Annotated in this window: 36 protein-coding genes, 1 tRNA gene and 2 pseudogenes; 16 read left to right on the top strand and 23 right to left on the bottom strand. The window is 63.9% G+C overall.

All coding sequences use genetic code 11. From position 1 onward, the window contains the following. Together A985_RS26055 and A985_RS0117765 are read left to right on the top strand one after the other, a co-directional pair. Positions 1 to 314, top strand: a pseudogene (locus A985_RS26055) (argininosuccinate lyase); the annotation flags it as partial. Further along, the gene (locus tag A985_RS0117765; protein ID WP_017234721.1) at positions 311 to 1,048 is read left to right on the top strand and encodes an amino acid ABC transporter ATP-binding protein; all 738 of its coding nucleotides are present in this window, start codon (positions 311 to 313) and stop codon (positions 1,046 to 1,048) included. The pseudogene A985_RS26055 and the gene A985_RS0117765, both read left to right, overlap by 4 nt. A 114-nt stretch (positions 1,049 to 1,162) precedes the next feature. On the opposite strand, the gene A985_RS0117770 is transcribed toward A985_RS0117765, so the two are convergent. The 5 genes from A985_RS0117770 to A985_RS0117795 form a co-directional block, all read right to left on the bottom strand. Continuing rightward, positions 1,163 to 4,117, bottom strand: coding sequence for a ribonucleoside-diphosphate reductase subunit alpha (locus tag A985_RS0117770; RefSeq protein WP_017234722.1), 2,955 nt, complete (start codon positions 4,115 to 4,117; stop codon positions 1,163 to 1,165). A 374-nt stretch (positions 4,118 to 4,491) separates the two neighbouring features. Continuing rightward, positions 4,492 to 5,091, bottom strand: coding sequence for a 1,6-anhydro-N-acetylmuramyl-L-alanine amidase AmpD (ampD, locus tag A985_RS0117775; RefSeq protein WP_017234723.1), 600 nt, complete (start codon positions 5,089 to 5,091; stop codon positions 4,492 to 4,494). Between the two features lie 460 nt (positions 5,092 to 5,551). After that, complete coding sequence (locus A985_RS0117785) at positions 5,552 to 6,064, bottom strand: DUF1269 domain-containing protein (RefSeq protein ID WP_026132105.1); 513 nt, start codon at positions 6,062 to 6,064, stop codon at positions 5,552 to 5,554. Between the two features lie 178 nt (positions 6,065 to 6,242). Next, a complete protein-coding gene (locus A985_RS0117790) occupies positions 6,243 to 6,521 on the bottom strand; it encodes a PP0621 family protein (RefSeq protein ID WP_017234726.1) in 279 nt (92 codons plus the stop codon). 6 nt (positions 6,522 to 6,527) lie between these two features. Continuing rightward, positions 6,528 to 7,412 carry an inner membrane protein YpjD gene (locus A985_RS0117795; RefSeq protein WP_017234727.1) on the bottom strand — a complete coding sequence of 295 codons (885 nt, stop codon included), beginning with the start codon at positions 7,410 to 7,412 and terminating at the stop codon, positions 6,528 to 6,530. Positions 7,413 to 7,525: 113 nt separating this feature from the next. Here A985_RS0117795 and ffh point away from each other — a divergent pair, with 113 nt between their 5' ends. After that, the gene (gene ffh, locus A985_RS0117800; RefSeq protein ID WP_017234728.1) at positions 7,526 to 8,890 is read left to right on the top strand and encodes a signal recognition particle protein; all 1,365 of its coding nucleotides are present in this window, start codon (positions 7,526 to 7,528) and stop codon (positions 8,888 to 8,890) included. A 109-nt stretch (positions 8,891 to 8,999) separates the two neighbouring features. After that, positions 9,000 to 9,548, top strand: coding sequence for a hypoxanthine-guanine phosphoribosyltransferase (locus tag A985_RS0117805; RefSeq protein ID WP_017234729.1), 549 nt, complete (start codon positions 9,000 to 9,002; stop codon positions 9,546 to 9,548). A 119-nt stretch (positions 9,549 to 9,667) separates the two neighbouring features. Here A985_RS0117805 and A985_RS0117810 read toward each other — a convergent pair whose 3' ends face one another. Beyond that, entirely contained in the window at positions 9,668 to 11,407 is a 1,740-nt protein-coding gene (locus tag A985_RS0117810; RefSeq protein ID WP_017234730.1) for a proline--tRNA ligase, read from the bottom strand. Between the two features lie 213 nt (positions 11,408 to 11,620). On the opposite strand from A985_RS0117810, the gene A985_RS0117815 reads away from it, so the two are divergent. Continuing rightward, positions 11,621 to 12,271: an RNA pyrophosphohydrolase gene (locus A985_RS0117815; protein WP_017234731.1), complete on the top strand. Its 651-nt coding sequence runs from the start codon at positions 11,621 to 11,623 to the stop codon at positions 12,269 to 12,271. A 142-nt stretch (positions 12,272 to 12,413) separates the two neighbouring features. Further along, positions 12,414 to 12,992: a CNP1-like family protein gene (locus A985_RS26060; RefSeq protein WP_017234732.1), complete on the top strand. Its 579-nt coding sequence runs from the start codon at positions 12,414 to 12,416 to the stop codon at positions 12,990 to 12,992. Between the two features lie 118 nt (positions 12,993 to 13,110). Here A985_RS26060 and proB read toward each other — a convergent pair whose 3' ends face one another. The 4 genes from proB to rplU form a co-directional block, all read right to left on the bottom strand. Further along, positions 13,111 to 14,244 (bottom strand): glutamate 5-kinase, encoded by a 1,134-nt coding sequence (gene proB / locus A985_RS0117825; RefSeq protein ID WP_017234733.1) that lies wholly within the window; start codon positions 14,242 to 14,244, stop codon positions 13,111 to 13,113. Between the two features lie 112 nt (positions 14,245 to 14,356). Beyond that, complete coding sequence (gene cgtA, locus A985_RS0117830) at positions 14,357 to 15,487, bottom strand: Obg family GTPase CgtA (protein ID WP_017234734.1); 1,131 nt, start codon at positions 15,485 to 15,487, stop codon at positions 14,357 to 14,359. Positions 15,488 to 15,638: 151 nt separating this feature from the next. Continuing rightward, entirely contained in the window at positions 15,639 to 15,899 is a 261-nt protein-coding gene (rpmA, locus tag A985_RS0117835) for a 50S ribosomal protein L27 (RefSeq protein WP_017234735.1), read from the bottom strand. A gap of 28 nt (positions 15,900 to 15,927) precedes the next feature. Next, positions 15,928 to 16,239 carry a 50S ribosomal protein L21 gene (gene rplU, locus A985_RS0117840; RefSeq protein ID WP_010803930.1) on the bottom strand — a complete coding sequence of 104 codons (312 nt, stop codon included), beginning with the start codon at positions 16,237 to 16,239 and terminating at the stop codon, positions 15,928 to 15,930. Positions 16,240 to 16,567: 328 nt separating this feature from the next. On the opposite strand from rplU, the gene A985_RS0117845 reads away from it, so the two are divergent. From A985_RS0117845 to yacG, 9 genes are all read left to right on the top strand, one after another. Further along, a complete protein-coding gene (locus tag A985_RS0117845) occupies positions 16,568 to 17,497 on the top strand; it encodes a polyprenyl synthetase family protein (protein ID WP_083902357.1) in 930 nt (309 codons plus the stop codon). 23 nt (positions 17,498 to 17,520) lie between these two features. Further along, positions 17,521 to 17,597, top strand: a tRNA-Pro gene (locus A985_RS0117850). A gap of 241 nt (positions 17,598 to 17,838) precedes the next feature. After that, entirely contained in the window at positions 17,839 to 19,131 is a 1,293-nt protein-coding gene (locus tag A985_RS0117855; protein WP_026132106.1) for an HlyC/CorC family transporter, read from the top strand. A gap of 113 nt (positions 19,132 to 19,244) precedes the next feature. Then, the gene (locus A985_RS0117860; RefSeq protein WP_017234738.1) at positions 19,245 to 20,441 is read left to right on the top strand and encodes a GspE/PulE family protein; all 1,197 of its coding nucleotides are present in this window, start codon (positions 19,245 to 19,247) and stop codon (positions 20,439 to 20,441) included. Positions 20,442 to 20,558: 117 nt separating this feature from the next. Further along, positions 20,559 to 21,779: a type II secretion system F family protein gene (locus A985_RS0117865; RefSeq protein ID WP_017234739.1), complete on the top strand. Its 1,221-nt coding sequence runs from the start codon at positions 20,559 to 20,561 to the stop codon at positions 21,777 to 21,779. Then, the gene (locus A985_RS0117870) at positions 21,776 to 22,618 is read left to right on the top strand and encodes an A24 family peptidase (protein ID WP_017234740.1); all 843 of its coding nucleotides are present in this window, start codon (positions 21,776 to 21,778) and stop codon (positions 22,616 to 22,618) included. Before A985_RS0117865 ends, A985_RS0117870 begins: the two co-directional genes overlap by 4 nt. Next, positions 22,615 to 23,229, top strand: coding sequence for a dephospho-CoA kinase (gene coaE / locus A985_RS0117875; protein ID WP_017234741.1), 615 nt, complete (start codon positions 22,615 to 22,617; stop codon positions 23,227 to 23,229). The genes A985_RS0117870 and coaE overlap by 4 nt, the downstream gene beginning before the upstream one ends. A gap of 140 nt (positions 23,230 to 23,369) precedes the next feature. Next, positions 23,370 to 24,125 (top strand): cell division protein ZapD, encoded by a 756-nt coding sequence (gene zapD / locus A985_RS0117880; RefSeq protein WP_017234742.1) that lies wholly within the window; start codon positions 23,370 to 23,372, stop codon positions 24,123 to 24,125. 4 nt (positions 24,126 to 24,129) lie between these two features. Then, a complete protein-coding gene (gene yacG / locus A985_RS0117885) occupies positions 24,130 to 24,324 on the top strand; it encodes a DNA gyrase inhibitor YacG (protein ID WP_017234743.1) in 195 nt (64 codons plus the stop codon). Between the two features lie 131 nt (positions 24,325 to 24,455). Here the strand turns inward: yacG and A985_RS0117890 are convergent, their stop codons facing one another. The 4 genes from A985_RS0117890 to secA all read right to left on the bottom strand — a co-directional run bounded on the left by A985_RS0117890 (position 24,456) and on the right by secA (position 30,316). Next, entirely contained in the window at positions 24,456 to 24,929 is a 474-nt protein-coding gene (locus A985_RS0117890) for an NUDIX domain-containing protein (protein WP_017234744.1), read from the bottom strand. A gap of 110 nt (positions 24,930 to 25,039) precedes the next feature. Then, positions 25,040 to 25,921 (bottom strand): ATP-binding protein, encoded by an 882-nt coding sequence (locus A985_RS0117895; RefSeq protein ID WP_017234745.1) that lies wholly within the window; start codon positions 25,919 to 25,921, stop codon positions 25,040 to 25,042. Positions 25,922 to 26,127: 206 nt separating this feature from the next. Further along, positions 26,128 to 27,357 (bottom strand): bifunctional glutamate N-acetyltransferase/amino-acid acetyltransferase ArgJ, encoded by a 1,230-nt coding sequence (gene argJ, locus A985_RS0117900; protein WP_017234746.1) that lies wholly within the window; start codon positions 27,355 to 27,357, stop codon positions 26,128 to 26,130. A gap of 163 nt (positions 27,358 to 27,520) precedes the next feature. Next, positions 27,521 to 30,316, bottom strand: coding sequence for a preprotein translocase subunit SecA (secA, locus tag A985_RS0117905; protein WP_017234747.1), 2,796 nt, complete (start codon positions 30,314 to 30,316; stop codon positions 27,521 to 27,523). Between the two features lie 305 nt (positions 30,317 to 30,621). Between secA and A985_RS0117910 the strand changes: the two genes are divergently transcribed. After that, the gene (locus tag A985_RS0117910; protein WP_017234748.1) at positions 30,622 to 31,089 is read left to right on the top strand and encodes a DciA family protein; all 468 of its coding nucleotides are present in this window, start codon (positions 30,622 to 30,624) and stop codon (positions 31,087 to 31,089) included. 143 nt (positions 31,090 to 31,232) lie between these two features. Here A985_RS0117910 and lpxC read toward each other — a convergent pair whose 3' ends face one another. The 9 genes and pseudogenes from lpxC to A985_RS26065 all read right to left on the bottom strand — a co-directional run. Continuing rightward, positions 31,233 to 32,147 (bottom strand): UDP-3-O-acyl-N-acetylglucosamine deacetylase, encoded by a 915-nt coding sequence (lpxC, locus tag A985_RS0117915; RefSeq protein WP_017234749.1) that lies wholly within the window; start codon positions 32,145 to 32,147, stop codon positions 31,233 to 31,235. 538 nt (positions 32,148 to 32,685) lie between these two features. Next, positions 32,686 to 33,876: a cell division protein FtsZ gene (gene ftsZ / locus A985_RS0117920; protein ID WP_017234750.1), complete on the bottom strand. Its 1,191-nt coding sequence runs from the start codon at positions 33,874 to 33,876 to the stop codon at positions 32,686 to 32,688. Between the two features lie 106 nt (positions 33,877 to 33,982). Then, a complete protein-coding gene (gene ftsA / locus A985_RS0117925) occupies positions 33,983 to 35,215 on the bottom strand; it encodes a cell division protein FtsA (RefSeq protein ID WP_017234751.1) in 1,233 nt (410 codons plus the stop codon). A 22-nt stretch (positions 35,216 to 35,237) separates the two neighbouring features. After that, entirely contained in the window at positions 35,238 to 36,074 is an 837-nt protein-coding gene (locus A985_RS0117930; protein ID WP_017234752.1) for a cell division protein FtsQ/DivIB, read from the bottom strand. 47 nt (positions 36,075 to 36,121) lie between these two features. Beyond that, the gene (locus A985_RS0117935; protein WP_017234753.1) at positions 36,122 to 37,105 is read right to left on the bottom strand and encodes a D-alanine--D-alanine ligase; all 984 of its coding nucleotides are present in this window, start codon (positions 37,103 to 37,105) and stop codon (positions 36,122 to 36,124) included. Between the two features lies 1 nt (position 37,106). Next, the gene (gene murC / locus A985_RS0117940) at positions 37,107 to 38,516 is read right to left on the bottom strand and encodes a UDP-N-acetylmuramate--L-alanine ligase (protein WP_017234754.1); all 1,410 of its coding nucleotides are present in this window, start codon (positions 38,514 to 38,516) and stop codon (positions 37,107 to 37,109) included. 1 nt (position 38,517) lies between these two features. After that, entirely contained in the window at positions 38,518 to 39,621 is a 1,104-nt protein-coding gene (gene murG / locus A985_RS0117945; RefSeq protein ID WP_017234755.1) for an undecaprenyldiphospho-muramoylpentapeptide beta-N-acetylglucosaminyltransferase, read from the bottom strand. Next, positions 39,618 to 40,886 (bottom strand): putative lipid II flippase FtsW, encoded by a 1,269-nt coding sequence (ftsW, locus tag A985_RS0117950; RefSeq protein WP_017234756.1) that lies wholly within the window; start codon positions 40,884 to 40,886, stop codon positions 39,618 to 39,620. The genes murG and ftsW overlap by 4 nt, the downstream gene beginning before the upstream one ends. Next, positions 40,883 to 41,144 (bottom strand): annotated as a pseudogene (locus A985_RS26065) (UDP-N-acetylmuramoyl-L-alanine--D-glutamate ligase); the annotation flags it as partial. The gene ftsW and the pseudogene A985_RS26065, both read right to left, overlap by 4 nt.

Consider the following 41,144-nt stretch of genomic DNA (forward strand, 5'->3'; position numbering starts at 1 on the left):
GCGACGCGATGGACCGCGGCGTCACCGCCGACCGGATTGACGCGGACATGGTCGAGGCGGCGGCACGCGAACAGCTCGGCGCGCCGCTCGGCATCGATGCGCAGGCAGTGCGCGCATGTCTCGACCCGACCCGCAATGTGGCCGCGCGTGCTTCGGCCGGCAGTCCGAGCCCGGACACGCTGCGTGCCCACGTGCGCGAAGCGCAGGGGCGGCTCGACGACGAACATGCCTTCGTCGACGACTGGCGGACACGTCTGGCCGATGCCCGGCGCGAGCTGCAAGACACCACCCGCGCACTGGCAGGCCACCCATGAACGCGCTGCTCTCGATTCGCGGTCTGCACAAGCATTTCGGTGCGCATCAGGTGGTCAACGGCGTGGATCTCGACGTCCATCCCGGCGAGGTCGTGGTCGTGATCGGCCCGAGCGGGTCCGGCAAGTCCACGCTGATCCGCTGCCTGAATAGCCTCGAGACGCCCACCGATGGCACCGTCACGCTCGGCGAGGCAGCCACCGACGTACGGGATCACCGGGCCATGGCGAAGTTGCGCGAAGACGTCGGCATGGTGTTCCAGGACTACACGTTGTTCCCGCACCTGAGCATTCTGCGCAACATCACGCTGGCCCCGGTCAAGCTCGGCCGCATGACGCAGGCCGAGGCCGAGCGGACCGCGCATGCGTTGCTCGAACGCGTGGGACTGGCCCACAAGGCGGACGCATATCCCGTGTCGCTCTCGGGCGGGCAGCAGCAGCGCGTGGCCATCGTGCGCGCGCTGGCGATGAAGCCGAAACTGATGTTGTTCGACGAGCCTACTTCGGCGCTCGATCCGGAAACCGTCGGCGAGGTGCTGGCCGTCATGAAGGATTTGGCGCGCGACGGCATGACGATGATCGTCGTCACGCATGAGATGGGCTTCGCTCGCGAGGTCGCCGATCGGGTGGTGTTCTTCGATCACGGCCGCATCGTCGAGAGCGGTCCGCCGGGCGAATTGTTCGGCGCGCCGCGCGAACCCCGCACGCAACAGTTCTTGAGCAGCGTGCTGCGCTGACGCGACACGTCGATCGTCATTTCGGCGCCAACAATCGCGGCGCCGAAAAAATTGGGGGCCAGTGCCGAGGCGCAAACCTCGGGACTGGCCCCCAATCTCACCGCAAGCGCAAGCTTACTGGCAAGCCTCGCACTCGTCGAAGCCCGGATCGCCCGGACGCATCGTGCACACCGCGCCTTCAGCGTCCGGCATCGGCTGCGCCAGCGGCGAGGACGGCTCGGCCGAGAAGCTTCCGCCCGGCGTCACGCCCCCCGAGCTCACCGCATTCAGCGCGCCGTGGCTCACCGTCGACTTCTCGACGTGCGTCGCGGCCATCGTACGCAGGTAGTACGTGGTCTTCAAGCCACGCGTCCAGGCCAGCTTGTACGTCTCGTCGAGCTTCTTGCCCGAAGCGCCCGCCATGTAGATGTTGAGCGACTGCGCCTGATCGATCCACTTCTGACGACGCGACGCCGCTTCGACCAGCCACTTCGGCTCGACTTCGAACGCCGTGGCATAGATCTCGCGCAGGTCGGCCGGCACGCGGTCGATACGGGCGAGCGAGCCGTCGAAGTACTTCAGGTCGGCGACCATCACTTCGTCCCACAGGCCACGCGCCTTCAGGTCACGCACCAGATACTCGTTGGCCACCGTGAATTCGCCCGAGAGGTTCGACTTCACATACAGGTTCTGGAACGTCGGCTCGATACAGGCCGAGACGCCGATGATGTTCGAGATCGTGGCGGTCGGGGCGATCGCCACGCAGTTCGAATTGCGCATGCCGTGCGCAGCGATGTGCTTGCGCAGGCTGTCCCAGTCGAGCGTGGCCGACATATCGACCTCGATATAACCACCGCGGGCTTCGGCCAGCAACGCCAGCGAGTCCTGCGGCAGGATGCCGCGATCCCACAGCGAGCCCTTGTACGACGAGTACTGACCGCGTTCCTTGGCCAGCTCCGACGACGCCCAGTAGGCGTAGTAGCACACGGCTTCCATCGAACGGTCGGCAAATTCGACGGCGGCATTCGAGGCATACGGCGTGCGCAGCAGGTGCAGACAGTCCTGGAAGCCCATGATGCCCATGCCCACCGGACGGTGATGCAGGTTCGAATTGCGCGCCTTCGCCACCGCGTAGTAGTTGATGTCGATGACGTTGTCGAGCATGCGCATCGCCACGCGCACGGTACGTTGCAGCTTGTCGTGATCGAGTTCGTAACCGTTCGCGGTCTGCTTCATGTGAGCCACGAGGTTGACCGAGCCGAGGTTGCACACCGCGATTTCGGTCTCGCTCGTGTTGAGCGTGATTTCCGTGCACAGGTTCGACGAGTGCACCACGCCCACATGTTGCTGCGGCGAGCGGATGTTGCACGGATCCTTGAACGTGATCCACGGATGGCCGGTTTCGAACAACATGCCCAGCATCTTGCGCCAGAGCGCTTGCGCCGGCACCTTCTTGAACAGCTTGATTTCGCCTCGCGCGGCCTTGTCTTCGTAGGCGGTGTAAGCCTGCTCGAACGCCTTGCCGTACTTGTCGTGCAGGTCCGGGCAGGTGGCCGGCGAGAACAGCGTCCACTCGGCGCCTTCCATCACGCGCTTCATGAACAGATCGGGAATCCAGTTCGCCGTGTTCATGTCGTGCGTGCGGCGGCGGTCGTCGCCCGTGTTCTTGCGCAGCTCGAGGAATTCCTCGATGTCCAGGTGCCACGTTTCCAGGTAGGCGCACACCGCGCCCTTGCGCTTGCCGCCCTGGTTCACGGCCACGGCCGTGTCGTTGACCACCTTCAGGAACGGCACCACCCCCTGGCTCTTGCCGTTCGTGCCCTTGATGTGCGAGCCGAGCGCGCGAACCTGCGTCCAGTCGTTGCCCAGGCCACCGGCAAACTTCGAGAGCAGTGCATTTTCCTTGAGGGCTTCGTAGATGCCTTCCAGATCGTCCGAGACCGTCGTCAGGTAGCACGACGAGAGTTGCGAGCGACGCGTGCCCGAGTTGAACAGCGTCGGCGTCGAACTCATGAAGTCGAAGCTCGACAGAATCTGGTAGAACTCGATCGCACGCGCTTCGCGCTCGACTTCATTGAGCGCCAGCCCCATCGCCACGCGCATATAGAACGCCTGCGGCATTTCGATGCGGTGACCGTCGATATGCAGGAAGTAGCGATCGTAGAGCGTCTGCAGGCCCAGATAGTTGAACTGCAGATCGCGCGATGCGTCGAGCGCGGCGCTCAGCTTGGCCAGGTCGAACGAGAGCAGTTGCTCGTCGAGCAGTTCGGCGTCGACACCCTGCTTGATGAAGCGCGGGAAGTACTCGATGTAGCGCGCGGCCATTTCGCCCTGCGGCACTTCTTCGCCGAGGATCTCGCGGCGGATCGTGTGCATCAGAATTCGCGCCGTGACCTGGCTGTACGCCGGTTCCTTCTCGATGAGGGTGCGCGAGGCGAGGATCGCCGAGTCGTAGACCTGCGACAGCGGCACGCCGTCGTACAGGTTCTTGAGGGTCTCGGTCACGATCGGCTCGGCCACGACTTCGTCGCCGAGATTTTCGCAGGCAGCCTGCACCACGCCGCGCAACACCGACATATCGAGCGTACGCACCACGCCGTTGTCGGTGACATTGAGCACCGGGCCATCGGGCGTAGCCGCTTCTTGCGTGGTCTCGACCGCGTGCGCGCGCTCTTGCGAACGCTTCTCGCGGTACAGCACATAGGCTCGCGCCACGTTGTGCTCGCCTTCACGCATCAGCGCGAGTTCGACCTGATCCTGGATGTCTTCGATGTGGAACGTGCCGCCATTCGGGCGGCTGCGCATCAGGGCGCGCACAACGTGCCCCGTCAACTGCTCCACGAGTTCGCGTACGCGGGCCGACGCCGCGCCCTGGCCGCCGTTCACGGCAAGGAACGCCTTGGTCACGGCGATCGCGATCTTCGACGGCTCGAAACCCACCACCGCGCCGTTGCGTCGAATCACTTTGAAGTCGGCGTTGGTCGCCGGCTCGAAGGCGCCCGTCGTCTGGGGCGCCGACGCACCCGCACCATTGCCGGAAGTCGCGGCAGGCGTCGGGGTCGGGCGGGTGAGGTTTTCGTTAGTCTGCATGTAAAAACTCCCGTTCCAATGAGATGGTGCTGTTAGCGCGTTCTTACCAGGTTACGGCCGGCAAAAATGCGCCCTAGGGACGCCGATGGAGCGAAGTGCTGGATACCGCACGACCGACGGACGGCCAAGGGTTCAGGTGTCCGCTGCACGGCTTTGCTGCTGTGCCGCCCCGCAAAAACGCCGCAGGAAAAGCACGGTATTGATGGCGATTGCATCCTGTGCCGAACCTGACATCAACCACTAGATGTAGTGGTCGGCACCGGAATTTTCACTAAGTATAGTGGAGATGACGCACTCCGCAAACCCAAAAATTTCTCTCGCCGGGAAGGCCCGTGGCATCGCCGTGTCAAGCAAAACCTGTCCCCGGATGGGGATTAGTCGGCCGGCTGAAACGGCAATGTCTGGGGGCTCAGCGCCGCCATCCGACGCAATCGCGGCCACTCGAAGTACGGTCCCGGATCCGTCTTGCGTCCCGGTGCGATATCGGCATGTCCGACCACCGCTTGAATCGGATAATGCTCACGCAACGTTCGCGTGAGCGCCGCCAGCGTGACGTACTGCGCTGCCGCATAGGGCACGTCGTCGGTGCCCTCGAGCTCCACGCCGATCGAAAAATCGTTGCACCGCGTTCGCCCTTCGAACGACGACGCCCCCGCGTGCCAGGCCCGCGCGTTGCACGACACGAACTGCTGCAACGCACCATCACGTCGTACGAGGAAGTGCGACGAGACCCGCACACCGCGGATCTCATCGAAGAAGGGATGCGCATCGTGATCGAGCCGGTTCTGGAAGAACGCCGCGATCTCGCCGCCCCCGAATTGTCCTGGCGGCAGCGAAATGTTGTGCACCACGAGCAGGTCGGTCGGCGTGCCCGCCGGACGCCCATCGAAGTTGGGTGACGGCAGTCGCTCGGCTTCGCGTATCCAGCCGTCGGTATCGAGCGTGAGCATCGGGACATGGGTCGGCGCGCTCATGCGCCACCTCGCCGCAGCAAGGCACGCATCGTGACGCGATGACACGACCGGAGCGCAGTGTTGGCGCACGCGAATGACTGGGACATGTCGGGCACAGCGGGCTCCCGTAGAGCGAGGGGCGCCATTGTAGCCCACTTGGCGTGACGCCGTCGGCGGCATGCCCGGCGCGGGCAACGCTCAGCCCGTTCACGGGTGGGCGGCGCTTCGTCAACCGTCGTCATGCGGTGAAAGGGGATGCCCAATGAAGAAGCCTCCCGCCTTGCCTGGCCGAGAGGCTTCTGTAGGCGTGACCACGCCCAGGGATGATGTCGCTCGCGTGTCGATCGACACGCTCACCATCCCGCGCCGCTCACAGGTGCGACGCTTTGGACCGTTTCCGGCCGGTGACACTGATCGTCTTCGCCAACGCTGTCATCGCTTTCGATACGGTGCCCTCGCTTATTGCCATGATCGCCATCGATCAAGGAAAGGCAGGAATGGCGGATTCCACCCCTTCCATGTGCGCTTCGGGGTGATGGGCCTTGAGCATCTCGCGAATCTCATCGACGCGACCGTCGCGCACATCCACCATCAGCAGAATCATGCCGCGCTCGAGCGGCTCACGAAACGTCTTGAGTCGCGAGTTCGGCACCGAAACGCCGATCATGCTCGACACCCAGGCGCCAAAGAGCGCACCGAGCGGTGCCGTCACAATCATCAACTCCCACTGGGGACGTGTGCCCACGATGGGGAAAAACGCGGCGACTGCACCGACTGCCAGACCACAGAACCCGCCGATGACGAGCCCGGCTTCGGCGCCGTGCACGATATCGGAAGTCTGTAGCAGGTTAGCCTCGTGCAGTCCCTCCAGGTCCATTTCGTCACGTGCCATAAAGTGGATGTGACGCTCCTCCACCCGGGCGAGCAGTAAATCGCTCATCGTGCGCTGGGCACTCGCCAGATCGGGAAGCAGAAAATACATCCGTCTGCGCATTAGCATATTGCGCCCTCCTGTCGTCGCGCCCCTCGATGATTATTCTGTTTGTGAGCGGGGCCGGTTACTGTGTTTTAGTGCATGCAGCAGGCATGCGCAAGCCGGCACGTGCAAGTGCCACGGCGCGAAGGACGGGAGAACGGGATCATCGCTGCGCAGCGTGGCCGCGCAGCGCGACTCAGATGCGGTGTTCGCGCATCCGATAGGCGTCGCGGTGTTCACCGCTGCAAAAATGCTGGCCGCCCGCGCCAGCGACGGATTCACTCTCGGGAAGGTAGGTATCGCACTCGCTGCATCGCACCATGCGCTCGGCGGGCGGCAGCGCCTGACGCGCCGACGTGCGCGCATCGTTTGCGCCTGGCGGGCGCGTGCGCTCGGTATTGCGCTTGCGCTCGTTGCTTCGCATCCACCACGTGCCAACGATCAGGAGCACCAGTAACAACAGGATATTGCGCATCGCGCTTCAAGTCTCCGTCATGCGATGCAGCACCACCTCAAGCACGAAGCGAGAACCGACATACGCCAACAACAGCGCCACGAACGACGCCAGAACCCAACGCAGCGCGACCTTGCCGCGCCACCCATAAAAATGCCGTCCCAGCAGCACCGCGCCGAACATCAGCCACGACACCCCCGCGAACACGGTCTTGTGATCGATGCGCACCGCGCGCCCGAACAGCGCCTCGGAGAACATCACGCCGGAGATCAACGTCAGGGTCAGCAGCACGAACCCGGCGCCGATCAGCCGGAACAACAACTTTTCCATCGTGAGCAGCGGCGGCAGCGTCTCAAGCCAGTGCGCCAGCCAGCCGGTCGTCTCGCCGCGTCGCGACGGATGCAGCTGCCGCTCGGCGTAGAGCATCAGCAGCGCGTGCAGCGCCGCCAGCGCGAACAGCCCGTAGGCCATGTTGGCGATGATGAAGTGCGCCTTGAAAATCGGTTCCGCCGCGAAGCCGAGAATGCGTACATCCGGAAAAATCATCGGCAGCACACAGGTCACCGCGGCCACGGGGGTGACCATCAGCCGCAGGCTGTCCAGCGGAAAGAAGAAACTCTCGATCCAGTAGATGCCGACCGAGAGCCACAGCATGGCCGAGAGCATGTACGCGAAACCGAAGTGCATACTGTCCGAGCGGAAGATCGTTTGATGCAGCAACACCCCGTGCAGCACGAGCGTGACGAACAGCGAAAGCTGCATCGGCCAGCGCGACGGCGTGCCCGCGACCGGCGCAGGCGCGACCTGCCCGCCCGCCAGTGCGAGCGCAGCGTTGCGTCGATATCCTTGCCACGAACAAACCGCCAATCCGGCATAGAGGATGGCGGTCAGCGCATACAGTAAAATAGTCATGTTTGAAGTTTACACCAGCCCATGACGGGCGCGCTGCCGTCCCCGCCACCGCCCCCTCCGGGGCCGAACGGCAGGGCGAACGGGGCCGCTGCAGGTCTTACAGGATACGTTTCATGCTCGACAATCTCACTACGCGCCTCGCCAAGGTCGTCAAGACGCTGCGCGGCGAAGCCCGCCTGACCGAGGCCAACACGCAGGAAATGCTGCGTGAAGTGCGTCTCGCGCTGCTCGAGGCCGACGTCGCCCTGCCCGTGGTGCGCGATTTCGTCGCCAAGGTCAAGGAAAAGGCGCTCGGCGAGGAAGTCATTTCCAGCCTCTCGCCGGGCCAGGCGCTTGTCGGCGTGGTGCAACGCGAACTGACCGCGCTCATGGGCGGCGACTATGAAGGCCGCGCCGCCGAACTCAATCTCGCGACCACGCCGCCCGCCATCATCCTGATGGCCGGTCTACAGGGCGCCGGCAAGACCACCACCGTCGGCAAGCTCGCCAAGCTGCTGCGCGCGCAGAAAAAGAAGGTCCTCACGGTTTCTACCGACGTCTATCGTCCCGCCGCGATTGCCCAGTTAGAGACGGTGACGAAGCAGGTCGACGCCGACTTCTTCCCGTCGCAACCCGATCAGAAGCCGGTGGACATTGCCCGTGCGGCCGTCGACTGGGCGCGACGCCATCACCATGACGTGCTGCTCGTCGACACGGCCGGCCGTCTGGGCATCGACGAAGCGATGATGCAGGAAATCAGCGCCCTGCATGCCGAGCTCAAACCGATCGAAACGCTGTTCGTCGTCGACGCCATGCTCGGCCAGGATGCCGTCAACACGGCCCGCGCCTTCAACGACGCGCTGCCGCTCACCGGCGTGGTGCTCACCAAGCTCGACGGCGACTCGCGCGGCGGTGCGGCGCTGTCGGTGCGTCACATCACCGGCAAGCCGATCAAATTCGTCGGTGTGGGCGAAAAACTCGACGGCCTTGAGGTCTTCTACCCGGATCGCATGGCGAACCGGATTCTCGGCATGGGCGACATTCTCGCGCTCGTCGAGGAAGCGCAACGCGGCGTCGACGTGCAGGCCGCGCAAAAGCTCGCCGAGAAGGTCAAGAAGGGCGGTGACTTCGACCTGAACGACTTCAAGGCGCAAATCGGCCAGATGAAGAACATGGGCGGCCTGTCGTCGCTCATGGACAAGCTCCCCGCGCAATTCCAGGCCGCCGCCAGCCAGACCAATATGGATCAGGCCGAGAAGCAGGTGCGCCGCATGGAGGGCATTATCAACGCGATGACGCCGTCCGAGCGCGCCAAGCCGGAATTGATCAAGGCGAGCCGCAAGCGCCGCATCGCCGCCGGTGCGGGCGTTCAGGTGCAGGAGGTCAATCGCATGCTCAATCAGTACGACCAGATGCGCACCATGATGAAGAAGCTCAAGGGCGGCGGCATGATGAAGATGATGCGCAGCATGAAAGGCATGATGCCCGGTATGCGCTGAACGGATCCGATGCCCGGTTGCCCCCCGTCACGCGGGCGGGCATTCCGTATATACTCCGGGCCGCACATAGCGACATCTCCCCGCAACACGTTCCCCAGGGTCGCCCCATATGAACCGCGAAGAAGCCCTCGAAGTTTTCCGTAATTCCGAAGAGATCGTCTCGGCCGACGAGGTGAGCCAATCCGTCGACACGATGGCCAAGGCCATCAAGGCGGCCGTTGGCGACGAATTCCCGATGGTGCTCTCGGTCATGGGCGGTGCGGCCGTCTTCACCGGCATGCTGCTGCCGCGCCTGGACTTCCCGCTGGAGTTCGACTACATCCACCTCTCGCGCTACAACAACACCACGACAGGCGGCGCGATGCAATGGCGCGTGGCGCCGCGCGACTCGGTGCGCGATCGCGTGGTGCTCGTGCTCGACGACATTCTCGACGAAGGCGCCACCATGGCAGCGATTCGCGATCGAATCCTGGAGATGGGCGCCTCGAAGTTCTACAGCGCCGTGCTGTGCGAGAAGATCCTGACGAAGGACAAGCCCTCGCATCCGGATTTCTGTGGCTTTACGGTGCCAGACCGCTACGTCTTTGGCTGCGGCATGGATGCCAAGGGCTACTGGCGCAACCTGCCGGCGATCCGCGCCTTGACCACGCCGCGCTGAGCGCCGCCAGCGGGACAACGTTCCGTATCCACCATGCGACAAAGCGACAAAGGGGCCTGCGAGGCCCCTTTGTCGTTTGGGTGCGCCGGCGAGCCCTCGCCCACCGGCATGACACCCGATCAGATCGCCTTGGCGGCGCGCACCTTATCGACGACGACATCCGCCACGGCGGCGACGTCGAGCAACTGCGCTTGTGCGTCGCGGCGGCCCTGATACTCGAGCTTGCCTTCCTTCAGCCCCCGGTCACCGATCACCACGCGATGCGGCACGCCGATCAGCTCCCAATCCGCGAACATCACGCCGGGACGCTCGCCACGGTCGTCGAGAATCACGTCGACGCCCGCAGCCACCAGGTCGTCATAGAGCTTATCGGCCGTCGCACGCACGGCGTCGCTGCGGTCATAGCCCATCGGGCAAAGCACGACTTCGAACGGCGCAATCGATTCCGGCCAGATGATGCCGCGATCGTCGAAGTTCTGTTCGATGGCCGCGCCAAGAATTCGCGTGATGCCAATGCCATAGCAGCCCATTTCCATCGGCGCAGGCTTGCCGGTCTCGTCGAGGAAGGTGGCATTCATGGCATCCGAATACTTGGTCCCCAACTGGAACACGTGCCCCACTTCGATGCCACGGCACAGGGCAATCTCGCCCTTGCCATCCGGCGACATGTCGCCAGGCACGACGTTGCGCAGATCGGCCACGACTTCCGGCTCGGGCAGATCGCGCCCCCAGTTCACACCGGTGATATGGAAGTCGACCTCGTTCGCGCCAACCACGAAATCGCTCATCTTAGCGACCGTGCGATCGACCACGAGCTTGACCGGCTGCTTCGTACCGATGGGGCCCAGGTAGCCCGGCGGTGTGCCGAACCGATCGACGATCTCGGCCTCGCTCGCGAAGCGGAAGTCCGCCAGTCCCGGCACCTTGCTCGCCTTGATCTCGTTCAGTTCGTGATCGCCGCGCAGCAACAGCAGCCAGACGGTCGTGCCGGCCTCTTCGCTGTCGGTGGCAAGCACAATCGACTTGACCGTGCGCGCCAGCGGGATCGAGAGCAGTTCCGCGACGGCTTCGCACTTGGCCTTGCCCGGTGTGGCCGTCTTGGTCAGCGCCTCGGCGGGCGCGGCGCGCTCGCCCTGCGGGGCAAGCGCCTCGGCCATTTCGACGTTGGCCGCATAGTCGGACGCAGGGCAGTAGGCAATGGCGTCTTCACCGGTATCGGCGATCACGTGGAATTCGTGCGAGCCGGACCCGCCAATCGAGCCGTTGTCGGCCACCACGGCGCGAAACGCCAGCCCTAGGCGCGTGAAGATGCGCACGTAGGCGTCGAACATCTTCTGATAGGAAACCTGCAGGCCGGCACGGTCCTTATCGAAGGAGTAGGCGTCCTTCATGATGAACTCGCGCCCGCGCATCACGCCGAAACGCGGACGAATCTCGTCGCGGAACTTCGCCTGTACCTGATAGAAGTTCACCGGCAGTTGGCGATAGCTCTTGATCTCGCGGCGCGCGATGTCCGTCACCACTTCCTCGTGGGTCGGGCCGACGACGAAATCGCGGTCGTGGCGATCCTTCAGTCGCAGCAATTCCGGACCGTACTGCTTCCAGCGCCCCGACTCCTGCCACAGTTCGGCGGGCTGGACGGCGGGCATAAGCAGTTCGAGCGCGCCGGCACGGTTCATTTCTTCGCGGACGATGGCTTCAACCTTGCGGATCGAACGCAGGCCGATCGGCAGGTAATCATAGATACCGCCGGCCACGCGGCGAATCATGCCGGCGCGCATCATCAGCTTGTGGCTGACGATCTCGGCGTCGGCGGGCGCTTCCTTGAGGGTGCCGATGAAGAAACGAGAGGCTTTCATGCAGATTTCCGGGAAAAATGAGGGTCAACGGCGCGCACAGCGGTTCGGGGTGTTGCCGGGAACGGGGCCGGGGCACGCCCCGACGTCGCGACGGCGCCCAAGACACCCGCCGGCCGTACGCGCCGCCCCGGTCACCCGAGCCGCCGCCGGCCGCCGCGCCGGTGATTATCTGTTTATAATCGAAGCAATTTTAAAGGATTCAAGGGTGGTTGTATGCTTGACCGTGAAGGCTTTCGCCCGAACGTCGGCATCATCCTCTTAAACGCACGCAATGAAGTGTTCTGGGGCAAGCGGCTGGGCGAGCACTCCTGGCAGTTCCCGCAAGGCGGCATCAAGTACGGCGAAACGCCCGAACAAGCCATGTTCCGAGAATTGCACGAAGAAACCGGGCTAAAGCCAGAACACGTCAAAATCATCGGTCGCACGCGCGACTGGCTGCGTTATGAGGTGCCGGACAAATTCATCAAGCGCGAAGTGCGCGGACATTACCGGGGCCAGAAGCAAATCTGGTTCCTGCTGCGCATGGTCGGTCGCGACTGCGATATCTGCCTGCGCGCGACCGAGCATCCGGAGTTCGATGCCTGGCGCTGGAACGAATATTGGGTGCCGCTCGACGCCGTGATCGAGTTCAAGCGCGAGGTCTACCAACTCGCGCTGAACGAGCTCTCGCGCTATCTGCGACGCTCGGCGGCGCGCGCGCAACAGGATCGGCGACGCTTTCCGCGCGCCGGGGCCCGGGTCGGCGAATTGCCGCCGGGCGCGAGCATTGCGGATGACGACACCTGCGACGGCGGCAGTTGTGTCGACGAGGCCAGCGAAATGGCAGGTGCCGCCAGTGTCGGCACACCGCCTCGGGAGCACTGAACCGGGCCGCCGCCGGCGTGTCCCATCATCGGTCGCGGGCACCATGCCCGCGCCTTCCTTTTGACCTAGCATCCTCCGGGATGCCGCGCGGATCGTCCGCTATCGTTGATCCGCCGCCCAACCGACTTCTCGATCCCATTCCATGCGTCTTTCCCTCGCTCGCCACGCCCCGCGCCTGACCGCCCTGGCCCCTTTGGCCGCACTGGCGCTGATGACCGCCTGTAGCGGCATGATGCAGCCCGTCCAGGACTACGACGAATACATCGCCCAGCAGGAAGCCTCCAAGGGCAAGTGGAAGGAAGCTGAATTCACCCTGCCGGCGAAAGCCCCGCAAGACGCCGATCTCGTGAGCTTCCCCACCCTGCCGAGCGCCACCCTCGACTACGCCATCGACACGAAGTCGGTGCAGGTGACGGACGACGGTGTAGTCCGCTACGTTGCCGTGATCCGCAGCAAGCAAGGGGCGCGCAACGTCTCGTTCGAAGGCATTCATTGCTCGTCGTTCGAGTCGCGTCTGTACGCAACGGGCCGACCGGATGGCACATGGGTTGCGGCGCGCAACAGCGAATGGCGTCCGATTCGTCCGTATGGTGCAACCGCCTATCAGGGCATCCTGTTCCGCGACTATCTCTGTCGGGACAAGGCCCCATTGGGTGACGCCAAGGAAATCGTGCAGAACCTGCGCTACCCGAAATTCGATCAGAACCAGAACTATCGTTAAGCCGTTGACGCACGGTCGATAACGATTGACCGTCGAGATGAAAAACGCCGGTCACGCAGTTCAAATGCGTGCCGGCGTTTTGTCTGTCAGGCGCGAGGCCATCGCCCCGCCGTGCGGCTCAGCGCAAGATCAGATTGTCGCGATGAATCAGCTCGGGCTCGTTCGCAAAGCCCAGCACCTGCTCGATGTCGCTGCTCGGGTGACGCCGAATCAGACGCGCCTCCGAGGCGCTGTAATTCGACAGCCCGCGCGCGACTTCAAGGCCGGCCTCGTCCACGCAGGCAATCACTTCGCCGCGGGCAAACGTGCCTTCGACATCGATCACACCGATCGGCAGCAGGCTCTTGCCCTCTTGCGTCAGCTTCTTGCACGCGCCTGCATCGATCACCACGCGACCGCGCACCTGCAAATGATCGGCCATCCATTGCTTGCGGGCGGTGAGCACGGCCGTGCGCGCGACCAACTGCGTGCCGATGGCCTCGCCGCTCGCCAGACGCACAAGCACGTCTTCCTCGCGCCCCGACGCGATCACGGTATGCGCGCCGCTGGTCGCTGCGCGCTTGGCCGCCAGGATTTTCGTCAGCATGCCGCCGCGTCCGATATTGGTGCCCGCGCCACCGGCCATCGCTTCGAGACGCTCGTCACCCGCATCGGCCTCGTGGACGAACTCGGCCTTGGGGTCCTTGCGCGGATCGGCCGTGTACAGGCCCGACTGATCGGTCAGGATGACCAGTGCGTCGCCGTCGATCAGATTCGTCACGAGTGCGCCCAACGTGTCGTTATCGCCGAACTTGATTTCGTCGGTCACGACCGTGTCGTTCTCGTTGATGATCGGCACCACGCCCAGACGGAGCAATGTGAGCAAGGTCGTTCGCGCGTTCAGATAGCGTTCGCGGTCGGCCAGATCGGCGTGCGTGAGCAGAATCTGCGCGGTGCGCACGCCGTGTTCGGCGAAGCGCGTCTCATAGACCTGCGCGAGGCCCATTTGTCCCACGGCCGCCGCCGCCTGTAATTCGTCGATGGCGGTCGGACGGCGCGCCCAGCCGAGGCGCTGCATGCCCTCGGCAATGGCACCCGAGCTGACGAGCACCACCTGCTTTGGCGGACGACCATCGCCACCATGCCGCAGCGCGGCGATCTGTTGTGCCCATCGCGCAATCGCGACATCGTCCAGCCCGCGACCGTCGTTGGTCACGAGACTGGATCCCACTTTCACCACGAGCCGCTTGGCATCGGCGATGACCGAACGCATGGAACTGGATTCTCCTGCGAATGTATTGGGAAGTCGGCGCTATCGCAGCCGGATCGCTGGCATTGGCGCGATGACAGGCAGCGCCATCGCCAGCGTTTGAGTGAGACGGAGTTTACGCCTTTGGCGCGTCGTCCGGGGGCGTCTGCGGGGCGACGTCGGCCGCCGGGGCGGCACTGCCCGCGCGAAAACGCGGATCCTGCGCAGCGTCTTCCATCGCTTCTTCCACGGCACCGCGTTGTTGATACAAATACTCTTGCACGGCCAGACACAGCTTCTCGCAACCTTCGCCGGTCAAGGCGGAAATCTCGAACGTCGGACCGTCCCAGGCGAAGCGCTTCTGGAAGTCGGCAACGCGCTCGGCGCGTTCCGCTTCCGGCACCATGTCGACCTTGTTGAGCACCAGCCAACGCGGCTTCTGGAACAGTTCCTCGTCGTACTTCTGGAGCTCAAGGATGATGGCCTTGGCATCCGCCACCGGATCGACACCCTCGTCGAACGGCGCAATGTCCACGATGTGTAGCAACAGACCCGTGCGTTGCAAGTGACGCAGGAACTGGTGACCGAGGCCGGCCCCATCGGCCGCGCCTTCGATCAGGCCGGGAATATCCGCAATCACGAAGCTCTTGCCCGGTGCGGTGCGCACAACCCCCAGATTGGGGTGCAGCGTCGTGAACGGATAATCGGCGATCTTCGGGCGCGCGTTCGACACCGAAGCGATGAACGTCGACTTGCCCGCGTTGGGCATGCCGAGCAGACCGACGTCTGCGAGCACCTTCAGCTCGAGCTGGAGCATGCGACGCTCGCCCGGCTTGCCGTCCGTCTTCTGACGGGGCGCGCGGTTCGTGCTCGACTTGAAATGGAGGTTGCCCAGACCGCCCGCGCCCCCTTGGGCGAGCACGACTTCCTGACCGTGTTCGGTCAGGTCGGCAATGGTCTCGCCGGTGTCCATGTCGCTGATGATGGTGCCGACCGGCATGCGCAGGTAGACATCCTCGCCCCCCTTGCCATAGCAATCTGCGCCTCGACCGGATTCCCCGTGCTTTGCGAGGTGTTTCCGCGCGTAGCGGTAATCGATCAGGGTGTTGATATTGCGATCCGCCACGGCAAACACGCTGCCGCCGCGACCGCCGTCGCCGCCGTCGGGTCCGCCGAACGGCACGAATTTCTCGCGGCGCATCGATGCCGAGCCGTTGCCGCCGTTCCCGGCGATCACCTCGATACGCGCTGCGTCAATGAATTTCATGGGGGTCCGTTCCGCTCAATCGACCGTCCGCAGACGATCCTAACGCTGTGTAATGGCCCGACCGACGCGCAAAATGCTCGCCGCGCTCCGGCGGGAAAAACAAAAAAGGCTCCGCATGGGAGCGGAGCCTTTTGGTGGCAAAAGGCTTAGCTTACGCTGCCGGCACCACGCTAACCACTTGCTTCTTCGCTGCGCCCTTGATGGCGAATTGCACGTGGCCGTCGGCCAGTGCAAACAGCGTGTGGTCCTTACCAATACCGACATTTTCGCCGGCATGCATACGAGTACCACGTTGGCGAACGATGATGCCGCCAGCCAGGATCGCCTGACCGCCGTACACCTTCACGCCGAGGCGCTTCGACTCTGAATCGCGGCCGTTACGGGACGATCCGCCTGCTTTTTTGTGTGCCATGACTTAACTCCTTACCTAGCTCGATCGATTAGCCGTTGATGCTGTCGATTCGCAGCTCGGTGTAGTTTTGGCGATGGCCTTGACGCTTTTGGTAGTGCTTGCGACGGCGCATCTTGAAAATCTTCACCTTGGGGTGACGACCCTGGGCGATAACGGTAGCCTTGACGGAAGCCCCACTGACCAACGGCGCACCGAACTTAATCGATTCGCCCTCGCCTACGGCGAGAACCTGGTCGATGGTGATTTCAGCGCCAATGTCAGCCGGTATCTGTTCTACTTTAAGTTTTTCGCCAGCAGCAACCTTATATTGCTTGCCGCCGGTTTTTATGACCGCGTACATTGTTGAACCTCACTCATAAACAAGAGAATTTTCCGCGCAGGCCGAGGGTCCCGAAAGGACTCGACTTACCAGCCCATCGCACCGCCGCAGACCGTCATACCTAGGTATTCCCGGACTTGTCGCAACGAATGCGCGCACGAAAACCGGAGATTATACAGACTTTCTCCTTTTGCGTCAAAGACTTCCGTGAAACCTGTCAAACCGCGGGGCTGGTCCCCGAAAGTCGCCGCGCCCACTATATAATTTGGGGCGAAATTTTCCTCACCCGAGCCTTGTCTTGACTGCTTCGACTTCTTCCCAGAACGTACTGGCCGCCATCGCCGACGACATGCGTGCCGTCGACCAGCTTATCCGCCACCGGCTGGCCTCCGAGGTGGTCCTGATCAATCAGATCTCGGAATACATCATCAATTCGGGCGGCAAACGGCTGCGCCCGGCGTTGCTGCTGCTCGTGTCCGGTGCGCTTGGCGTGAGCTCACCGCATCGCTTCGAGTTGGCGGCGGTCATCGAGTTCATTCATACCTCGACACTGCTTCACGACGACGTCGTCGACGAATCCGACCTGCGTCGCGGCAAGCAAACGGCGAATGCGCTGTTCGGCAACGCGGCTTCGGTATTGGTGGGCGACTTCCTGTATTCACGCTCCTTCGAAATGATGGTGAGCGTGGACAACATGCGCGTGATGCAAATTCTCGCGCGCGCCACCAACGTGATTGCCGAAGGCGAAGTGTTGCAGTTGCTGAACATGCACGACCCGGACGTCGACGAAGCGCGCTATCTGCAGGTCATCCAGTACAAGACGGCCACGCTATTCGAAGCGGCAACGCAACTCGCTGCCGTGCTCGCCAACGCCGACGCGCAAACCGAAGCAGCCGTGCGCGAATACGGCGGACGTCTCGGCACCGCATTCCAGTTGATGGACGATTGGCTCGACTACGCAGGCGACACCGACGCGATGGGCAAGAACGCCGGCGACGATCTGCGCGAGGGTAAGCCGACGCTGCCGCTCATTCACGTGCTGCAACATGGCACCGACGACGAGCGCGCACTCGTGCGTGAAGCCATCGAGAATGGCGGCACCGACAAGTTCGAACCGATCCTCGCCGCGATCACGCGCACGGGCGCGCTCGATTACACGCTGGCACGTGCCAAAGAAGAAGCCGACGCTGCGGCACAAACAATTTCAGCGCTACCCTCTTCCCAATACAAAAATAGCCTGCTAGAATTGTGTTCTTACTCGATAGCGCGACGCACTTAACGGCGAAGTAGCAGTATCGAAAGCGGGGTGTAGCTTAGCCTGGTAGAGCGCTACGTTCGGGACGTAGAGGCCGGAGGTTCGAATCCTCTCACCCCGACCAGAATTACCTTTGCTTGCGAGCAAAGCAAAAAAACCGCCGGACGTGTCCGGCGGTTTTTTTATGCCTGTTGCACGCATCATCGGCGCATCATCGCGATGCGTCCAGGCCTCGAATCGCTTGGCGTCCAACGCATCAGGCTTGTACAGCGCACCCGGTGCCCGACGCGGCCGACCGCCGCATCCCCCTCTGCTATAGTGGCAACTCATTGCCACCCGCCCGTGCCATTTACGCACCCAAACGCTTGGAAGCCCTGCCCTTGTGGGCGCAGATTTGCGCCGTCGCCCTCCTGATCATCTGCTCGGGATTCTTTTCCATTTCCGAAACGAGCATGATGGCGCTCAACCGCCATCGCCTGAAACACCTCGTCCGGATGAACGCGCACGGTGCCAGGACAACGCAAGGCCTGCTCGCTCGCACCGAAGACCTGCTCTCGACGATTCTCGTCGGCAATAACGTCATCAATACCGTCGTCCCCGTGCTCACCACGTCGATCGCGGTGCGCTACTTTGGCAACGACGCAATCACGCTCTCGGTCGCAACGGCACTCATTGCGCTGCTCATCATCATCTTTGCCGAGATCGGACCGAAGATCGTCGGTGCGACGTATCCCGAACGCATTGCACTGCCGACGAGCCGATTGCTCAAGCCGATCGTGACGCTGGCCGCGCCGCTCGTGTGGGTGCTCAACGGCTTCGTGCGCGGCATGCTGCGCGTGCTGCGCATCGACACACGTCGCGCAGCCGGCGAAGTTCGTCTCACGACGGAAGAACTGCGCACCATCGTGCTCGAGGCCAGCAACTACATGCCGACCAAGCCGCGCAGTGTGCTGCTCAATCTGCTCGATCTTGAAAACATCGCGGTCGACGACGTGATGGTGCCGCGCGCGCGCATCGAGGCACTCGACATCTCGGCACCGCTCGACACGCTGCTCTCGCAGCTAGCGACCTGCTATCACAACAAGCTGCCGGTCTACGACGGCGACATCGATCGCGTCATCGGCATTCTGCCGGTGCGCCGCACGCTGGCCGCCCTGCAACACCCGGACGATCTCTCGGCCGACACGTTGCGCGCGTTGCTCGTCGAGCCGTATTTCATCCCGAGCGACACGCCCGCGTTGCGGCAACTGCAGTATTTCCAGGAGAACCATCGGCGCATCGGGCTGGTCGTCAACGAATACGGCGAAGTCGAGGGACTGCTCACCACCGAGGACATCATCGAGGAACTCATCGGCGAATTCACGACGAGCATGCCGGGTACGGGGGGAAGCCGGTCAGGCTGGACCTCGGATGACGATTGCCTGGTCAGCGGCGGCGTAGGGCTGCGCGACCTGAATCGCCGACTGAACCTGCATTTGCCGACCGACGGTCCGAAGACGCTCAATGGTCTGATCCTCGAAGTGCTGCGCGAGATTCCCGAGGCCACCGTCAGCCTCGAGATCAGCGGCGTTCGCATGGAAATCGTGCAAATCGACAATCAGGCGATCAAAATGGTGCGCCTGTTCAAGCCGGGCACACGAACGCCGTCGCAGGATTGAGTCGCCGTCGTTCACTGCACGTGACACCCGCCCATTTTTCGGGCAATTCCGATTGAGCCGCCCCAAGGTTTTGACGAGACTGACGTTTCACGCAGCACTCGTCAGACCCTGTCATGTCATTTCATTCTTCTGAATTCTCCGCCACGGCGACAGCCACCGAGCCGCTCGCGGCCACGTCGCGCGCACCGCTCGACGCCACCACCCCCTTGCAGTTTCTCGAACAGATGCTGGGCGAGGCGGTTCGGGCTGGCGCGTCCGATGTGCACTTCGAGCCGATGGCACAACGCTTTCGCATTCGACTGCGGATCGACGGCCATCTTTACGAGCACTGCGATGTGCCGCTGCCGTGGCGCGACATGCTCGTCTCACGCCTGAAGGTGCTCGCCAATCTGGATATCGCCCAGAAGCGTCTGCCGCAGGACGGGCGCATGGTGTGGCGCGAAGCGGGCGAACCCGTGGAGTGCCGCGTCAGCGCATTGCCCACGCTGCACGGCGAGAAGCTTGTCGTGCGCCTGCTCGATGGCGCGAAGGTTCCGCTCTCGCTGGAAGGACTCGGCTACACGCCAAAGCAGTACCTCGCGCTCACGCGCGCCATTGCCCGACCACACGGCATGATTCTGCTGACCGGCCCAACCGGCAGCGGCAAGACCGTCTCACTTTACAGTTGCCTCAAGCGGCTCAACGACACCTCGCGCAATATCGTCACCATCGAAGACCCGGTCGAAATCCGCTTGCCAGGGGTCACGCAGGTCAATCTCAACGAGCGCGCCGGGCTCGACTTCGCGACCGCCTTGCGCGCATTTCTTCGACAGGATCCGGACGTGCTCGTCGTCGGCGAGATTCGCGATACCCAAACCGCCGAGATCGCCGTGCAGGCGGCACAGACCGGACACCTCGTATTCGCAACCGTCCACGCGAACGACGCGACGAGCACACTCGCCCGACTGTTCGATCTCGGGGTCGCACCGTTCAATCTGTCATCGACGCTGCTGCTCATCAGCGCACAGCGCTTGCTCAGGCGTCGGTGCCCGGCGGGTTGCGAACCCGGTCGTGCGCCAGAGGACATTGCCCGGGCCGGCCCGCCCTGCATGCGCTGTCACGGCACCGGATTCGCCGGGCGCATCGGTGCGTTCCAGGTCATGCCGATCAGCGCGACGCAGGCGACCAACATTGCACAGGCCCGAAGCCCGCACGCACTCGCGGCGCAAGCGCAGCGCGAAGGTGTCATGACCCTGCGCGAAGCCGGTCTCTGGCATTGCGCGACAGGCACCGTAAGCGAGGAGGATGTCGATGCGACGACGCCCGCCTGATGCTCATCTACCGCGCGCGCGGACTAACACGTCGATGCCATCGGCACATGCCGCGTGCCAGGCCGCAGTAGGGTCGAGCCGCCTATCGCCGCGCGTCACAACGCGCAGGGGTGAACCATGTCGCGTATAACGCAGCCCCGCCGCTGGCACTGGCAAGGTCGCGATGCCCAGGGGCAACGCCGGCGCGGCGAGGTGCTCGCCCACGGTGAAGCCGCCGCGCGTTTGCTGCTGCGCGGCCAGCCCATGACGATCACGCATTTGCGGCCGGGTCGCCGGCATACGCCCTCCGGACGCGTCGGAACGGCAGATGCCACCGATCTGGTTCGACGCCTCGCCACGTTGCTCGGTGCAGGGGTGCCGCTCACGTCAGCCCTCGACGTACTCGCGCGTGGCGCCCATACGCGAGGGCTCAAGCGGCTCCCGTCCGATATCGGACTGGACGTCGGGCGCGGGCATCCGTTGGCACACGCGATGGCGCAGGCCAGCCACCGATTCAGCGGCGTCGACTGTCAGTTGATTGCCGCCGCCGAACTGAGCGGTCAGCTCGGCCCAACGCTGGCGCGTCTGAGTGCGCACTACGATCACACACGAACGGTGCGAGAGAAGCTCCAGCGCGCGCTTGCCTATCCGCTGACGGTGCTGGTCGTCGCATTGGCCGTCGTGATGGCGCTGCTGCAGTGGGTGATCCCGGAGTTCGAGCGCCTGTTCGCCAGCGCCGCCGGTGGCGGCATGCCCCTGCCGCCGCTCACGCGATGGCTCATCGACCTCTCGCGAGCGTCGCTGACAAACGGGCCGTGGCTGCTGGTCGGCCTGGGCACCGCCGGGCTGGTCGTCGCGGCGGCATTGCGCCGCAGCCCCCGAACGCGGCGTCTCCGGGATCGCCTGCTCTTGCAACTGCCGGGTGCAGGACGCATCCTGTGCATGCTGAGCGCTGCCCGGTGGGCCAGAACCCTTGGCACGTTGCTCGACGCGGGCGTCGCGCTTCCCGACGCGATGGACGCCGCTGCGAGCGCATGCGGCAACCTCGTCATGCAGCGCGCGGCGCACGACGTGCACCGGGAAGTCGCCCGAGGTGCCCGTCTGGCGACCTCGCTCGAGGCCAATGCACACTGGCCCCTGATCATCGCGCAACTGACCGTGATCGGGGAGGAATCGGGTACACTCGGGCGCATGCTCAACCAGGCCGCCGGCCTGCTCGACGAAGACGCTTCGCACGCGCTGGTCAGTGCCTGTGCGGCGCTCGAACCGATAATGATTACGCTTCTTGGCCTGCTGATCGGCGGCATGGTCCTCGCCATGTACCTGCCGATGTTCCAACTCGGATACGGTGTCGCATGAACGGTTACGCAGAGCTGCTACGGGTCGATTGGCTGGCGGAACTGGCACCTCACTGGCGCCTTGCGCTGTTCGCCGCCTTGGGCGTCGTCGCCGGGCTCGGTCTCGATGCCGTCGTGCGGCGCGTGCCCGCGGCGATCGAACGGGCGTGGCTGGAAGAGATGCAGGCAGTCGATGCCACGAACGCATCGGCCCTGCGCGCTCCCTTTCATCAAGCTGCCCCGCCGTCCGCCTCGATAGCGCTCACCGCCCCACTCGCAGCACCTCCCGCCCCGTTGGCAGACGCCGCCGCGCCTCGCCGCTGGCAACTCTCACTCCTCAGCGGCGCGTTGAGCGTCGCCGTGGCGTGGCGCTTCGGCCCGACCTGGCAGAGCCTCGGCGCACTCGGACTCGTCTGGACACTCATTGCGCTCGCGTACATCGACCACGATACGCAACTCCTGCCCGACATCCTCACGCTGCCGCTGTTGTGGGCAGGCCTGCTGTGCAACCTCGGGCACTGGTTCGCCGCGCTCCCGGCGGCGGTCGTCGGGGCCGCGACCGGCTACCTGAGCCTGTGGGCGTTGTATTGGGTGTACTGGTGGCTGCGTCGGCGTGAGGGCATGGGCTTCGGCGACTTCAAGCTCTACGCGGCGCTGGGTGCGTGGTTCGGCTGGACCGCCCTGCTACAGATTCTGCTGCTCGCCTGTGCGCTCGCCATCGTGATCGCCGGCACCGCCTGGCTCACCGGACGGCTGCGCAGCGATCAAATGTTTCCTTTCGGCGCCTTTCTCGCCGCCGCAGGCATCGCCACGCTGTTTGGCGGTAATGGCCTGTTGATCTGGATTGGAGGAACGCCATGACTTACGCCATCGGCCTGACCGGCGGCATCGGCAGCGGCAAGACGACGGTCGCCAACCTGTTCGCCACGCACGGCATCGCCATCATCGACACCGACGCCATCGCGCACAGCATCACCGCTCCGAACGGCGCGGCCATGCCCGCGATCCGGCGCGAGTTCGGCGACGCCTTTGTCGCCCCGGACGGCTCGCTCGACCGCGCACGCATGCGCGACGCCGTCTTCACGGACGATGCGGCCAGAGCGCGTTTGGAGGCCATTACCCACCCGTTGATTCGCACGGAGTGCGAGCGTGCCGCCAGCGACGCCCAAGGGCCCTATCTGATTTTCGTCGTGCCCCTGCTGGTGGAATCCGGGAAGTGGCGAGAGCGCGTGCAGCGCGTGCTCGTCGTCGATTGCACCGAGCAGACGCAGATCGCGCGCGTCATGTCCCGTAATGGCTTCACGCGCGACCAGGTGCAGGCGATCATGGCGCGTCAGGCAAGTCGGGCGCAGCGGCTCGCCGCCGCCGACGACGTCATCGACAACGATGCCCAGCATGCCCCACTCGCCCCACAGGTCGACCGTTTGCATGCGGCGTATCTGAAGTTTGCGGCGCAGGCCGAAGGCCGTTGATCGACGCCGGCGTTCGCATGAACAGCGCCGCTCGCACGCCCCGCCTTCGATTGAGCGCCCACGCGCGTTGCGCCTCGACAGATTCCGGCATTAGAATGTCGCCATTACGCTGAAAAGCGCCAACTTCTGGGCCAACGCGCTTGATCCTGTACGAATATCCGCTCAACGAACGCATTCGCACGCTGCTTCGGCTGGAAGAGCTGTTCGGGCGCTTTGCCTTTTTCGTCGGGCAGGATCAGCCGCTCGATCATCACGCGGCGCTGATCACGATGTTCGAGATTGCCGACATCGCCGGACGCACCGACCTGAAGAACGAACTGGTCAAGGAACTCGACCGGCAACGTCAGACGCTGACCACCTATCGCGGCAATCCCGATATCGCCTCCGACGCACTCGAACAGTTCATCGGCGAAGTCGAGTTGGCGATCGCGAACCTCAACCAGATTCCCGGCAAGCCCGGCCAGCATCTGAACGACAACGAATGGCTAGCCAGCATTCGCAGCCGCTCGGTGATCCCCGGCGGCACGTGCCGCTTCGACCTTCCGTCGTATTACGCGTGGCGTCACAACGATGCCGAGCAGCGCCGTCAGGACATCGATAAATGGATCGGCCCGCTGTTTCCGATACGCGACGCCCTTGGCATCGTGCTGGGGCTCGCCCGGGAGTCCGGTCACGCCAGCAAGGCGATGGCGCAGCAAGGCAGCTACCAGCAGATGCTGACCGGCCGTGTCTATCAACTGATGCAGGTGAGAGTGGCGCCCGAGTTGCGGGTCATTCCCGAAGCCAGCGCCAACAAGTACATGCTGTGGGTGCGCTTCACCACACAGGACGGCGATCTCAAACCGCGTCCGGTCGACAGCGACGTGCCGTTCCTGCTCACGCTCTGCAATCTCTAAATCCATGACGACCGTCGTCAACTGCCCGACCTGCGGCAAGAAAGTGGTTTGGGGACCCGAGGCGAAATTCCGCCCGTTCTGCTCGGAGCGTTGCAAGCAGATCGACATCGGCGCTTGGGCGGCAGAGAAGTACACGATCCCCGCCGACTCGCCCGACGATCCCTCGCAAGACGCCCCGCTCGATCCGACGCAGCGCTGATGCGCTGATGCCGCACAGCGCGCACGGACGACCCTCATCCCACCCAACGCAAAAGGCACCCTCGCGGGTGCCTTTTGTGCGTCTGGGAGCGCGCTCGGAACCGCGGCGTCACCGGTCAACCGGTCAATCGATCACTCGGCAGCGTCGCGACTGGCCGCTACGGCCGCCCCCGACGACTTTGCGGCGAGCTCCTCCGAGAGCCAGCTCAGCGGCGGCAGCGCCGCCGGCAGCAACGGCTCCACGCTCACCGGCGGGCGCTGCCATGCCAGTGCCTGCCCTTCCTTGCCGTGCGGCTCGCCCTGCCATGCGGTGACTTTGCAGAAATGCAGACGCACATAGGCATGGGGGTAATCGTGTTCGAGGACGCGCCACGGCGCGCAACGCTCCACCGTCACCCCCAGTTCCTCGTGCAGTTCACGCGCGAGCGCCGCGGCGACCGACTCGCCCGCCTCCAGCTTGCCCCCCGGAAACTCCCAATAACCCGCGTACGGCTTGCCCGCCGGACGCTGACCGAGGAGCACCGAGCCATCCGCGCGCACCATCACGCCGACGGCCACTTCCGTGATGGGACGCCCATCGGGCGCATATCGTTTCGACACTGTCATAGTCCTTCGCCATCCTTGCGCCATCTGCGCACTCTGCGCTGCCTGCGGATTTCCCGGTCGAACGGTGCATGTCATGGCCGATGGCCCACGGCGCCCCGCTCGACCGCACGTTACGAGGCGTGTGACGCACTCCGAAGCTTGCCCGCCCAGTCGCGAGCGAACTGGAAAGCCACGCGCCCCGAACGCGAACCGCGCTCGAGCGCCCAGATCAGGGCTTCATGACGCGCCGATTCCGTTTGATCCGCCGGCACGCCAAAATGCTGCAACCAGTGGCCGACGATCGTCAGGTAGTCGTCCTGCTTGAACGGGTAAAAGCTCACCCACAGCCCGAATCGCTCGGACAACGAGATCTTCTCTTCGATCACTTCACCCGGATGAATCTCACCGTCATCGGTGTGGCGATAGCTTTCGTTGTCCTTCATGTACTCGGGCAACAGATGACGGCGATTCGACGTCGCGTAGATCAGCACATTGTCCGACTGCGCGGCCACCGAGCCGTCGAGCGCAACCTTCAGCGCCTTGTAGCCCGACTCACCATCTTCAAACGACAGGTCGTCGCAGAACACGACGAAGCGCTCGGGACGCTGCGAAATCAGATCGACGATATCCCCCAGATCGACCAGGTCATCCTTGTCGACTTCGATCAGACGCAGGCCTTCCGAGGCGTACTGATTCAGGCAAGCCTTGATCAGTGACGACTTGCCCGTGCCGCGCGCACCGGTGAGCAACACGTTGTTGGCCGGCTCGCCATGCACAAACTGACGCGTATTCTGTTCGATCAGCCCTTTCTGGCGCTCGATATTCTGCAGATCGCCCAGCGTGATCGTCGACACATGCGCCACGGGCTGCAGAAATCCGCGCCCCTGTTTCTTGCGCCAGCGAAAGGCCACCGCGGCGCTCCAGTCGATCTCGGGAGTGGCCGGCGGCAACATCACCTCCAGCCGGGCCAGCACGCCTTCCGCGCGCGTGAGGAACTGCTCCAACTTGTCCATGCTTCGAAATCCCCGCGCCGCTCACGGGCGCTTGTGTCGATGCTTCGTCGTGTTGTCGTTTCCTTTCGCTGCCCGCCGCGGTGCTTTTGTCACCTGCCGGCGATGGGCCGATACTGCCGGCCAGTGCCGCTGACGCAGGGCCGACGCCGATCGGGCATCGACACGCGGCGCCCCCGGTGGGAGGCGCGCGGCGCTCGCGTCAGGGCTTAGGAACGGTAATCCGCGTTGATGCTCACGTAGTCGTGCGAGAGGTCGCACGTCCACAACGTGGCGGCGGCGTCGCCGCGCCCGAGCACCACGCGGACCGTGATTTCGCTTTGCTTCATCACGCGCTGTCCCTCTTCCTCGCGATAGTCGGCATTGCGGCCGCCCGCGCGGGCGACCAGCACGTCGTCGAGATAGAGGTCGACCTTGCTGACGTCGAGGTCGTTCACCCCCGCATAGCCGATGGCGGCCAGAATGCGGCCCAGATTCGGATCGGACGCGTAAAACGCCGTCTTCACCAGCGGCGAATGCCCGATGGCATAGGCGATCTGACGGCACTCCGCCACATCGCGGCCGCCCTCGACCGTCACGGTGATGAATTTGGTCGCGCCTTCGCCGTCGCGCACGATCAATTGCGCCAATTCCTGCGAGATCGACAGCAAGGCGTCGCGGAACGCGGCAAAGGCAGGCGTGTCCGTGCTGGCGATTTCCGGCAGATCGGTCTGACCCGTGGCCGCGACGATAAACGAATCGTTGGTCGACGTATCGCCGTCGATGGTGATGGCGTTGAACGAACGATCCGCCACGTACTTGACGAGCGCGTCGAGCACCGGCTGCGCCACGCGCGCGTTGGTGCCCACAAAGCCGAGCATGGTTGCCATGTTCGGCTTGATCATGCCCGCCCCCTTGCTGATGCCGGTGAGGACGAGGGTCTTGCCTTCGATCACGATCTCACGCGAGGCGGCTTTCGGCAGCGTATCGGTTGTCATGATCGATTGCGCTGCCTCGTACCAGTGCGCAGACGCCAGATTGGCAATGGCTTGAGGCAGACCGGCGACCAAACGGTCAACCGGGAGCGGTTCGAGGATCACGCCGGTCGAGAACGGCAAAATCTGGTTCGGATTGACCGACAGCAGCTTGGCGAGCGCGTCGCACGTTGCCCGCGTGGCGACCATGCCTGGTTCGCCGGTGCCCGCGTTGGCGTTGCCCGTGTTGACGACAAGCGCACGAATGCCCGCCTGCGCGGCCAGATGGGCCTTACAGACCGTCACCGGCGCCGCGCAGAAGCGGTTCGTCGTGAAAACGCCTGACACCGTGCTACCGGAGGCCAGTCGCATGACCAGCACGTCCTTACGGTTCGGCTTGCGGATATTGGCTTCGGCCCAGCCCAGTTCGACGCCGGGCACGGCGCGCAGTTGGGAGGCTTCGATCGAGGGGAAATTGACGGCCATGTGGGTTCGCCCGCGAGAGATGAGCGTTACAGCTCCCGCCCTGGCGATGTCGGCACGACACTCCGCCGGGGCGGCGGTTGATCGGTGCGGCCGGTCGAAAAACCGGCGCTACAAACGACGCGGCGCCGATCCTGAGTCGGCGCCGCGTCGATCGGTTCACATCTTAAGACAGTTTGCCGTGGCAGTGCTTGAATTTCTTGCCACTGCCGCACGGGCAGGCATCGTTGCGACCAACCTTCGGCAACAAGTCGCCGCCGGCCATCGCCGCGCTTGCCGCCTGGGCCAGCGCCGAAACCACCGGACGCCCCGCGTCTTCGTCGATCTCGCCGTCGCCGCCCACCGTCTCGAGTTCGTCGTGCTTGAACTCGACGTTGATCAAACCGCCCGCGCTGTCGTCGAGCGCTTCCGTCGCCTGTTCGAGCTCCTCCTGCGACTGGATACGCACGTTCATGATGACGCGCGTGACTTCGAGCTTGATGGTCTCAAGCAACTGGGCGAACAATTCGAACGCTTCGCGCTTGTATTCCTGCTTCGGATTCTTCTGCGCGTAACCGCGCAGATGGATGCCTTGACGCAGGTGATCCAACGCGGCCAGATGCTCGCGCCAGTTGGAATCCACGCTCTGAAGCATGACCGAGCGCTCGAACCCTGAGAACGACTCGCGTCCCACCAGTTCAACCTTGGCCTGATACGACGCTTCGGCGGCGTCCATCACTTCCTTGAGGATGTCCTCGTCGTCGATTTCTTCCGAGCCTTCGATACGCGACTGCAGCGGCAAATCGAGCTGCCACTCTTCGCGCAGCACCGTCTCCAGCCCCTTGAGGTCCCACTGTTCTTCGACCGTACCGGCCGGCACGCAGGTGCGCACTAGATCCTGGAACACGCTCTGACGCATGCCGGCGATGGTGTCCGAGACGTCTTGCGCTTCGAGCAGTTCATTGCGCTGCTGGTAGATCACCTTGCGCTGATCGTTGGACACGTCGTCGTATTCGAGCAGTTGCTTGCGCACGTCGAAGTTTCGCGCTTCGACCTTGCGCTGTGCCGACTCGATCGAACGCGTGACAATGCCCGCCTCGATGGCTTCGCCTTCCGGCATCTTCAGCCGATCCATGATCGAACGAACGCGGTCGCCGGCGAAGATGCGCAGCAGCGGATCTTCCAGCGACAGGTAAAAACGCGACGAGCCCGGATCGCCCTGACGGCCTGAACGGCCGCGCAACTGGTTGTCGATACGGCGAGATTCGTGGCGTTCGGTACCAATGATGTGCAAACCGCCTGCCGTCTTCACCTGCTCATGCAGACCCTGCCATTCGTCCTGCAATTGCTGGATGCGGGCTTGCTTGTCCGCGTCGGACAGGCTCGCATCCATTTCGATGAAACCCGATTGCTTCTCGACGTTGCCGCCCAGCACGATGTCGGTACCACGACCGGCCATGTTGGTGGCGATGGTGATGACGCCCGGACGCCCCGCCTGCGCGACGATCTCGGCTTCGCGCGCGTGTTGCTTGGCGTTGAGCACCTGGTGCGGCAGCTTCGCGCTCGTGAGCAGTTGCGAGAGGTACTCCGACGTCTCGATCGACGTCGTGCCCACCAGCACCGGCTGACCACGCTCCACGCAATCGCGGATGTCCTTGATGACCGCGTCGTACTTTTCCTTGGCCGTCTTGTAGATCTGATCCTGACGGTCGATCCGCTTGGGCGGGCGGTTGGTCGGGATCACCACCGTCTCGAGGCGATAGATCTCGTTGAATTCGAACGCTTCGGTATCCGCCGTCCCGGTCATGCCCGAGAGCTTGGCGTACATGCGGAAGTAGTTCTGGAACGTGATCGAGGCCAGCGTCTGGTTCTCATGCTGGATCGAGACGCGCTCCTTCGCTTCCACCGCCTGGTGCAGACCTTCGGACCAGCGGCGACCGGCCATCAGACGGCCGGTGAACTCGTCGACGATGACGATCTCGTCGTTCTGCACCACGTAATGCTGGTCCTTGTGGAACAGCGTGTGCGCGCGCAGGGCGGCGTACACATGGTGCATGAGGGTAATGTTCTGCGGCGCATAGAGACTGTCGCCCTCGGCGATCATGCCCCACTCGGCGAGCAGTTGCTCAGCCTTCTCGTGGCCGCGCTCGGTCAGGAACACCTGACGCGCCTTCTCGTCGAGCGTGTAATCGCCCGGCACCTCGACGCCCGTGCCGTCCGACTTCTCTTCACCGATCTGACGCTCGAGCATCGCCGGCAAGCGATCCATCTTCACATACAGCTCGGTGTGATCTTCGGCCTGGCCGGAGATGATGAGCGGCGTACGTGCCTCGTCGATCAGGATCGAGTCCACTTCGTCGACGATGGCGTAGTTCAGCGTGCGCTGCACCCGCTGCTCGGTCTCGTAGACCATGTTGTCGCGCAGGTAGTCGAAGCCGAACTCATTGTTCGTGCCGTACGTGATGTCGGCCGCGTACGCTGTCTGCTTCTCGTCATGCGGCATCTGCGACAGGTTGATACCCACCGACAGGCCGAGGAAGTTGTACAGACGTGCCATCCACTCGGCGTCGCGCTGGGCCAGGTAATCGTTGACGGTCACGACGTGCACGCCCTTGCCCGATAGCGCGTTCAGATAGGCGGGCAATGTCGCAACGAGCGTCTTGCCTTCGCCCGTGCGCATTTCGGCGATCTTGCCGAAGTGCAGCACCATGCCGCCAATCAGCTGAACGTCGAAGTGGCGCATCTTGAGGACGCGCTTGCCGGCTTCGCGGCACACCGCAAAGGCTTCGACCAGCAACGAATCCACGCTCGCCCCCTGGGCGATACGTTGCTTGAATTCCTCGGTCTTGCCGCGCAGTTGCTCATCGCTCAGCTGGGCGATCTGCGGCTCGAGGGCGTTGATCGCCGAGACGGTTTTCTGGTACTGCTTGATAAGCCGCTGGTTACGGCTGCCAAATACTTTTTTAAGAAGACCGGGAATCATCGGATCACTGGTTAGGGCGGCAAATGTCGTTCGCAATCGTGCAGTCGGTCGGCAAACTTCGCAACGCTTCAGGGGTTTTGCCCCACGCGTGCCGAATCGCCCAACGCGCCTGCGCGCTGCGGGTCACCGGTGTTTGGCACTCAGGCCTCTCGCCGGTTCGATACCTATACTAAAAAAAGGATTCTAGCATGCTGTCATGGCGCGTCCCGCTGGCCTCGGACGCGGGCCGTCCGGCGTTTTCGGCGTTCGGACCGAGGTGACGCCCGATGGCGGGGTAAAATACGCGGCAACCTCTGTCTCATCATATGAAACGACCCAAAGCTCCCCGCGTTGCCCGCCCGCTCACCGATCTGCTGTGCGCCTCCGACGGCGCCGGCTCTTTGCTGGCCGCCGCCGAACAACTGGGTCGACTCGAGCGAGACGTACACGCGTTGTTACCCGCCGCGCTCAGCGGCAGCGTCCGGCTAGCACCGCCGCGCGAGGGCGCCCTGGTCTTCCTCGTCGCCAATAATGCACTGGCGGCTCGGCTGCGCCAGCAAACGCCGTCACTGATCGAGGGGCTGGCGACACGCGGTTGGCTGATTCGCACGATCCGGATCCGTGTGAGCATCACGGCGCCCGAACCCCAGAAGCCGCCCAAGGAGGCGCGCCTGTCCCGGCAGGGCCTTGTCAGCCTGCGCGATCTGCGCGACGCGCTGGAGCCATCCCCGCTTCGCGATGCCCTGGCTCGCCTGGTGGCCCGCCATTCCTACGGCGGTCCGCGCAAGCCTTGAATCCGTCGGTCGCCATGGCGCGACGCATTCAAGCGCAACGCCGATTTGGCACGCGCGTCAAATAAAAAAGCGCCGCAGAGTCGGCGCTTTCGTTTTGTTACATCTGCGCCCCACCCGCCGGCGCTTCCTATGGCCTGCGCGATTTACGCGAACTGGGTCTGCGGCTCGAACTGGAAGCCGCGCGGTGCGTCTTCGGCGTGCTCGAACGTGACAATCTCATAGGCCTCTTGTGCGAGTAGCTCGCGCAAGAGCTGGTTGTTCAGACCGTGCCCCGACTTGTACGCCGTGTAGGACGCCAGCAGCGGATGGCCAATCACGTACAGGTCGCCGATGGCGTCGAGCATCTTGTGCTTCACGAACTCGTCGTCGTAACGCAGACCGTCGTTGTTCAGGATGCGGTACTCGTCGAGCACGATGGCGTTGTCCATGCTGCCGCCGCGCGCCAGGCCCAGTTCGCGCAGCATCTCGACCTCATGCGCAAAGCCGAACGTACGGGCGCGCGCAATCTCCTTCGCGTAGGACGTATCGGCAAAGTCGATCTCCAGCGCCTGACCGGTGCGATCGACCGCCGGGTGACGAAAATCGATGGTGAACTTGAGCTTGAAGCCTTCGTACGGCTCGAGACGGGCGAACTTGTCCCCTTCGCGAATCTCGATCGGCTTCGTCACACGAATGAATTTCTTGGCGGCCGCCTGCTCTTCGATGCCCGCCGACTGAATCAGGAAGACGAACGTTGCTGCGCTGCCGTCCATGATGGGAATTTCTTCGGCCGTCACATCGACATACAGATTGTCGATGCCCAGCCCCGCGCATGCCGACATCAGGTGCTCCACGGTGGAGACCCGCGCGCCCTCTTTCTGCAGCACCGACGCAAGACGCGTGTCGCCAATCGCCATCGCCGACGCCGGAATCTCTACAGGAGGATTCAGATCGGTACGGCAGAAGACGATGCCCGTGTTGGGCGGCGCCGGACGCAGCGACAACTCGACCTTGCGACCGGAGTGCAAGCCGATGCCGACTGTCTTGGCGATGGATTTGAGAGTGCGCTGCTTGAGCATGCTATTTATTTAAACTATCAGACGCTAGTGACCATAGATGCAATTATACCAGATGGAAGCCTTCATCGCTGTGCCACAAACGCAACGCTTCGTTACTAAACATTCCGAATTCTGCCGCATCGATTCGTCCACATCCCTATCGCGACACGAAATAGGCCGTTTCAAAAATCGACATCAGGCCAAAGCCTGGGCGTCGCCCATCGTCGGGGCACCCCGGCCGCCGCGACGGAGGCATGCCGCAGCGGTCGGGGGACAGATCCGCGAGACCGGGTCAGGGATCCGAACGCTTACCCGTAACGTTCGTGACCTGTGAAGCGTAGACACCGCTTGCGACGCTGGTTGTCGCAGCGATACGGCATCTCGCGTCTTCACAACCTCGCCGTATCGTCATGCGGACTCGTACTGCGGCGCGCCATCCCCACGCCACACGGCATGGTCGTTGGAGCGACGACGAATCCTCACGACGACCTGCATAGGTCTCGCGATTCCCAAGGTGCGGCGGCACCAGGCACTGGCACCTGGTCCGCGCGCGACCCTGTCAGTCGGCTTGCTTGCGCAGGAAGGCCGGAATGTCGTACGTGTCGACACCCTTTTCCTGCAATGCGGCAACGTGCGACGCCGCGGTCTCGCGCGTGCTGCGCCACACGGCCGGCGTATCGAGCGCGCCATAGTCCGTACCGCCCGCCTGACCGACATTCGGCACGTGGCCGGTGGCGATCGGCATATTGTCGGTACCGGTCTTGAGCAACGTCATCGGTGCGGCAGCCTTCTTCGCGACAGCACGGCCCAGGCCGGTCGCCACAACAGTCACGCGCAGCGCATCGCCCATCTTGTCGTCGTACACGGTACCGAAAATCACGGTCGCGTCTTCGGCAGCGTAGCTCTTGATGGTGTTCATCACTTCACGCGTTTCCGACAGACGCAGCGAACGCGATGCCGTGATATTGACCAGCACGCCACGCGCACCCGACAAGTCCACACCCTCGAGCAGCGGGCTCGCCACGGCTTGCTCGGCCGCCAGACGCGCACGATCGACACCTGCCACCGTCGCCGTCCCCATCATGGCCTTGCCTTGTTCGCCCATCACCGTCTTCACGTCTTCAAAGTCGACGTTCACCAGACCGTCGACGTTGATGATTTCGGCGATGCCGGCCACGGCGTTATGCAGCACGTCGTCGGCGCACTGGAAGCACTTGTCCATCTCGGCGTCGTCGCCCATGACTTCGAACAGCTTGTCGTTGAGCACGACGATCAGCGAATCGACGTTGTCTTCCAGCTCCTGCGCGCCCGTCTCGGCCACGCGCATGCGCTTGCCGCCTTCGAACTCGAACGGCTTCGACACCACGCCGACGGTCAGAATGCCCATTTCCTTGGCAATCTGCGCCACCACCGGTGCCGCGCCCGTGCCCGTGCCGCCGCCCATGCCGGCGGTGATGAACACCATGTGTGCGCCACGCAAGGCGTCGGCCACGCGCTCTCGGGCTTCCTCAGCCGCCGCACGTCCCATCTCCGGCTTGGCGCCTGCGCCCAGACCGGTCTTGCCGAGCTGGATGCTCACGCTGGCCTGCGAGCGGCCGAGTGCCTGAGCGTCGGTGTTCATGGCGATGAAGTCCACGCCCTGCACGCCCCGGTTGATCATGTGCTGGACGGCATTGCCGCCAGCGCCACCAACACCCACCACCTTGATGATGGTGCCGTTGGTTTCCGTTTCCAACATTTCAAAGTTCATAGCGCCTCCAGTGATATAAAAGCAGATCCGGTATTGCGGGTCACGGGCAGCTCGGGTAAGCCACGCGTGTTTTCAACACCGAATCCACACCCCTCAAAAAACACCATTAAAAATTGCTGAAGAACCAGTCGCGCATGCGCGACCAGACCTGATTCGCTTGCCCCGACTGCACCGCGACCTTGCGCCCGCGCATGCGTTGGGAACGTCCTTCGAGCAGCAGCCCCATCGCGGTCGCGTAGCGCGGGCTGCGCACCACGTCGGCCAGACCGCCCGCATACTCCGGCACGCCAATACGTACCGGCTTGAGGAAGATGTCCTCGCCCAACTCGACCATGCCCGGCATCATCGCCGCGCCGCCGGTGAGTACGATGCCCGAGGACAGCAGTTCTTCGTACCCCGACTCGCGCACCACCTGCTGCACCAGCGAGAACAGCTCTTCGACACGCGGCTCGATCACCGCCGCCAGCGCCTGACGCGAGAGCGTGCGCGGACCGCGCTCGCCCAGCCCCGGCACTTCGATCATTTCGTCCGGATCGGCCAGCGACTGCTTGGCGATGCCGTGCTGAATCTTGATGTCTTCCGCATCCGGCGTCGGCGTGCGCACCGCCATCGCGATGTCGCTCGTGATCTGATCGCCCGCGATCGGAATCACGGCCGTGTGACGAATCGCGCCTTCACTGAAGATCGCGATATCGGTCGTGCCGCCGCCGATGTCGATCAGCACCACGCCCAGTTCCTTCTCGTCTTCCGTGAGCACCGAAATGCTCGACGCGAGCGGTTGCAGAATCAGGTCGTTCACTTCGAGGCCGCACCGGCGCACGCACTTCACGATGTTCTGCGCCGCCGAGACGGCGCCGGTCACGATGTGCACCTTCACTTCAAGACGGATGCCGCTCATGCCGATCGGCTCGCGCACGTCTTCCTGACCGTCGATGATGAATTCCTGCGTGAGGATATGCAGCACCTGCTGGTCGGTCGGGATGTTGATCGCCTTGGCCGTCTCGATGACGCGCGCCACATCGGCCTGCGTCACCTCCTTGTCCTTGATCGCCACCATGCCGCTCGAATTGAAGCTGCGAATGTGGCTGCCGGCAATGCCCGTGAACACGTTGGTGATCTTGCAGTCGGCCATCAGCTCGGCTTCTTCGAGTGCACGCTGAATGGACTGCACCGTGGCCTCAATGTTCACCACGACACCTTTTTTCAGCCCGCGCGATTCGCTCTGGCCGAGGCCAATCACTTCATAGCGGCCTTCAGGGCGCAGTTCGGCCACCACCGCCACGACTTTCGACGTGCCGATATCGAGGGCGACCAACAGATCCTTGTAATCTTTGCTCATAGCGTGTGTAAGTCCTGAAGTCTCACTGGCTTCGCTTCTGCCGCGCGGCAGGTTGCGCAACGGCCGGCTTTTGCGAATCCCGCTTTTGCACCGGTGCCGCGGCAAGCTTCTTGGCCTGGTCTTCGCTCAAGAAACGCATGCCCGCGGCACGCACGGCAAAACCGTTCGGGTAACGCAGATCGGCATACTCGATCTGATTTCCCCAGCGCGCCGCTACCTGCGGATACGCTTGTACGAAACGCCTGCTGCGTGTGGCGAGGGACTCGGCGGTTCGCTCTCGTCCCAGCGCCAGTTGCACTCCCCCGGAGAGCCGTACGCTCCATGCGTAACGATTCGACAGCGTGACCGCTTCGGGTTTCATTTTCAGCGGCGCGAACCACCTCACGAAGTCGTAGTACCGCGCCGTCACATCCTTTTCGCTGCCCGGCGGGCCGGCGAACTCGGGCAGCTTGCCGTCGTCCTCGGCTTCGGCCAGATTCGCCGCGAACAGCTCGCCGTCCACACTCACCAGACGGCCATCGTTCCACGTGGCCAGCGGCTTGTATTCCTCGATCGTCACCGAGAGCCGGTTCGGCCACACACGTCGCACGCTTGCATGGCGCACCCACGGCACGGCCTCGAACGCCGCTCGCGTGGCGTCCAGATCGATCGTGAAAAAATTGCCCTTCAGGCGCGAGACGGCATTCGCGCGCAAGGTCGGACCGTTGATGTGAGACACGTCCCCATCGATCTGCACCGCCGTCAGCGTGAAGATCGGCCGCTGAATCAGCCAATGGCCGCCCGCAGCGAGCGCCGCCAGCACGACGAGTGCGACGAGCGCACTCGCGATGGCGTTGAGCAGGCGTACGTTTTGCCACATGGCGATTTGCTTTCCGTATCGGGGCGTTCTTCAACGCGTTCAAGGTTTTACTCGGGTTTCCACTGCGCGTTCGGATGCAGATCGAGCGTCGCGGTGGCCAGGATTTCGACAACCAGGTCTTCGTACGACAGCCCCGCCGCGCGCGCCGACATCGGCACCAGCGAATGGCCCGTCATGCCCGGCGAGGTATTGATCTCCAGCAGGAACGGCTTGTTGTCACGCTTGCGCAGCATCACGTCGGCGCGCGCCCAACCACGACAGCCCAGCGCGAGATAGGCGCGCAGCACCAGGCGCTGCACCTCCTCCTGCAACGACACCGATAGCGGCGGCGGGCATTCGTAGCGCGTATCGTCCTTGAAATACTTGTTCTGGTAGTCGTAGTTCGCGTCTGGCGCCACGATGCGGATCACCGGCAGCGCACGCGCGGCCGCCGCGCCCTTCGTGCCCACGCCAAGCACCGGCACGGTCAGTTCGTCGCCATCGATGAATTCTTCGGCGAGGACGTCCGGATCCAGGGCGACTGCCTTCTCGAAGGCCGCCTTCAGTTGCGACGCCTCGGTGACCTTTGTCAGGCCAATCGTCGAGCCTTCGCGCGACGGCTTGACGATGAGCGGCAGGCCGAGATCGCGGGCCACGGCATCGAAGTCGCTGTCGGCGCTCAGCATCGCGAAGCGCGGCGTCGGCAGCCCTTCGTTGATCCATACGCGCTTGGTCATCTCCTTGTCCATCGCCAGCGCGGAGGCCAACACGCCGCTGCCGGTGTACGGAACCCCCAGATGCTCGAGCACGCCTTGCAGCGTGCCGTCTTCGCCATAGCGGCCATGCAGCGCGATGAACACCCGGTCGAACTTCTGCGCGGCGAGCGCCGCGAGGTCGTGCATGCCGGTATCGAACGCATGCGCATTCACCCCGCGCGCGCGCAGGGCTTCGAGCACGCCATTGCCCGAGATCAGCGAGATCTGACGCTCGGCCGAGCGCCCGCCCATCAGGACGCCCACCTTGCCGAAACGTTTCGGATCGAAAGCACTCACTTCAAACTCCTTGCTGAACTTGCAACTTGCCGGGCACCGCGCCGATGGAGCCGGCACCCATGGTGATCACGACGTCGCCCGCACGGGCGACTTGCAGAATGGCGTCGGGCAGTTGCGCAACGTCTTCCACGAAAACCGGTTCTACCTTGCCCGCCACGCGCAGGGCGCGCGACAGGGCCCGACCGTCGGCCGCCACGATGGGCGCCTCCCCGGCCGAATAGACTTCGCCGAGCACCACGGCGTCAGCGTCGGACAACACCTTCACGAAGTCTTCGAAGCAATCGCGCGTACGCGTGTATCGATGGGGCTGGAAGGCCAGCACGATGCGACGTCCCGGGAACGCGCCGCGGGCCGCCGCGAGCGTTGCCGCCATCTCGACCGGGTGATGTCCGTAGTCGTCGATCAACGTGAACGTGCCGCCGCCGCTCGACTTCGGCAGCGCGATGTCGCCGTAGCGCTGGAAGCGCCGGCCCACGCCGTTGAATTCGGCTAGCGCTTGCTGGATAGCAGCGTCCGGCACCTCAAGTTCGGTCGCGATCGCAATCGCCGCCAGCGCGTTGCGCACGTTGTGCTCACCCGGCAGGTTCAGTGTGATGTCGAGGGGCGCGGCACCGGCGCCGAACCGGCGCAGCACGGTGAAGCGCATCTGGCCGGCGTCCGCACGCACATCGATGGCGCGCACCTGTGCGTCTTCCGACAGGCCGTAACGCACGATCGGCTTGGAGACGAACGGCAGGATCTCGCGCACGTTCGAATCGTCCACGCACAGCACGGCGATGCCATAGAACGGCAGGCGCTGCGTGAACGCCACGAACGACTGCTTCAGACGCGCGAAGTCGTGTCCATAGGTGTCCATGTGATCGGCATCGATGTTCGTGATGACCTCAATGACCGGATTCAGGTTCAGGAACGAGGCGTCCGATTCGTCGGCCTCTACCACGATGAAGTCGCCCGTGCCGAGCTTGGCGTTCGCGCCGGCGCTGTTCAGTCGGCCGCCAATCACGAACGTCGGATCGAGCCCACCCTGCGCAAGCACGCTCGCCACGAGACTCGTCGTGGTTGTCTTGCCGTGCGTGCCGGCGATGGCGATGCCCTGCTTCAGGCGCATGAGTTCGGCGAGCATCAGCGCGCGCGGCACGATGGGAATCTGACGGGCACGCCCCGCGAGCACTTCCGGATTGTCCGCCGTGATGGCGGTGGACACGACGATGGCGTCCGCCCCTTCGATATGCTCGGCCGCGTGGCCGCGGGCCACGCGCGCGCCAAGACTGACGAGGCGCTGCGTCACCGCGTTGTCGCCGAGATCGGAGCCGCTCACCTGATACCCCAGGTTGAGCAACACCTCGGCAATGCCGCTCATGCCCGAGCCGCCAATGCCGACGAAGTGAATGTGTTTGACGATGTGTTTCATTTCAATCCTTGGCCAGAGCCGCGCACACGCGCGCCACTTGTTCGGTGGCGTCCGGCTTGGCGAGCGCCCTGGCTTTCTCTCCCATCGCGAGCAGCGATTCGCGCGTCTGACGGCGCAACCACTCGGCCAGGGTCTCGACCGACAGCTCGCGCTGGTCGATCAGCGTTGCCGCGCCCTTGTCGGCGAGGAAACGCGCATTGGTTGTCTGATGGTCGTCGACGGCATGCGGGAACGGCACGAACAACGCCGCCACGCCCGCCGCCGCGACTTCGGCCACCGTCATCGCGCCCGCCCGACAGATCACCAGATCCGCCGCCGCGTAAGCCGCGACCATGTCGTCGATGAACGGCACGGCATCGACCGTCACCCCCGCTGCCGCGTAGTTCGCCTGCAGCGTCTGAATATGTTTAACGCCCGCCTGGTGCGTGACCTGCGGACGCGCGTCGCGCGCCAGCTTCGCCAGCGCCTTGGGCACGATCTCGTTGAGCACCGTCGCGCCAAGGCTGCCGCCCACCACCAGAATACGCAGCGGCCCGGTGCGCGCGCGGTAGCGCTCGGCCGGCGGCACCATCTCGTCGAAGTCGGCACGGATCGGATTGCCGACCCATTCGCCGCCGGCGATGGTGTCGGGGAACGCGAGCAGCACCTTGTCGGCCACGCGCGCAAGGACCTTGTTCGCCATGCCGGCCACCGAATTCTGCTCGTGCAGCACGAGCGGACGCCCCAGCAGCGACGCCATCATGCCCGCCGGGAACGTGATGTAGCCGCCCATCCCGAGCACCACGTTCGGCTTGACGCGGCGCATCGCGCGGAAGCTCTGCCAGAACGCGCGCAGCAGATTGAGCGGCAGCAGCAGCTTGGTCATCGGGCCCTTGCCGCGCAAGCCGCCGAACTTCACGAACTCCATTGGAATGTCGTACTTCGGCACGAGCGTCGCTTCCATGCCTGCCGCATTCCCAAGCCACACCACGCGCCACCCCTGCACACGCAGGAAGTTGGCGACCGCGAGCCCCGGGAAGACGTGACCGCCCGTGCCGCCGGCCATCACCAGCAGCGTGCGCGTCTTCGTTTCCGGGGCCGACATCGCGGTGGCGCGCTCGGTCATACTTTTCCTCCCCGCATCAACACGCGGTTCTCGTAATCGACCCGCAGCAGAATCGCCACGGCCACACAGTTGAGCAAGATGCCCGAGCCGCCATAGCTGACCAGCGGCAGCGTGAGGCCCTTGGTCGGCAGCAAGCCCAGATTCACGCCCATGTTGATGAAGGTCTGCGCAGCGAGCCACACGCCCACGCCCTTCGCGAGCAGGCCGGCGAACGTGCGTTCGAGCGCCAGTGCCTGGCGCCCGATCTCGAACGCGCGGCGCACCATCCAGTAAAAGAGCAGGATGACGACCAGCACGCCCACGAAGCCGAACTCTTCGCCGATCACCGCGAGGATGAAGTCGGTGTGTGCTTCGGGCAGGTAGTGCAGTTTCTCGATGCTCCCGCCCAGCCCCACGCCAGTCCATTCACCGCGTCCGAACGCGATGAGCGAATGCGTAAGCTGGTAAGCCTTGCCGAGCGCGTAGTCCTCGCGCCACGGATCGAGATACGCGAAAATCCGCTCGCGACGCCACGGCGACAACCAGATCAGCATGGCGAACGTGCCCACGGCCGTGAGCGCCAGTCCGCCGAACAGGCGACCGTTCACGCCGCCGAGGAACAGCACCCCCATCGCGATGGCCGCGACCACCATGAAGGCGCCCATGTCCGGCTCGAGCAGCAGCAACATACCGACGAACACAACGGCGATGCCCATCGGCAAGAAGCCCTTGCGGAAGCTCTGCATGAATTCCTGCTTGCGAACGGTGTAGTTCGCGGCGTACAGCGTGACCGCGAGCTTCATGATTTCCGACGGCTGCAGATTGAGCACCCCGAATGGAATCCAGCGCTTCGAGCCGTTCACGCCCTTGCCCAGGTGCGGGATCAGCACGATCACGAGCAACATCAGCGCCAGCAGAAAGACCTTGGGCGCGAGCTTGTCGAGTGTCTTGACCGGAATACGCAGCGTAATGAGGGCCGCGACCAGTCCGATCGTCAGCGAGACGATGTGACGCACGAGAAAGTGGTACGTCGTGTATCCGCTGTACTTCGGTGAGTCCGGCAGCGCGACCGATGCCGAATACACCATCACCAGCCCCAGCGACAGCAGCGAAATCACCACCCAGACGAGCGCGTGATCGTATTCGAGCATGCGCGAGCGGGTCGGCTTGATGCTGCCGAGCGTACGGCTCGCGGCATGGGTCGCGGCCCCGGGAGGGCCCGCCGTACCTGCCCCGGCAAAGCCGGCCTGACGCTTCTTGCTGAAGAACGACTTGATACGGTTCATAGCATCACCCCCGCGTCGGCGGCCAGATCAACCACGGTGTCGCGAAACACTTGCGCGCGATGCTCGTAGTTGCGGAACATGTCGAAGCTCGCGCAGGCCGGCGAGAGCAGCACCGCGTCGCCCGGCTGGGCCAGCTTCGCAGCGTCTCGCGTGGCGGCTTCGAGCGTCGGGGCATCGATCAGATCGACGCCCGTGTCGGCCAGCGCTTCGCGCAGCCGCGGCGCGTCGCGGCCGATCAGCAACACGGCGCGCGCGTGA

The sequence above is a fragment of the Pandoraea sp. B-6 genome, assembly GCF_000282835.1.
Classification (GTDB): Bacteria; Pseudomonadota; Gammaproteobacteria; order Burkholderiales; family Burkholderiaceae; genus Pandoraea; species Pandoraea cepalis.

Excerpts from the sequence above, each read along its gene's own strand:
- A985_RS0117765 (WP_017234721.1), top strand. The coding sequence starts at position 311 with ATGAACGCGCTGCTCTCGATTCGCGGTCTGCACAAGCATTTCGGTGCG.
- A985_RS0117770 (WP_017234722.1), bottom strand. The coding sequence starts at position 4,117 with ATGCAGACTAACGAAAACCTCACCCGCCCGACCCCGACGCCTGCCGCG.
- ampD (WP_017234723.1), bottom strand. The coding sequence starts at position 5,091 with ATGAGCGCGCCGACCCATGTCCCGATGCTCACGCTCGATACCGACGGC.
- A985_RS0117785 (WP_026132105.1), bottom strand. The coding sequence starts at position 6,064 with ATGCGCAGACGGATGTATTTTCTGCTTCCCGATCTGGCGAGTGCCCAG.
- A985_RS0117790 (WP_017234726.1), bottom strand. The coding sequence starts at position 6,521 with ATGCGCAATATCCTGTTGTTACTGGTGCTCCTGATCGTTGGCACGTGG.
- A985_RS0117795 (WP_017234727.1), bottom strand. The coding sequence starts at position 7,412 with ATGACTATTTTACTGTATGCGCTGACCGCCATCCTCTATGCCGGATTG.
- ffh (WP_017234728.1), top strand. The coding sequence starts at position 7,526 with ATGCTCGACAATCTCACTACGCGCCTCGCCAAGGTCGTCAAGACGCTG.
- A985_RS0117805 (WP_017234729.1), top strand. The coding sequence starts at position 9,000 with ATGAACCGCGAAGAAGCCCTCGAAGTTTTCCGTAATTCCGAAGAGATC.
- A985_RS0117810 (WP_017234730.1), bottom strand. The coding sequence starts at position 11,407 with ATGAAAGCCTCTCGTTTCTTCATCGGCACCCTCAAGGAAGCGCCCGCC.
- A985_RS0117815 (WP_017234731.1), top strand. The coding sequence starts at position 11,621 with ATGCTTGACCGTGAAGGCTTTCGCCCGAACGTCGGCATCATCCTCTTA.
- A985_RS26060 (WP_017234732.1), top strand. The coding sequence starts at position 12,414 with ATGCGTCTTTCCCTCGCTCGCCACGCCCCGCGCCTGACCGCCCTGGCC.
- proB (WP_017234733.1), bottom strand. The coding sequence starts at position 14,244 with ATGCGTTCGGTCATCGCCGATGCCAAGCGGCTCGTGGTGAAAGTGGGA.
- cgtA (WP_017234734.1), bottom strand. The coding sequence starts at position 15,487 with ATGAAATTCATTGACGCAGCGCGTATCGAGGTGATCGCCGGGAACGGC.
- rpmA (WP_017234735.1), bottom strand. The coding sequence starts at position 15,899 with ATGGCACACAAAAAAGCAGGCGGATCGTCCCGTAACGGCCGCGATTCA.
- rplU (WP_010803930.1), bottom strand. The coding sequence starts at position 16,239 with ATGTACGCGGTCATAAAAACCGGCGGCAAGCAATATAAGGTTGCTGCT.
- A985_RS0117845 (WP_083902357.1), top strand. The coding sequence starts at position 16,568 with ATGCGTGCCGTCGACCAGCTTATCCGCCACCGGCTGGCCTCCGAGGTG.
- A985_RS0117860 (WP_017234738.1), top strand. The coding sequence starts at position 19,245 with ATGTCATTTCATTCTTCTGAATTCTCCGCCACGGCGACAGCCACCGAG.
- A985_RS0117865 (WP_017234739.1), top strand. The coding sequence starts at position 20,559 with ATGTCGCGTATAACGCAGCCCCGCCGCTGGCACTGGCAAGGTCGCGAT.
- A985_RS0117870 (WP_017234740.1), top strand. The coding sequence starts at position 21,776 with ATGAACGGTTACGCAGAGCTGCTACGGGTCGATTGGCTGGCGGAACTG.
- coaE (WP_017234741.1), top strand. The coding sequence starts at position 22,615 with ATGACTTACGCCATCGGCCTGACCGGCGGCATCGGCAGCGGCAAGACG.
- yacG (WP_017234743.1), top strand. The coding sequence starts at position 24,130 with ATGACGACCGTCGTCAACTGCCCGACCTGCGGCAAGAAAGTGGTTTGG.
- A985_RS0117890 (WP_017234744.1), bottom strand. The coding sequence starts at position 24,929 with ATGACAGTGTCGAAACGATATGCGCCCGATGGGCGTCCCATCACGGAA.
- A985_RS0117895 (WP_017234745.1), bottom strand. The coding sequence starts at position 25,921 with ATGGACAAGTTGGAGCAGTTCCTCACGCGCGCGGAAGGCGTGCTGGCC.
- argJ (WP_017234746.1), bottom strand. The coding sequence starts at position 27,357 with ATGGCCGTCAATTTCCCCTCGATCGAAGCCTCCCAACTGCGCGCCGTG.
- secA (WP_017234747.1), bottom strand. The coding sequence starts at position 30,316 with ATGATTCCCGGTCTTCTTAAAAAAGTATTTGGCAGCCGTAACCAGCGG.
- A985_RS0117910 (WP_017234748.1), top strand. The coding sequence starts at position 30,622 with ATGAAACGACCCAAAGCTCCCCGCGTTGCCCGCCCGCTCACCGATCTG.
- lpxC (WP_017234749.1), bottom strand. The coding sequence starts at position 32,147 with ATGCTCAAGCAGCGCACTCTCAAATCCATCGCCAAGACAGTCGGCATC.
- ftsZ (WP_017234750.1), bottom strand. The coding sequence starts at position 33,876 with ATGAACTTTGAAATGTTGGAAACGGAAACCAACGGCACCATCATCAAG.
- ftsA (WP_017234751.1), bottom strand. The coding sequence starts at position 35,215 with ATGAGCAAAGATTACAAGGATCTGTTGGTCGCCCTCGATATCGGCACG.
- A985_RS0117930 (WP_017234752.1), bottom strand. The coding sequence starts at position 36,074 with ATGTGGCAAAACGTACGCCTGCTCAACGCCATCGCGAGTGCGCTCGTC.
- murC (WP_017234754.1), bottom strand. The coding sequence starts at position 38,516 with ATGAAACACATCGTCAAACACATTCACTTCGTCGGCATTGGCGGCTCG.
- murG (WP_017234755.1), bottom strand. The coding sequence starts at position 39,621 with ATGACCGAGCGCGCCACCGCGATGTCGGCCCCGGAAACGAAGACGCGC.
- ftsW (WP_017234756.1), bottom strand. The coding sequence starts at position 40,886 with ATGAACCGTATCAAGTCGTTCTTCAGCAAGAAGCGTCAGGCCGGCTTT.